At 55.9% G+C, this 57,671-nt stretch carries 50 protein-coding genes (1 of these 50 running past the window's edge); 25 read left to right on the top strand and 25 right to left on the bottom strand.

The features are described 5' to 3' along the window. Nucleotides 1-7: 7 nt before the first annotated feature. The 4 genes from KTT_RS26305 (at nt 8) to KTT_RS26290 (ending at nt 3,673) form a co-directional block, all read left to right on the top strand. Nucleotides 8-520, top strand: coding sequence for a DUF1579 domain-containing protein (locus tag KTT_RS26305; protein ID WP_126600408.1), 513 nt, complete (start codon nt 8-10; stop codon nt 518-520). 66 nt (nt 521-586) lie between these two features. Beyond that, nucleotides 587-1,360, top strand: a complete 774-nt coding sequence (locus KTT_RS26300; protein WP_126600405.1) for an NIPSNAP family protein — start codon at nt 587-589, stop codon at nt 1,358-1,360. Between the two features lie 332 nt (nt 1,361-1,692). Next, a complete protein-coding gene (locus tag KTT_RS26295; RefSeq protein ID WP_126600403.1) occupies nt 1,693-2,718 on the top strand; it encodes a zinc-dependent alcohol dehydrogenase family protein in 1,026 nt (341 codons plus the stop codon). 151 nt (nt 2,719-2,869) lie between these two features. Beyond that, nucleotides 2,870-3,673, top strand: a complete 804-nt coding sequence (locus tag KTT_RS26290; RefSeq protein WP_126600401.1) for an isocitrate lyase/PEP mutase family protein — start codon at nt 2,870-2,872, stop codon at nt 3,671-3,673. Here the strand turns inward: KTT_RS26290 and pdxR are convergent. Beyond that, complete coding sequence (gene pdxR / locus KTT_RS26285; RefSeq protein ID WP_126600400.1) at nt 3,668-5,185, bottom strand: MocR-like pyridoxine biosynthesis transcription factor PdxR; 1,518 nt, start codon at nt 5,183-5,185, stop codon at nt 3,668-3,670. The genes KTT_RS26290 and pdxR overlap by 6 nt on opposite strands. Before the next feature lie 598 nt (nt 5,186-5,783). On the opposite strand from pdxR, the gene KTT_RS26280 reads away from it, so the two are divergent. After that, the gene (locus KTT_RS26280; protein WP_126600398.1) at nt 5,784-6,242 is read left to right on the top strand and encodes a carboxymuconolactone decarboxylase family protein; all 459 of its coding nucleotides are present in this window, start codon (nt 5,784-5,786) and stop codon (nt 6,240-6,242) included. Between the two features lie 77 nt (nt 6,243-6,319). Here KTT_RS26280 and KTT_RS26275 read toward each other — a convergent pair whose 3' ends face one another. The 3 genes from KTT_RS26275 to KTT_RS26265 all read right to left on the bottom strand — a co-directional run bounded on the left by KTT_RS26275 (nt 6,320) and on the right by KTT_RS26265 (nt 10,937). Next, a complete protein-coding gene (locus tag KTT_RS26275; protein ID WP_126600396.1) occupies nt 6,320-8,248 on the bottom strand; it encodes a sensor histidine kinase in 1,929 nt (642 codons plus the stop codon). A 386-nt stretch (nt 8,249-8,634) separates the two neighbouring features. Further along, a complete protein-coding gene (locus KTT_RS26270; protein WP_126600394.1) occupies nt 8,635-9,477 on the bottom strand; it encodes an LLM class flavin-dependent oxidoreductase in 843 nt (280 codons plus the stop codon). A 155-nt stretch (nt 9,478-9,632) separates the two neighbouring features. Further along, nucleotides 9,633-10,937, bottom strand: a complete 1,305-nt coding sequence (locus KTT_RS26265; RefSeq protein WP_126600392.1) for an L-lactate MFS transporter — start codon at nt 10,935-10,937, stop codon at nt 9,633-9,635. 468 nt (nt 10,938-11,405) lie between these two features. Between KTT_RS26265 and KTT_RS26260 the strand changes: the two genes are divergently transcribed. The 4 genes from KTT_RS26260 (at nt 11,406) to KTT_RS26245 (ending at nt 15,674) form a co-directional block, all read left to right on the top strand. After that, nucleotides 11,406-12,926 carry an ABC transporter substrate-binding protein gene (locus tag KTT_RS26260; RefSeq protein ID WP_235845881.1) on the top strand — a complete coding sequence of 507 codons (1,521 nt, stop codon included), beginning with the start codon at nt 11,406-11,408 and terminating at the stop codon, nt 12,924-12,926. A 271-nt stretch (nt 12,927-13,197) separates the two neighbouring features. Further along, entirely contained in the window at nt 13,198-14,145 is a 948-nt protein-coding gene (locus tag KTT_RS26255) for an ABC transporter permease (RefSeq protein ID WP_126600388.1), read from the top strand. 60 nt (nt 14,146-14,205) lie between these two features. Further along, entirely contained in the window at nt 14,206-15,156 is a 951-nt protein-coding gene (locus KTT_RS26250) for an ABC transporter permease (protein WP_126600386.1), read from the top strand. 260 nt (nt 15,157-15,416) lie between these two features. Then, nucleotides 15,417-15,674, top strand: a complete 258-nt coding sequence (locus KTT_RS26245; protein ID WP_126600384.1) for a hypothetical protein — start codon at nt 15,417-15,419, stop codon at nt 15,672-15,674. Nucleotides 15,675-15,700: 26 nt separating this feature from the next. Here KTT_RS26245 and KTT_RS26240 read toward each other — a convergent pair whose 3' ends face one another. Beyond that, the gene (locus KTT_RS26240; protein ID WP_126600382.1) at nt 15,701-16,279 is read right to left on the bottom strand and encodes a GNAT family N-acetyltransferase; all 579 of its coding nucleotides are present in this window, start codon (nt 16,277-16,279) and stop codon (nt 15,701-15,703) included. A 346-nt stretch (nt 16,280-16,625) separates the two neighbouring features. On the opposite strand from KTT_RS26240, the gene KTT_RS26235 reads away from it, so the two are divergent. Next, nucleotides 16,626-17,255 (top strand): LysE family translocator, encoded by a 630-nt coding sequence (locus KTT_RS26235; protein WP_126600380.1) that lies wholly within the window; start codon nt 16,626-16,628, stop codon nt 17,253-17,255. A 39-nt stretch (nt 17,256-17,294) separates the two neighbouring features. On the opposite strand, the gene KTT_RS26230 is transcribed toward KTT_RS26235, so the two are convergent. Together KTT_RS26230 and KTT_RS26225 are read right to left on the bottom strand one after the other, a co-directional pair. Next, the gene (locus KTT_RS26230) at nt 17,295-17,537 is read right to left on the bottom strand and encodes a hypothetical protein (RefSeq protein ID WP_126600378.1); all 243 of its coding nucleotides are present in this window, start codon (nt 17,535-17,537) and stop codon (nt 17,295-17,297) included. Nucleotides 17,538-17,757: 220 nt separating this feature from the next. Beyond that, the gene (locus KTT_RS26225) at nt 17,758-18,195 is read right to left on the bottom strand and encodes an organic hydroperoxide resistance protein (RefSeq protein WP_126600376.1); all 438 of its coding nucleotides are present in this window, start codon (nt 18,193-18,195) and stop codon (nt 17,758-17,760) included. 242 nt (nt 18,196-18,437) lie between these two features. On the opposite strand from KTT_RS26225, the gene KTT_RS26220 reads away from it, so the two are divergent. The 3 genes from KTT_RS26220 to KTT_RS26210 all read left to right on the top strand — a co-directional run bounded on the left by KTT_RS26220 (nt 18,438) and on the right by KTT_RS26210 (nt 21,366). Then, the gene (locus KTT_RS26220) at nt 18,438-18,947 is read left to right on the top strand and encodes a MarR family winged helix-turn-helix transcriptional regulator (RefSeq protein WP_235845880.1); all 510 of its coding nucleotides are present in this window, start codon (nt 18,438-18,440) and stop codon (nt 18,945-18,947) included. A 421-nt stretch (nt 18,948-19,368) separates the two neighbouring features. Further along, nucleotides 19,369-20,139, top strand: a complete 771-nt coding sequence (locus KTT_RS26215; protein WP_126600374.1) for an LLM class flavin-dependent oxidoreductase — start codon at nt 19,369-19,371, stop codon at nt 20,137-20,139. Between the two features lie 582 nt (nt 20,140-20,721). Then, nucleotides 20,722-21,366 carry a TetR/AcrR family transcriptional regulator gene (locus KTT_RS26210; protein ID WP_126600372.1) on the top strand — a complete coding sequence of 215 codons (645 nt, stop codon included), beginning with the start codon at nt 20,722-20,724 and terminating at the stop codon, nt 21,364-21,366. 117 nt (nt 21,367-21,483) lie between these two features. Here the strand turns inward: KTT_RS26210 and KTT_RS26205 are convergent, their stop codons facing one another. Together KTT_RS26205 and KTT_RS26200 are read right to left on the bottom strand one after the other, a co-directional pair. Then, nucleotides 21,484-22,629, bottom strand: a complete 1,146-nt coding sequence (locus tag KTT_RS26205; RefSeq protein WP_126603148.1) for a S53 family peptidase — start codon at nt 22,627-22,629, stop codon at nt 21,484-21,486. A gap of 355 nt (nt 22,630-22,984) precedes the next feature. Further along, nucleotides 22,985-23,200, bottom strand: a complete 216-nt coding sequence (locus KTT_RS26200; RefSeq protein ID WP_126600370.1) for a hypothetical protein — start codon at nt 23,198-23,200, stop codon at nt 22,985-22,987. A 300-nt stretch (nt 23,201-23,500) separates the two neighbouring features. On the opposite strand from KTT_RS26200, the gene KTT_RS26195 reads away from it, so the two are divergent. Next, nucleotides 23,501-25,063, top strand: a complete 1,563-nt coding sequence (locus KTT_RS26195) for a DHA2 family efflux MFS transporter permease subunit (protein ID WP_160146147.1) — start codon at nt 23,501-23,503, stop codon at nt 25,061-25,063. A 94-nt stretch (nt 25,064-25,157) separates the two neighbouring features. Here KTT_RS26195 and KTT_RS26190 read toward each other — a convergent pair whose 3' ends face one another. Continuing rightward, nucleotides 25,158-26,663, bottom strand: a complete 1,506-nt coding sequence (locus KTT_RS26190) for a catalase (protein WP_126600366.1) — start codon at nt 26,661-26,663, stop codon at nt 25,158-25,160. 798 nt (nt 26,664-27,461) lie between these two features. On the opposite strand from KTT_RS26190, the gene KTT_RS26185 reads away from it, so the two are divergent. Continuing rightward, nucleotides 27,462-28,136 (top strand): PadR family transcriptional regulator, encoded by a 675-nt coding sequence (locus KTT_RS26185; RefSeq protein ID WP_218031016.1) that lies wholly within the window; start codon nt 27,462-27,464, stop codon nt 28,134-28,136. On the opposite strand, the gene KTT_RS26180 is transcribed toward KTT_RS26185, so the two are convergent. The 3 genes from KTT_RS26180 to KTT_RS26170 all read right to left on the bottom strand — a co-directional run bounded on the left by KTT_RS26180 (nt 28,111) and on the right by KTT_RS26170 (nt 31,543). Then, nucleotides 28,111-29,487 carry a cytochrome P450 gene (locus KTT_RS26180; protein ID WP_126600364.1) on the bottom strand — a complete coding sequence of 459 codons (1,377 nt, stop codon included), beginning with the start codon at nt 29,485-29,487 and terminating at the stop codon, nt 28,111-28,113. The genes KTT_RS26185 and KTT_RS26180 overlap by 26 nt on opposite strands. Before the next feature lie 95 nt (nt 29,488-29,582). Further along, a complete protein-coding gene (locus KTT_RS26175) occupies nt 29,583-30,803 on the bottom strand; it encodes a cupin domain-containing protein (protein ID WP_126600363.1) in 1,221 nt (406 codons plus the stop codon). Between the two features lie 167 nt (nt 30,804-30,970). Further along, a complete protein-coding gene (locus KTT_RS26170; protein ID WP_126600361.1) occupies nt 30,971-31,543 on the bottom strand; it encodes a YggT family protein in 573 nt (190 codons plus the stop codon). Between the two features lie 455 nt (nt 31,544-31,998). On the opposite strand from KTT_RS26170, the gene KTT_RS26165 reads away from it, so the two are divergent. Then, nucleotides 31,999-33,561: a cryptochrome/photolyase family protein gene (locus KTT_RS26165; protein ID WP_126600358.1), complete on the top strand. Its 1,563-nt coding sequence runs from the start codon at nt 31,999-32,001 to the stop codon at nt 33,559-33,561. Between the two features lie 65 nt (nt 33,562-33,626). Here the strand turns inward: KTT_RS26165 and KTT_RS26160 are convergent, their stop codons facing one another. Further along, entirely contained in the window at nt 33,627-35,327 is a 1,701-nt protein-coding gene (locus KTT_RS26160; RefSeq protein WP_160146146.1) for a transglycosylase domain-containing protein, read from the bottom strand. Continuing rightward, nucleotides 35,324-35,863 carry an RNA polymerase sigma factor gene (locus KTT_RS26155; protein ID WP_126600353.1) on the bottom strand — a complete coding sequence of 180 codons (540 nt, stop codon included), beginning with the start codon at nt 35,861-35,863 and terminating at the stop codon, nt 35,324-35,326. Before KTT_RS26155 ends, KTT_RS26160 begins: the two co-directional genes overlap by 4 nt. A 209-nt stretch (nt 35,864-36,072) precedes the next feature. Here KTT_RS26155 and KTT_RS26150 point away from each other — a divergent pair, with 209 nt between their 5' ends. From KTT_RS26150 to KTT_RS26135, 4 genes are all read left to right on the top strand, one after another. Further along, a complete protein-coding gene (locus KTT_RS26150) occupies nt 36,073-36,936 on the top strand; it encodes an SPFH domain-containing protein (protein ID WP_126600351.1) in 864 nt (287 codons plus the stop codon). Between the two features lie 622 nt (nt 36,937-37,558). Next, the gene (locus tag KTT_RS26145) at nt 37,559-38,503 is read left to right on the top strand and encodes a diacylglycerol kinase catalytic domain-containing protein (protein WP_126600349.1); all 945 of its coding nucleotides are present in this window, start codon (nt 37,559-37,561) and stop codon (nt 38,501-38,503) included. A gap of 272 nt (nt 38,504-38,775) precedes the next feature. Further along, nucleotides 38,776-39,606, top strand: a complete 831-nt coding sequence (locus KTT_RS26140; RefSeq protein ID WP_126600347.1) for a mechanosensitive ion channel family protein — start codon at nt 38,776-38,778, stop codon at nt 39,604-39,606. 463 nt (nt 39,607-40,069) lie between these two features. Beyond that, nucleotides 40,070-41,212, top strand: coding sequence for a lipid II:glycine glycyltransferase FemX (locus tag KTT_RS26135; protein WP_126600345.1), 1,143 nt, complete (start codon nt 40,070-40,072; stop codon nt 41,210-41,212). Nucleotides 41,213-41,267: 55 nt separating this feature from the next. On the opposite strand, the gene KTT_RS26130 is transcribed toward KTT_RS26135, so the two are convergent. From KTT_RS26130 to KTT_RS26120, 3 genes are all read right to left on the bottom strand, one after another. Beyond that, nucleotides 41,268-41,465 (bottom strand): hypothetical protein, encoded by a 198-nt coding sequence (locus KTT_RS26130; protein ID WP_126600343.1) that lies wholly within the window; start codon nt 41,463-41,465, stop codon nt 41,268-41,270. Between the two features lie 268 nt (nt 41,466-41,733). Continuing rightward, nucleotides 41,734-42,528: a class I SAM-dependent methyltransferase gene (locus tag KTT_RS26125; protein WP_126600341.1), complete on the bottom strand. Its 795-nt coding sequence runs from the start codon at nt 42,526-42,528 to the stop codon at nt 41,734-41,736. Nucleotides 42,529-42,596: 68 nt separating this feature from the next. Next, nucleotides 42,597-43,190 carry a Clp protease N-terminal domain-containing protein gene (locus KTT_RS26120; RefSeq protein WP_126600339.1) on the bottom strand — a complete coding sequence of 198 codons (594 nt, stop codon included), beginning with the start codon at nt 43,188-43,190 and terminating at the stop codon, nt 42,597-42,599. Between the two features lie 413 nt (nt 43,191-43,603). On the opposite strand from KTT_RS26120, the gene KTT_RS26115 reads away from it, so the two are divergent. After that, nucleotides 43,604-44,197 (top strand): GNAT family protein, encoded by a 594-nt coding sequence (locus KTT_RS26115; RefSeq protein ID WP_126600337.1) that lies wholly within the window; start codon nt 43,604-43,606, stop codon nt 44,195-44,197. Between the two features lie 19 nt (nt 44,198-44,216). On the opposite strand, the gene KTT_RS26110 is transcribed toward KTT_RS26115, so the two are convergent. The 4 genes from KTT_RS26110 to KTT_RS26095 form a co-directional block, all read right to left on the bottom strand. Further along, nucleotides 44,217-45,626 (bottom strand): APC family permease, encoded by a 1,410-nt coding sequence (locus tag KTT_RS26110; RefSeq protein WP_126600335.1) that lies wholly within the window; start codon nt 45,624-45,626, stop codon nt 44,217-44,219. 32 nt (nt 45,627-45,658) lie between these two features. Beyond that, on the bottom strand, nt 45,659-46,984 hold the full coding sequence (locus KTT_RS26105; RefSeq protein WP_126600333.1) for a D-arabinono-1,4-lactone oxidase: 1,326 nt from the start codon (nt 46,982-46,984) through the stop codon (nt 45,659-45,661). A gap of 63 nt (nt 46,985-47,047) precedes the next feature. Further along, nucleotides 47,048-48,289 carry an amino acid deaminase/aldolase gene (locus KTT_RS26100; RefSeq protein WP_126600331.1) on the bottom strand — a complete coding sequence of 414 codons (1,242 nt, stop codon included), beginning with the start codon at nt 48,287-48,289 and terminating at the stop codon, nt 47,048-47,050. A gap of 21 nt (nt 48,290-48,310) precedes the next feature. Beyond that, nucleotides 48,311-48,925: a TetR/AcrR family transcriptional regulator gene (locus tag KTT_RS26095; protein ID WP_160146145.1), complete on the bottom strand. Its 615-nt coding sequence runs from the start codon at nt 48,923-48,925 to the stop codon at nt 48,311-48,313. Between the two features lie 191 nt (nt 48,926-49,116). Here KTT_RS26095 and KTT_RS26090 point away from each other — a divergent pair, with 191 nt between their 5' ends. Further along, complete coding sequence (locus tag KTT_RS26090) at nt 49,117-50,127, top strand: Yip1 family protein (RefSeq protein ID WP_126600326.1); 1,011 nt, start codon at nt 49,117-49,119, stop codon at nt 50,125-50,127. Between the two features lie 51 nt (nt 50,128-50,178). Next, nucleotides 50,179-52,287, top strand: a complete 2,109-nt coding sequence (locus KTT_RS26085; protein WP_126600324.1) for a WD40 repeat domain-containing serine/threonine protein kinase — start codon at nt 50,179-50,181, stop codon at nt 52,285-52,287. A 112-nt stretch (nt 52,288-52,399) separates the two neighbouring features. Here the strand turns inward: KTT_RS26085 and KTT_RS26080 are convergent, their stop codons facing one another. Further along, on the bottom strand, nt 52,400-53,044 hold the full coding sequence (locus KTT_RS26080; RefSeq protein ID WP_160146144.1) for a class I SAM-dependent methyltransferase: 645 nt from the start codon (nt 53,042-53,044) through the stop codon (nt 52,400-52,402). A gap of 324 nt (nt 53,045-53,368) precedes the next feature. On the opposite strand from KTT_RS26080, the gene KTT_RS26075 reads away from it, so the two are divergent. Then, nucleotides 53,369-55,039 (top strand): cation:proton antiporter domain-containing protein, encoded by a 1,671-nt coding sequence (locus KTT_RS26075; RefSeq protein ID WP_126600320.1) that lies wholly within the window; start codon nt 53,369-53,371, stop codon nt 55,037-55,039. A gap of 24 nt (nt 55,040-55,063) precedes the next feature. Continuing rightward, nucleotides 55,064-55,174, top strand: coding sequence for a rhodanese-like domain-containing protein (locus tag KTT_RS37790; RefSeq protein ID WP_371864910.1), 111 nt, complete (start codon nt 55,064-55,066; stop codon nt 55,172-55,174). A gap of 49 nt (nt 55,175-55,223) precedes the next feature. Here KTT_RS37790 and KTT_RS26070 read toward each other — a convergent pair whose 3' ends face one another. Beyond that, nucleotides 55,224-57,071: a S9 family peptidase gene (locus KTT_RS26070; protein WP_126600318.1), complete on the bottom strand. Its 1,848-nt coding sequence runs from the start codon at nt 57,069-57,071 to the stop codon at nt 55,224-55,226. 149 nt (nt 57,072-57,220) lie between these two features. After that, nucleotides 57,221-57,671 carry the 3' portion of an SDR family oxidoreductase gene (locus KTT_RS26065; protein ID WP_126600316.1) on the bottom strand. 326 nt of this gene lie beyond the right edge of the window, so only the last 451 of its 777 coding nucleotides appear in the window; its start codon lies off the right edge, out of view; the stop codon is at nt 57,221-57,223.

Raw genomic sequence — 57,671 nt, 5'->3', positions numbered from 1 at the left:
TCCCACCATGAGTCACCATAGTCAACCATCTGGCGTGCACGATTTCGATGCGCTGATTGGTAGCTGGACCGTCCTGAATAAGCGCAAGAAAGGGCACCTGCTGCAGAACCATACCATTCCTGAGGAAGAGGCAATCTGGGAAGAGTTTCGCGGCCGCGACAGATTTGAAAAACAGCTGGATGGCCGGGCGGTGGTCGAGCATTGGGAGGCGACCCTGCCCTCGGGTGAAAGAGCGCTGGGGTATAGCGTCAAGGCTTTCGAGCCATCCACCGGACAATGGGCCATTATCTGGATCGATAATCGCAATCCACTGGATTTCAGGCCGCTTTATGGCTCCTTCGAAAATGGCGTCGGCACCTTCTTCCAGGTCGTTGAAACTTCTGATGGCAGACCACTGCACGTGCGCTATATCTGGGACGAAATGACCGCCGCCACGGCGCGCTGGCAGCAGGCCTTCTCCTTTGATGAGGGCAAGCATTGGGACACAAACTGGATCATGAATTTTACCCGGGCTGAATAACCCCGATAGCGTGGGCGAGACCGTGATAAAGGTCCCGCCCATCGATAAAGAAAAGGAACAGACAAGATGTCTGATGATACGGCACAAGCGTCAGAGTGTTGTTCGATCATTGAATTGCGCCGGTATACGCTCAAACCGGGACGCAGGGATGAGCTGATTGCTTTGTTCGAGGAGCATTTTATCGAGGGACAGGAACGGTATGGGATGCGCATCATTGGTCTGTTTCGCGATCTCAACAGGCCGAACCAATTCGTCTGGCTGCGCGGCTTTGCGGATATGGAGAGCCGCCGCCAGGCCCTTGAAGGCTTTTATTACGGTCCAATCTGGCAGGCGCATCGTACGGCTGCCAACGATACGATGATCGATTCTGACAATGTATTATTGCTCAGACCCGCGCCCCCTACCTCCTCTTTTCAAGTAGACCTTGCCGACAGACCCGCGCCGGACGCGCCCGAGGTCACTGGTGGCTTCATTGTCGCGACGCTGTACGCGCTTGATGCTCAGGTTGCGCCTCACTTTGTCGATTTCTTTGCGCGTGAGGTGGCGCCAGTTGTGCAGGAGGCAGGAGCACATATCCTGGGCCAATTTATTACCGAGACCAGTGAAAATACTTTTCCCGCCTTGCCTGTACGCGAGGGCGAATATTTTTTTGTCTGGCTCGCCTCCTTCGCTGATGAGGTCGCCTACCAGGAATATCGCTCCGCGCTAGCCAGCAACCTGGCATGGACGACCTCGCTGGTACCCGCTTTGCATGGCCGGGCAACTGGACCTGAAGAGGTGCTGGAATTGCATCCGGCCAGGCGTTCTCGGCTGCGCCATCACCAACGACCAGCTGAGTAGCGCAGGCTCTAAAGTTCAAATCCAGCCCTGCTCCGCTATATGTTGAGAGTGGCTTAGGACAGCGTTGAAGTGCTGGCATCAGTCTGGAATATTTGCAGAATCAGACAATCATTTTCGAGAATTGTTCTATTACTCTCTGTTCCAGGCGGTCTATACTACCCACTAGAGAGAAAACAGACTCCTCTCCCCGGACCTCATCGGCTCTCACGTCACAGAAAAGCTGCCGACATGTTACCTTCCACACGGCAGGAGCGTGAGGCAAGGTATTTGGTGGTAGTAAGTTTACGCTCGCCAGCACAGAGCGAGCGCCCTGAATAAGAAGGAGATTCATTATGCGAGGAACTATGCTGTACGGCCCTCGGGATGTGCGCTTCGAAGAGCGCGAAGATCCGAAGATTATTGAACCGACGGATGCGATCATCCGGATGGTGGCGACCTGCGTGTGCGGGTCCGACCTGTGGCCCTTTCGTGGTGTTGAAAAGGTTAGCCAGCCCCAGCCAATGGGTCACGAGTATGTTGGGATCGTCGAGGAGATCGGCTCCGAGGTCAAGAACATCAAGGTAGGCGACTTTGTCGTCGGCTCGTTCGTTATCTCCGACAACACCTGCGAGATCTGCCAGGCCGGCTATCAGTCGCGCTGCGTGCACGGAGAGTTTGTGTCGCAGACCATCGGCACCCAGACCGATCGCGCCCGCATCCCTCTGGCCGATGGTACCCTGGTCGCTACGCCCGGCATGCCCGATGATGACCTGATCCCCTCGCTCCTGGCTGCCTCGGACGTGCTGGGTACCGGCTGGTTTGGTGCCGTGGCCGCCGATGTGGCACCCGGCAAGACCGTTGTAGTTATCGGAGACGGTGCCGTCGGGCTGCTCGCCGTACTTGCTTCCAAACAGTTGGGGGCTGAGAGGATCATCGCGATGAGTCGTCATCCGAAACGCCAGCAGCTTGCCCGCGAGTTCGGCGCGACCGATATCATCACTGAGCGCGGGGAGGCGGGCGTAGAGAAGATCAAGGAGCTCACCAATGGACTCGGCGCGCACTCGGTCATCGAGGCGGTTGGCACCCAGGAGTCGATGCTCCAGGCGATCCGTTCCACCCGGCCTGGCGGCTCTGTTGGATACGTCGGCGTCTCCCACGATGTGAACCTGGATGGCCAGGAATTGTTCTTCTCAGAAGTTCACCTGCATGGTGGTCCTGCTCCCGTACGCCGCTTCCTGCCCGAGCTGATCGACCTGATCTGGAACCGCAAGATCAATCCCGGCAAGGTGTTCGACATGGAACTGCCTCTAGAGCAGGTCGCCGAGGGCTACCGCGCCATGGATGAGCGCCGCGCCATCAAGGTACTACTACGCCCATAAGGCTGAACACCAAAACCCGATAGGAGATAATGGCTCTATTGATGATGTAGAAATCGGCTCTTGTACCCGCTGCCATTGGCAGCTTATAGTGATAGCCATAGTGTTGAGAACGATTGTTCTTATAGTCTAAATAAGAAGGCAGGATCTAGCTATGGAGAGCGGGTTACAGAAGGAGCGGGCGCGGCGTTTTCGGTCCCTGCATCAGGGAGCGCCGATGCTGGTGTTGCCCAATGTGTGGGACGCTGCCAGCGCCCAGGTGATTGAGCAGGTGGGATTTCCGGCCATCGCCACCACCAGTTCGGGTGTAGCGACCGCGCTGGGGTATGAGGATGGTCAGCGGATTACGCGTGAGATGCTGGTTGAGGTACTGGCTCGCATTACGCGCGTGGTGAACCTGCCCGTGACGGCGGATATCGAGGCCGGCTTTGGAAATTCGATCCCGGATGTGCTGCAGACGGTCAGGGAAGTCATGGCGACGGGCGTGGTGGGCATCAATATCGAGGATTCGCGCAAGCAGCCGGGGAGCGGGCTGGTGGACATGTCGTACCAGGTCGAACTGCTGACGGCCCTGCGCGAGCTGGCGTCCGAGTTGGATGTGCCGTTTGTGATTAATGCCCGCGTTGATGTCTTCCTGCTCAAGATCGGCGAGCCTGAGGACCGCTTCGAGCACGCTGTAAGAAGGGCCAATGCCTATTTGCAGGCCGGAGCGGACTGTGTCTATCCGATTGCGCATCTTGATTATGATACCATTGGCCGTCTGGTCCAGGCCATCGATGGGCCGATCAACATCATGGGTGGTCGCGCCGGAACCACGCTGGCCGAGCTTGAGCGGCTGGGCGTAGCCCGGGTGAGTCTCGCTGGTACCTTGATGCGTTCGATGTTGACTCACCTGCGCTCCGTTGCCGTAGATGTGCTTGAGCATGGATCGTTTGAGAAATTGAACGCCGAGCTATAGCTCTTGAAATGCGCGTGCCAGGATCTGGACGGCTGCCCTCAGTTCGGACGGGGTGGCGCCAGAGAAGCCCAGCATCAGACCCTGGCGCGTGTTGGCATGCTGTGAATCCTGGGAATTTTGTACAATCGGTGTCGTAAGCAGTCCGTGCCGGGTCGCCTGCCGCGCGACACGTCGGGCGTCCAGACCTGTGGGGAGCCAGGCCATCAGGTGCATCCCCGCCTGGGGCACCATTACCTCTACCCTGTCTCCCAGTTCCTTGCGCAGCGCGTCTACCAGTGTATTGCGGCGTTCAAGATACTGGATGCGCATCTTGCGCAGGTGGCGCGCAAAGTGGCCCTCAACGATAAAGTCGGTCAGGGCCAGTTGTTCCAGCAGGGGCAGGTACACGTCGATCAGGCGGCGCGTTGCCACCATGCCTTTGAGGAGCGTGGGTGGAACGATCAAGTAGCCCAGGCGTAGGGATGGAATGAGCACCTTGCTGAAGGTGCCAACATAGATGACGCGTCCGCTGCTGTCGAGTCCCTGCAGCGCCTCCAGTGGACGTCCGCTGAAGCGAAACTCGCTATCATAATCATCCTCGACTATCCACGACCGGCTCTCGCGGCACCATTCGAGCAGGGCCAGTCGCCGGTTCAAACTCATGGTGACGCCGGTTGGAAACTGGTGCGAGGGCGTCACCACCGCCAGTCGTGCCTGCTGGCAGAGCTGTCTGCCCGCCTCGACATCGATGCCCTCCCGATCTACCGGCACCTGAACCAGCGTAGCGCCGGCTCCCAGCAGTGCTCCACGTGCCCCTGGATAGCCGGGATCTTCGACCCACGCCATGTCTCCGGGGTCCAGCAGCACGCGCGCCAGTAGATCAAGGGCACCCTGCGCGCCAGCCGTAAGGATGATCTGTTCCGGCGAACAGTGCACGCCGCGTGTAATGCCGATGTGGGCCGCGATCGCCTCACGCAGGGGCGCGTAGCCCTGCGCGTCCGAGTACTCCGTGAAGGTGCTCAGCGACTGGCGCGCGTGCCTGGAGATCAGTCGTGCCCAGGTTTCATAGGGGAAGGTCGTCACATCTGGCTGGCCGATCCTGAAGGCGGTATTTAGCGTGTCATCCGGATGTGTTTCCTCTTCCAGCCAGGTCAGACCAGCGAGTAGCTGGCCGCGCTGCCCCATTGGCTCATCTCTTGTGACTGGCTGCCGACTGGCTGTGGGCCTGCGGCCGTTCCTGCGCACATGCAGCGCCTGCTCTGGTTGCAGGCGAGCTACCCGTGTTCCATCGCCTACCTTGCTCTCGATGTAGCCCTCCATTAATAGCTGCTCGTAAGCCAGGGCCGTCGTGTTGCGCGACACCCCGAGCTCGCTGGCCAGCGTGCGCGTTGAGGGGAGCCGTGCCCCCGACTCCAATTGTCCCGACAGGATCTCCGCGCGCAGCCGCTCATACAACTGCTTATATAAGGGTGCCGCCGCGTACTGGTCCAGCGTAATCTCCGGTCTCGTGCTGCGCACTATTCGTTTAGGCATATGCTAATCTCTTCTATCTGCTACAGGCTCACTACGATTCTTAATGGCTCTCTCATTGTATACATAAATGGCTCTTTTAGCAATACCATTAAGATGCTATTATCTGATTATTGAAGAAAGTACTGAGAATGTGTCTTATTCCCACCACTTTGGGGGCACGTGAGCGCCCCCGCACTCGCGTCCGCTACGCGGCCGCATTGTTTTTGTGTGTTGGTGCATCCGGTGCGCATCCGCGCACCGGATGCACCAACACACCATGGACGTGTGAGCCCCGGAGGTGCGAAAGCTCAGGCGTGCTGCAAGCGATGATCATGAGAATCAGACACTTTCTGAGAACGTGTCTGACTTCCGTCATGTTGGGGGTGTATGAGCGCCCCCGCACGGCTGCACCGATTTTGTGTGTTGGTGCATCGGGTGCGCGGATGCGCACCGGATGCACCAACACACAACGGAATTCTGAGCACCGGAGGTGCGAAAACCCATGCAGGCCGCAGGCCATCATCATGAGAGTCAGACACGCTCTGAGAAACGTTGCCTTAAGGCGGCGAGCATGCCTTCAGTTGTCAAAAAGATTTTTATCAGAAGGAGATGTATTTTTATGACCTCACGTATGAACTATGGAAAAGCGGCTCCTGGTGCCATGCGCGCCATGAATGGGCTGGAAACGTATATCGCCGACTGTGGCCTTGAGCCTTCATTGAAGGAACTGGTGCGATTGCGTGCCTCGCAGATCAACGGCTGCGCCTACTGTGTGGACATGCACAGTCTGGACGCGCGGGCCGGCGGTGAAAGCGAGCAGCGCCTGTATGCCCTGCCGGTCTGGCAGGAGACCCCCTTCTTCAGCGAACGCGAGCGGGCCGCTCTGCTGTGGACCGAAAAGTTGACCCTGATCTCGATCGATCACGTACCTGACGATGTTTATGAGCAGGTGCGCGTGCACTTCAGCGAGACCGAACTGACCAACCTGACCCTGCTCGTCGCCGCCATCAACGCCTGGAACCGCTTCGCCATCAGCTTCCGCAGCGAGCCCGGCCATTACAAGCCATCTGAGAATTAACATCCATCCCCTCGCGGGCGCTTCCTATCCGCGAGGGGCGTACCTACGAGGGGATGGATGGGCCGCGAGGGGCGCACCTACGGCGATGGCGGGGAGGGCGCTGGGGGTGGTGGGTTTACACGCGGCATGGTGACTCTGGTGATGTCATGGCGCGCCAGGGGCAGCGAGAACCAGAAGGTTGAGCCGTGGCCTGGGATGCTCTCGACCCCGACCAGGCCATGGTGGCGTTCTATCAGGTTGCGGCACAGGTAGAAGCTCATACCCATGCTTAGATCGAGCTCATTCTGAGGCGCGGTCCCCAGGGAGCGATAGAGGCGTTCCCAGATATGCTCTTGCTCTTCTAGCGCGATGCCGGGCCCTCTATCATGGATGCTGATGTACGCTTGATCGGCCTCTACGCGTATCTGTATAATGATCGGTTGATCGGTCGGCGACTGCTGAGAGGCATTGGAAAGGTAGGTCTGCAGAACCTGCCTGATCCTGTGCGCGTCGATGTTGACCCAGAGCGCCTGTGGAGGGAGCCGCAGGGTGAACTGCTGCTCGGGATGCCGCTTCTGATGTTGCCCCACGGTCTCCTTCACCAGCTCAAGCAGCTCGTAGCGCTGTATATCGAGCTTAAAGGTATCCGCCTGGATACGTGAATCATCGATCAAGTTTCTGATAATGCGTTCCTGCAGGCGCGCGCTATCGCTGGCCGCCTCCAACGGGTCCCGCAGCTGTTCGATCTTTTTATTGATATCGGACAGATCAGCCTCCTTCTTCAGCTTTTCCAGGCGCCTCAGAGCCAGCTGGATGTTGCCCATGGTGGCCGTTAGCGGTGTCTTCAACTCGTGGCTGGCCAGGTTCAGGAACGTATTGATGATCTGATTGGTGGCCTGCACCACCATATCGTTGCCCTGTTCCTGGTTGGTGTGGGCGAATGGCCGCACATATTCGATCATCAACGCGGTCAAGGTGGCGACCGCCTCTACCAGCTCGCTCTCTTCGGGGTCACAGGGATTATCCCTGCCCAGGACAAACATCCCGACCAGTTCTTGCTTCACGAATAGCGGCGTCCAGAACAGGTTAGCGGACGTGAAATCGACGCGCTTCAAAAACGGGATGCGCATATGTTCGCGATCGACCCTGACCTGTTTATGCTGGAGCAGCTGTTCGATGGCGTCGGGATCGAGGAAATCCGACAGACTGTAGCGGCCGCTATTCTGCCAGCGCAGCTCGGCCTGTGGCTGTGTTAGACCACTGAAGGCGATATAGTAGAGCCGCTGATCGGTGGCTCCCAGTGAGAAGAGGAACGCGGCCTGGCCCCCCAGTAGATCGCGGATCAGATCGAGCAGGTGCTGGCCGATGGCATGGATGGAAGATGGGATCGACAGCGATTCTTTAGACGGCGGCGCGGCCAGCAGGTCGCGCAGATGGGCGATGGCATTGATCAACGATAAGAGGGCCGAGTTATTCTGACAGCTGCTCTTCTGCACCTCGTAAAAATGGGTGAGGTCGTGCAGTTGATACATGATATTGGTGGGTTGTAACGGTCGCCTGATGAATGTACGTGTAACATCGATGCACGCGATACGGCTCGAAGGGAGCAGACACAGTACGGTCTGCTTATGGGTTTGAGGATCAAGCAGCGCCTGCATGGCCTTCGTCTCTGTATCTTTTGAAAAGGGGCGATGCTTCAGATCATATATGCGGCACTGCTTAAAGAGCTCCCCGTAGGATCTACCCACTGCTTCCTCGACTGAAGATAGCCCCAGCAGTTCTAGCGCGGCTTTATTAAGCCAGTATACCCTGTTATCCAGGCCAGTAAGAATGATGGCCTCCTCCATCTCCGTCATGATAAGCTCGAATGCGCTGATCTCAGCGTTGGTAACATGTGCGGATAATGGAGCAGGTGTGTGGTTGCTTATTGATACAGCTGGCGGCACTGGCTGGTAAGTATTTACGCGTTTATCGCTTTGCTGATCAAATGATGTGCCTGGCTCTGGCTGGCTCTGCTGGTCCTCCACGCCTACCTTCCTTTTTGTGCTTGACAAAGCAAGGGGACAGCCCTCTTAATCTCACGACTTCTTTCACCGCCCACTTGCTAGCAGTGTACCATATCCACCATTGTGGCACAATCATTCGTATGTAGGTGCCAGGCTTGCCTCCAATACGTTCAATTTTAGAGCAAGCAACAAGAAAAACGACAAATCGCCAGCGGAATATGGAACATCCCTCGACCCGATCATGTCCCCGTAGGCGGCCGTAGTTGCCGGGGCAAGCCCGGCAACTACGGCCGCCTACGGGGACATGATCGTGATCGGGGACCGCTCACATGCATTCCTATGACGTTTCGGGTTCCCCAATGCTTCCCTTTTTTCGCTAAAGTTGAACGTATTGGGGCTTGCCCCAGTTAATCTCGTGGTGGCCCCTGTTTGATGCGTGCCAGCGCCTGAGCACTTTCGCCGGGCTCCGGTAGAATAAATTCACCCCACCATGTGGCGCCCGCTGCTTCAAAGGGCTCAATCTGCGCGCGGGCTTTTGCACGGTCGCCCATCGCGCTGTGTCCGGCTGCTGTAATATCAAAGGGAGCATCGCCTGTACGGTTGGTGCTTATAAAGTCTCGTATGGCCTGGATATCGTGTGGTTTGAGGGAGCCATCGCCTTGCGCATCAGGTAATTTCGCGGGGCAGAAGCCGTCCCAGCGCGCTGCGCGTAGGGCTGGTGCCTTGCGCGGCCACCAGCCACCGATCCAGATGGGTATGCGGGGACGCTGCACCGGCTGTGGATTGAACGTAACCTCATTGATCGTGTAGTATGTTCCTTGATGGCTGTATGGCTGCCCGCTCATTAAGCCGGCCAGGATCTCCAACCCCTCATCCAGCATGGTGGCGCGCTGCTTCTCGTTCGCCACCTCGCCGAAGTGGTGATCCTGCGCATCACCCAGCCCGAAGCCGAGGATCAGGCGACCATGAGAAATGTGGTCCAGCGTGATGGCCTCGCGTGCTAGCTTCCATGGCAGGCGCGACGGCAGGGGCGTTACCGTAATGCCCAGTTCGATATGTTGGGTACGCAGAGCGATCGCCGTCAGCGCCAGCCATGGATCATAAGTGATGTTATGCTCCCCCCAGTAAACGATGTAATCTTCTAGAAACACGCCATCCCAGCCCGCATCCTCCGCGATACGCGCATACTCAACCAGCCGCTCCAGATCCCCATCGATCCCCGATAGCGGCAGCACGACCCCATACTTCATACCTGTATCCTTCCTATATTCACTTGAACATACAAAGACAACAGACACAAGTATAGCCGCTCAGTCATGACATCCATTGTCATATTTCAGGTATAAAAAATTGCCAAAAGACAAGGCGTGGCATACCAGTTATACCACACCTTGCCCTTCAGAACTCAGGCTTTTTTGCCAGCTACGACCTCGACAGCGTCGTTGCGCTGGCGCTGATTGAGGAAGCGGGCCAGCAGCGGCAGGGCGCAGGAGACGGCCAGGATGACTATGATCACGTAGATGGCGGCGTGGTATTCCATGTTGGAGATCAGGATGGGACCAACGATGCCGCCGGCGCTCCAGGCGGTGAGCATGGCCCCGTAGATGGTGCCGGAGTATTTAGCGCCGAAGAAGTCGGCCGCGAAGGCCGGCATGGTGCCGAAGCCGCCACCGTAGCAGAGTCCGATCAGCGCGCCCGGGATGAGCAGGAGGGCAAAGCCACCGGCCCCGATCTGCGCCAGGAACAGGAAGGCGAGGATCTGCACGACAAAGATGGCCAGGAACGTAAAGGGTCGCCCAATGGCGTCGGAGAGCCATGCCCAGGCCAGGCGTCCGAGTCCGTTAAAGACCGAGATGGTACTGACGAAGACACCAGCGGTGATCGGATCGACGCCGGTAAACTTCTGCGCCAGCGGCGAGGCGACGGCGATCAGGGCCGCGCCCGCCGTGACGTTGAGCGCCAGCGTCAGCCAGAGCACGTACCAGCGGGGGGTACGTAATGCTTCACCGAAGGTATAATCCCGGTTGGCGTTCATCTCCGCCTGTACGGTCGTCGATGGGCTCCAGCCCTCTGGCACATAGTTATCGGGCGCGCGGCGGAAGAACTGGGCTGCTCCTACGACCACGATCAGGTAGATAATGCCAAGATAGATAAATGTCGATGCAACGCCGATAGATTTGGGCAGGAGCAGCGGGGGGACCGTCTGCGCGATGAGCAGAGCGCCCAGGCCGAAGCCCGCCACTGCCAGACCGGTGATGAAGCCACGACGATCGGGGAACCAGCGCAGCAGCATGGCCAACGGCACGATATAGCCCAGCCCGATACCGATGCCTCCGATGATGCCGAAGGTGAGATACAGCAGGTACACATTGTGGGACGATAAGGTCAGGCCGGCCAGGACAATACCCAGGCCGTAGAGGATGCCGCCGGCGGTAGCGATCACTCTAGGACCATAGCGTAGCTGCAGATAGCCACCGAAGGCGGCCGTCACTCCCAGGGCCAGCAGCGTAATCGAGAACGTCAGACTGATAGGCGAGAGCTGCGCCGCGGTCACCTTGCTGGCGGGAATGCCATTAAATAGCGCGGCGATAGGCTTAGAAAAAACGCTCCAGGCGTAGACAGAGCCCAGAGCAAGCTGCAATACAAAGGCGGCGATAGCGATCAGCCAGCGATTTGGCTGCCTCAAGGTACCAGGTGATGCACTACTCATATAATTCCTCCATGCCATTGTAACAATTATAGGCCCAGTATACCACATCAATTCGGACCATTTCTGCAACCCTTACGCGCTACTTGATCGCTTAATATAAGCCAGGAAGTACTTCTGCATGGTAGTGTGCGGGCAAATAACGAGAGGCCGCGCCATAGTGAGTTACATAAACTTGACAAAATGTATATACTCGTTTTACTATTTGATTTATTCACTAGAGTTTTTTTTAGTTGCGCCTGACAACTGTATTGCGTACACATATACTGCTTTATAAGGAGAAGATATCGCGCGTATTTGTTTGAGTATTGCTCAAACTGATCAATCATAATTAAATTGTAGCGTTGTCTGGTATTATATTTGCAATTCATGGAGCTGATGATATTTATGACAGCTATATTTTCTAAGGGTACGAGATTGTCAGCAATCTCGCGGACCAGAAAATTCCCTCTCCCATGTGCGATCATCCTCATGACAATGCTGATGCTGCTCTCCGCCTGTGGTGGTGGGAGTACAACTCAGCAGACCAGTCAATCCAAGAGCGGCGGCGATCTCAGCGTCGGCCTCGCTTCAGATGTAGTTACGCTCGATCCCCTCAAGTCCACGGCGCTGGTGGACCGGCAGGTGATGTTAAATATCTACGATACATTGGTGCGCGTCGATGCGCAGAACAATATTCAGCCGGACCTGGCGACATCCTGGACGCAACCAAACCCGAAGGAGTTAGACTTCACCCTGCGCACAGATGTCAAGTTCCAGGATGGCACCCCTTTTAACGCCGACGCGGTCGTCTTCAATATCAATCGTATCCTCTCCACACCGTCCTCTCCCCGCTACAGCGAACTCTCAAGCGTGCAGGCGGTGACGGCCGTGGACCCTTCACATGTACGTTTTTCCTTAAAGAAACCCTTCTCGCCCCTGTTGGCCACCCTGACGGATCGCTCGGGCATGATTCTCTCTCCCACCGCCGTAGGCAAACTGGGAGCGAACCTGAGCAACGCTCCCACGGGCGTGGGTAGTGGACCCTTTATGTTCGGCGATTGGGTCAAGAGCGACCATTTGACTATCAAGCGCAATCCCCACTACTGGCAGAAGGACGCGCAGGGGACCGCGTTGCCATATCTCAACTCGGTCAAATACCGGCCCATTACCAATGAGAGCGTAGAGTTCTCGAACCTGCAGACCGGCACCATCCAGGCCGCCGATACGGTGGGCGCCAATAATGTGGCGGCCGCCAAATCCAACAGCAGTCTGATCTACAAGCAGATGCCGGGTCTGAGTTTCTATGGCATCATGCTCAATACGAAGGCGGCCCCCTTCGATAACGTCAATGTACGGCAGGCCGTCGCCTGGGGCATCAACCGGGAAGAGATCGTGTCCGGGGTGCTCAAGGGTCTGGGAACCGTGTCGCAAGGACCTATCCCTCCCAGTAGCTGGGCATACGACAAGAATTTCGCCCCCTATAGCTATTCGGTGGATAAGGCGAAGGCGGCCCTGGCTAAGAGCGGCAAGTCCAGTGTCTCCTTTACGCTTTCGATCGCCAGCGGCTCGCCCGCCGTGGCGCAGCAGGCCCAGTTTATCCAGTCGGAACTGCAGCCGGCCGGTATCACCGTCAACATCAAGCAAGAGCCCTTCGCCACCCTGCTGAGCGATACCTCGTCGCACAACTTTGTCGCGGCCATGCTTGGTTGGAGCGGGCGTCCTGATCCCGATGGCAACATCTACTCCTACTTCCATACCGGAGGTGGCAATAACGACATGCAGTACTCCAATCCGCAGGTCGATAAACTGCTGGAGGATGCGCGTGCCACCCTGGATCAGAAGCAGCGCGCCACCGATTATCAGCAGGCGGAACAGCAGATCATGCAAGATATGCCGTATGTGTTTATCTATCATGGCATCTCTATCCAGGCGACAACCAATAAGGTGCAGAATTTTACCATTCTGCCCACGACCATTATGAACTTTTCCAACGTGTACCTCAGCCAGTAGGTGCGCCCCTTGCGGGCGCTTGCCTGCGTTGGGTGTCTTTGACCCCTGACTCTACACGCCTGCGGCGCTCAAAAAATCTGTTAGAGTTGGTGCAACGGGTGGCGCTGTAGCGCCACCCGTTGCACCAACTCTAACAGAAATGATTGGGGATGAAAGCGGGGGAGGTGCAGGAGGGCCGGCGAGGCCCTCCTGCCGGGAGCGTGGGGGTGTCCCCCACACCATCCTTTCTCCCCCTCTCCCCGCCGAAGGCGGGGATACAAAGGAGAGGTTCATGACGAGATATTCGGTGCAGCGGCTGCTCTTTTTCTTGCCGGTGGCGCTGCTGGTCAGCTTCATTACATTTTTTACGGTTCATCTGATACCGGGGGACCCGGCGCGTGTGCTGCTGGGAGAGGAGGCGACGCCGCAAACGGTGGCCGCGCTGCGTCAGCAGTTGGGGCTTAACCAGGCGTTGCCAGTGCAGTTCGCGATCTGGCTCTGGCTGGCGATCCACGGCAACCTGGGCCAGTCGATTCAGTTTCAGCAGCCGGTGATCGAGCTGATCGGCCAGCGTTTGCCGGTCACGGCCGAGCTCGGTTTCTGCTCACTCATCCTCTCGCTGTTGATCGCCTTTCCACTGGGCATTTTCGCGGCCACCCATCGCAACAGCTGGATCGATTTGGTGGTCAATATTTTCGCCCTGCTGGGAACGGCCATTCCCAGTTTTGTAATCGGCCTCCTGCTCTTATTTCTGCTGGCGGTCTCACTGCGCTTCTTCCCGCCCGGCGGCTACGTCCCATTTAACCAGGACCCGCTGGGGAACATACACGACATGATCCTGCCCGTGCTCACCCTCAGCCTGGGCTCGATCGCCGTCAATATGCGCCAGTTGCGCGCCAGCATGATCGAGGTCTTGAGCCAGGATTATATCCGCACTGCGCGCGCCAAGGGCGTGATCGAAAGAAGGGTGCTGTATCTGCACGCACTGCGCAACGCCGTGCTGCCGGTCCTGACCATCGTTGGAATCCAGATTGGCGCCATTCTGGCGGGCACCTTCGTGGTCGAATCAATCTTTCTCTGGCCGGGGGTGGGTCAGCTGGCCGTCTCCAGTATCCTGGCCAAGGACTATCCCGTTGTGCAGGGCATCGTACTGCTCTCAGCCATCTCATATATGCTGGCCAACCTGCTGGTAGACCTGAGTTATGGCCTCTTAAATCCGCAGATCCGCTTCCACAGCTGATCCATATCCCAATGCGACTGTTATCCACCTGTATAGGCTGGTTTCTATATGGAGGTAGGCATGGCTATATCGACCGATGTGCATGACGAAGAAAACAGGGAGGGGCGGACCCGTTACACACCGCCCAGATCCCATGGCCGCTGGCGAGTGAGTTGGGGTAGTATCGTGCGGAGCTTTCGTCGCGATCCCCGCTGGTGGTTCGCCGTCGTCCTGCTGATTTTTGTACTGGCCGCGCTTTTCGCGCCCTGGATCAGCCCCTACTCACCGACCCTCTATCATCCCACTATCACGGCACAGGGTCCCACTGCCGCCCACTGGCTAGGCACCGACTCGCTGGGACGCGACCAGTTGAGCCGCATCATCTATGGCACGCGCATCTCGCTCTCGGTAGGAGTCGTCTCTATCCTGTTGGGCGGGCTGATCGGCACCGTGCTGGGACTGATCGCCGCCTACAGCAGAGGCTGGGTCGATCAGGTTATCGCTATGATTGTTGATGCTCTGCTCTCATTCCCCTCATTGATCCTGGCCCTGGCCCTGGTGACGGCCCTGGGGCCCAGCATCATCAACCTGGCCATTGCCCTGGCGGTGGTGCGCATCCCGATCTACGCCCGCATCGCGCGCGGGCAGACCCTGCAGATCTCCACCCAGGACTACGTGGAGGCCGCGCGGGTCACCGGCACGCCGACCTGGAGGATCCTACTGCGGCACATCCTTCCCAATATCTTCAGTCCCCTGCTGGTTCAGGCCACCCTCTCTATCTCCCTGGCTATCCTGGATGAAAGCGTTCTCAGCTTTCTCGGTCTGGGTGTTCAGCCACCGACGCCTGAATGGGGCACCATGATCAACGATGCCCAGCAATACCTGTCCACCGACCCCTGGATGATGGTGGGGCCGGCCATCACCATTATTATCCTCCTTATCAGCATGAACCTGCTCGGTGACGCCGTGCGCGACCGCCTGGATCCGCGTTCCCAGGATGCCGTCACCCTGAGCACTCCCACCCAATCCTGATCACTGCCATCAAAAGCGTTATAGCCCTATCTGGACAGTCTTTATACCAGATAGGGCTATGACCTTCCCCCTACAGTAACGCCGATGTCCCTTCTTCGTACATAAAGGAAAGGCATGGCTGGCCCTCAACGCCCATATATATATTGCGTGTATACAATGCATTGAAGCATATCGTGCATGGATATATGTTTAAGCCTGTCTCTATTGAGAGCGCTAGCGCGTGCATGTTATACATAGATTTTTTATGAAGGGAGAACTACATGGGCGAGCGGAAAAAGTGCGATGGCCATGAGAAACGCATGCTTGTGCGTGAGCAAATTCTCCAGGCGATCGTGCAGATGAGCCTGCAGGATGGCTCTCTCAGCGCATCGCTCTATGTCATTCTTGATGCGCTCGAAGAGCAGGGGAGCTGTGATTCAGAAGCGATTGAGCAATCGATCGAGGAGCTTACCAGGTTTGAGGATGTGCTGCATGGCCTGCAAAAGAATCTGCGCACGCTGCGTAAGCTCAGCTCGTAGGTCCCGCGATCGTTGTTGCATATAATCTAGGATAGGACGCTGGTGCTGGTGGAAGGATGCCACTCGCTGGCCAGCATGCCATAGATAATCATGTCGTACACCTGGCCGTTGACCCATACGGTCTGACGCAAGGTCCCTTCCTGTCTGAAGCCCAGCCTCTCTGGCACAGCCCGGCTTCGATAATTGCCCGAGGCCGCGTGAATCTCGACTTTATTGAGCCCGAGCTCCTCGAATGCATAGGTTACCAGCGCTTTGGTCGCCCTGGTGATAATCCCTTTCCCCTGCATATCCTTGTCCAGCCAGTAGCCGATCTCAGCCTGGCGTGCCTGCCAGCTCATGCGTGGATAGCCGATAGAGCCGACCAGCTGGCCGCGATACCAGAGATTGGTTGGCAGACCCGTGCCATCGGCGAAGCGATGCATGCTGCTGCTCATAAAGTTCTTGATGCCTTCAAGTGTCTGTTCTTCGGCCGCCCACGGCATCCATTCACGCAGATGCTCAATGTTGCGTACTACCAGGGCATGATACGCCTCTGCATAGCGCAGCTCATGCAGGCGCAACTCGATCTCATCGTCAACCCGAATACATAATCCTAACGTGCTCATATCAGCTCCTTCCTTATATATGAGTTTAATGTAGCAGATCTCTGGCTGGCTGACAATCCTCCTGAAGCTTGACGTGTGCCCCCTGGCAGAATTATGTTAGAATTGTAAATAGGAATGTGTATTATCTTAGAATGTGCCTGATGCGCAAGATAATCGCCTGACGCATGCCCGGGCTTACGCACCTTTGGTGCTCGCGGGTCATTTGTATATTGGTGCATCGGGGGGCGCGTTCACGCGCCCCCCGATGCACCAATATACAAAACCAGGGCGGCCGCCTGTGCGGGGCCGCTCACGCCCCCTTACCAGAGAGCGTGAGCCACTCTCTTATATTTTAAGGAATGATGCCATGCCAACGCTAACCAGTATCTCTCTACTCCTCGTAACCACAATTGTGATCTGTATCATACCAGGGCCAGACATGCTCTATATTATCGCGCGCAGCACGGGACAGGGACGTTCCTCGGGTATCGTTTCCTGTCTTGGCATCGCCACCGGAGGTGTGTTGCAGACGACGGCGGTCGCCCTGGGGCTCTCGGGCCTCTTTCTAGCGGTGCCGGTGGCGTATGAGGTCATTAAATTTGCCGGCGCGCTCTACCTGATCTATCTGGGCGTGCGCACGTTGCTGAGCCGTGAAGAGATGCTAGCGGGCACAGGGAGCGAAAGAACGGGTTTGCTCAGGGCCTTCTTTCAGGGTGCCCTTACCACGCTGCTCAATCCCAAAGTGGCTTTTTTCTACCTGGCATTTTTGCCACAATTCGTTGATCCCGCGCGCGGAGCGGTTCCGCTACAACTATTGCTGCTCGGCCTGCTCTTTAACCTGGTGAGCCTATCCATCGACTCCAGCATCTCCTTGCTGGCGAGCGCCCTGGGAATATGGCTGAAGCGCCACGTGGGGGCAGCGAAGATCATCCAGAAGTTGACCGGGGGGATCCTGGTGGGCCTGGGTGTGCGCCTGGCTTTTTCCAGCCGCCAATAAGGCCTTGCCTTCTTGAAGCCTCTCAGGGCGGAGGGACGGCTATGCCATGCCGACGATCTCGTGAGCCATAACCTGGAAGTGGACACCCGAATAATCTTCCAGCACATACACCAGGCCACGATTGCGCATCATATACTTCCAGGTAATCGTCCCTTTGGCGTGGCCATCATAAAAGCGCACCTGATCATTGAGCTGGTAATCGCCCTCTGAGCTTAGCTCTCCATAGTCCTTGCTGTACTGGCGATACATCTGCAGGCGAAATTTGGGCGTATCTTTGTACATAGCGAGCTCCTTGCCTGAAGCAATGGCATTGTATATAGAGGAAGACTATTATAGATAGAAGTATGCCAGAGCTTAGTATATATTGACAAGCTTCATAGTACCTCTGGTTGACCTTACCCCCTGTCGAGGTTCAGTGGGTAAAGAGGAAGAGGAAGCGTTTGTACGAGCACGCTCGTACAAACGCTTCCTCTTTATGCATTGGGAGTGAGATTGGCGGCTACTACGAGATGGCGAGTGGCTGCTCCTCAAAATAGAGCCGAACCGGGATGTTACCACGGGTCGCGTTGGAGTAAGGGCAGACCCGGTGTGTTAACTCAACCAGCCGCTCACCGGTCTCCTGGTCCACATCGGGGATAAAGACGTGCAGCTCGACCTCAAGCCCGAAGCCACCCTCGCCATTGGGGCTGACGGCCACCTTCGCCGTCACAGTTGACGCGCTGGCATCAACTCTCTGACGGCGTGCCGCCAACATCAATGCCGACTGAAAGCAGGCCGCGTAGCCAGCCGCGAACAGCTGCTCGGGATTGGTCCCCTCACCGCCGGAACCTCCCATCTCCTTTGGCACGCTCAGCTTTACCGCCAGACGCCCATCCGACGAACGAGCCTCCCCTTCACGCCCACCCTGAACGCTTGCTTCTGCTGTATACAGAATCTTCATAGTATTAAGCCGCCTTTCATCTCTATTTTTCAGGAATGTGAGTTGTACACAATTAAATTGTACACAATTAAATTGTAAGCAATTTATACCACAGAATTTAGAGCAATGTCAAGGCAATGGTAGCTGGATGCCTCACCGGAGGCGATTGCTTGACTTCTATTTAATTGTGTGCTATACAATTGCGTACAATTAAATGGAAATGCATATACACCTGTAAAAAATGGACTGGAGGGGCATACGCCATGGGTGATAAGAATGTAGAAGAGCGATGGCCATTTGAGGGGATGAACAGCGATGTCGTGGGGAGTACGCTGGCTGAGGAGCAGAAGGTGCACATCAGCGACATGCTCTGTTTCGCCCTGTATTCGGCCTCTCGGGCGGCGATCGACGCCTATCGGCCGCTGCTCGACGAGTTAGGGTTGACCTATCCCCAATACCTGGTCATGCTCGTCTTGTGGGAGCGCCAGAGCTGTTCTGTCAAAGATCTCGGGCAACTGCTGCACCTGGATTCAGGGACCCTTTCTCCACTGCTCAAGCGCCTGGAGGGCGTGGGCTATATCGCGCGCCAGCGCCGCCACAGCGACCAGCGTGTCGTCGATATTGTGCTCACAGAAGAGGGGAGCAACCTCAAAATGCTGGCCAGCCCCATCCCCCAGAAAATAAGCTGCCAGTACGGCATAGAGTACGGCGAATACCGTGATCTCCTCGAACGCCTCAAAAAGCTCACCGACCACCTGTCCTCTCCACGCTAACACGTGTCCGGCGCGCTTCCTCTGGCCCAAATATAGGCCGGCCAATATGCATCGATCGCAATATGACGGGAGCTGTCATATTGGGTGCTTTATACTCCCTATCTGAAGCTGTTTTTGGAATGTGCCAGACTCTCGTCACCATGGGGGCGCTCACGTCCCCAGTATAACGAGAGTGAGACACGTTCGTAGTGCGTGTCAGACTTTCATCATCATCGCCTGAGGGCTGCATGAGTTTTCGCACCTGCGGTGCTCACGAGTCCATGGTGTGTTGGTGCAGTGCGTGCGCATCTGCGCACGCACTGCACCAACACACAAAAACAGTGCGGCCGCGCAGCGGACGCCTGTGCGGGGGCGCGCAAGTGGCCCCAACATGGCGGGAGTCTGACACGCTCGTAGTGTATTCGCAGAGGAGAAACCTGGTATGCGTATCGGGGTAAATCTGGGTCCGACCGGGAACTGGTCGGCTATCGTAGCGGCGGCCCGGGCGGCCGACGTCCAGGGTTTTGATGCTCTCAGCTTTTTAGATCACTTTCATACCGATAAACTGGAGTGGCCCTATCTTTCCGGTTGGTCGCTCTACGGGGCACTGGCCATGAGCACGCGGCGCATCAAACTGGTGCCGATGGTGATTGATCGTCTGAACTATCTACCCGGCGTGCTGGCTAAAGAGACGTCGGTACTCTCTATTTTGAGCTCGGGCCGATTTGAGCTGGGCATCGGAGCGGGCGATTTCTTTCAGGAGGCGCGCGCGTGGGGATTGCCGATACCGGCGCCGCAAACGCGTATCGATGGCCTCAAGGAAACCATTCAGGTGCTGCGCCAGGTCTGGGCCGGGCGGCAGGTAACGTTCGCCGGAGAGCATATTCACCTGACCAACGCCGCCTCTACACCGGTTCCAGCGCAACCGATGCGTGTTGTTGTGGGCGCTGGCAACTCGCGCCGCCTGATCCAGAGCGCCGTCACGTATGCCGACGAGATCAACGTTTATGCCGACGACGAAATCATCCGCTTCGCCGCCGAACAGATCGCGTCCGCCCCGCGTTCACCTTCCCTCTCGGTCTATGTCTGGGAGTGGCCTGCCGATATCGCAGCAAAGCTGGCAAGCTGGGAAGCCATGGGGGTTGAACGCACCTTCCTCACTATCTGGGACCCCTTTACCTCGCTGGCCGACATGGCTTCCCTGCTGCCCTGAAAACACATCACTGTATTCTTATAGCCGTTGTTCCTGTTATAATGGAGACAGGAAATAGAAGCTATAAACTCATGCAGTGTAGGTGACTCTCTTAACGAATTTTCTCTGCTTAATTGATCGGGAATTGACAAAACCTTGTCTGACATGATATACATTCTTGTGAAATAAGTAAGCAACTGTCCAGGCGCTTCCGAAACCCCGGCCAACCGGGTACCGGGTAGCATGTATGACATAAAAGACAACATCTTATGTCAATGCATCTACCCGGTTTTCTTTTTTTGACCATTCTTCTCATTCTTTTTTTTTATTTTTATCCATTTGTACAACAAACAGTCTTGTTAGTATAATCTGTATGTATAACGACGGAGATTACAAGAATCACATTTGTGATTTTCAAGCGAAGAGAGATATAGTGGGTATCGCATATGAAGAGCTGCTCAATGGAAGAAGCGTATGTCATAACTGGCATATATTATTAAATTTATATCTGCGGTAATTCTGTATTTTTCGTTCAAGCGCGTGCCGTATAAATCACAGGTTTATGATGTTCGGTCAAGCGTTTGATTGTAGGAGATTGCTATAATGTATCAGGATGATAATACCTATCCCCATATGGATGCAGAAAATATACAGGTGACGGCGGCTGGTAACGCTGGCAGCGAGGATCGGCGTCAGGAGATCGTGCTGGCGGCCTTTGGGCTGATAGCCAGCAAGGGGGTAGAGGGTTTGCGGACCCGTGACGTTGCGGCCGGGGCTGGGATGAATATCGGCACCCTGTACTATTATTTCTCAACGAAAGAAAAGCTGATCCAGGGCGTGGTCGATTATATTGTTCAGCACATCGCGGTTGTTCAGGATGCTGGTAGCGAGGCCGCTGAAAAGACACCTGTTGAGGTTCTGCACCAGCACCTGGCTCATTTGACGCGCATGCTCATTGATACCCCTGAAATTTTTCGCGTGATGGGTGAACTTATCCTGCGATCTGAACGCGACCAGGCCATCTACCAGATCCTCAAGCAGGCTGATGACGACTGGCAACAGTATCTGATCAACGTGTTGGTAGAGGGGATCAATCAGCGGCTTTTCCGGGCTGATCTTGACCCGGCCTTGACCGCCCACGCGATGATGTCTTTCTTCAAAGGCGCCATGCTGCAGCTGTGTCTGCAGACTGAAGAACTGGAGCGGACCGTGGCTCAATTCGAAGGCTGGCTGCTTGATCGGCGCTAGTCGCTAAGGCAGGACGCTCGGCGTCGGCCATACTATCCAGGGGGCATAAAAATGCCAGCCTGGAGGCCCAGGCTGGCATTCTTCTTCTTAAAGAGAAGATCGGTTCTGTTGAGATGCTTAGAAGGCTCCGGTACCATTGGGGGTGCCAAGACCAGTGGGACCATCATATCCTGAGCCTGCTGTGCACAGGTAGCTACCACCGCAGGAGCCGTTGCTGCCACTGGTGACGTCGAACAGACTGCCGGTGTTGCTGTAGAGCGACTGGGCGGCGTTGACGCTGCTGGCATTGCCGGCCAGGGCATAGACGCTGGCGATAATGGGAGATGCCACGCTGGTGCCACCAAAGACCATCCAACCGCTCCCCTGACCGTAGGTATCATAGACCGAGACGCCGGTGTTGGGATCGGCAACCGCTGAGACGTCAGCGACGGTGCGACGGCTACAGCCGCTATCCTTCTGCCAGGAGGGCTTGGTGATATACGCGCTACAACCGCTACCCGCACCATTCCAGGCCGTCTCGCTCCAACCACGGGTGTTGCTGCTCTTCGAGAGAGAGGTACCACCAACCGCAACCACCGTGTTGTACGCGGCTGGCGACTCTACACCATAGCCATTGTCGCCGGAGCTGGCTGTAATGACGTGTCCTGGATGATTGTAGTAGGATGCATAGCTGGTCTCGCTGCTGGACTCGTTGCCACCGTAGCTATTGCTAATGGTGTTGGCGCCCAGGTTGACGGCGGTATTGACGCCGGTTCCCAGATTAGTGAAGGAAGAGCTCGATGCCTCAACCAGCAGGATATGGCAGTTAGGGCAGATCGCGCTCACCATATCCAGATCGAGCGAAATCTCCTCCGCCCAACCACTGTTTCCACGTGGATACTTTGTACCACCATTCTGGTCCACTTTGCGGAAACAACCGTTGGCCGTTGTACAGGCAGGCAGACCAAACTGGCTGCGATAGACCGCCAGGTCTGATTCTGCATTGGGATCATTGTAGGCGTCCACGATCGCAACCGTCTGGCCGCTACCAGCCGTTGATGAAGGCAGTTTGTAGGCCGACTGCAGATCCGTGGGATTGAGACCAGAAGGAGAGGCATTGGGCGTTGTCTTTCCACCTTTGCTATCGATCTGGACCGCATTACAATGAACGTTGCCCGCTGCGACAGCGCCACATACATGATGAGAAGTAAAGGATCGCACGTTACTGGCCTGAGCAAATGCGCTGGTAGTAGTGGCCGCCATGGTAAGTAGAAGGGCAGCCATCAAATAGAAGGAGAGTAAAAATTTGCGCAAAACGGCTTCCTTTCCGCAGACGCAATAACATACGTACATCATGAAAACATGTTTTCATAATGCCCGTACAGAATATTGCTGTACTTACAGCGGAGTCAAATAAGCCGTACGGGTATGTTTGCATCAGTGCTGACAAATAACAGACAAGAGCATTGGGGAACAATTGAAGTTGAATAACTAGAAATTGTTTTGGCACCTAAACACTCTTTCTAAGAGTATTAACTATAAATTGATAATTGTCAATACCAGAGTGCCTATTTTGGCGTAAACCTAAAGGGTGTTCGCGAATGCGAACGCCCTTTAGGTTTACGCCACTTGATATCTCCTATTGCATCCCCATACTTTTCTGCGGAAGGGAACCCTTGCCAGCGGCGCCTGCACTATGGCTTTTCGCCGCTGAGAGGGGATCGGCCACGCTCTCCAGCGATTTCCTTTCGGCATCGATACCGAAGAAGACCGCGACGGCGCCAGCCGCTACCATCAGTACGGCGCCGAGCAGGAAGCCATCAAAGACGATCCAGGGGTTATTGGTTTGGATCAATAAGCCGAACAGGAATGGCGTGAGCGATCCACCGACGGCGGTTCCGATTGTGGGGTGTTAGACACACTTTTTCCAGGAGGCGTGAGCGCCCCCACCATGACGCAAGTCAAATACTCTCTAATATTAGAGCCTTGACAATTGCAGCGCTAGATTCTATATTTCTGTAGTAAATTTATTTATCAAATGATAAATAAATTTTTAAAAGTTACCCGCAAGCATTAGTGTCATTCGTCCTTGGTGTGGCATAAAAAATGCTTATCTTTGTTGTTAGTTATTTATCGTATGATAAGGAGGACGGGCATGGAAGAGAATGCACAGTTCTCGCCAGGATCTCAGCATGCTGGTGATGCCGGCTATAAGTGGCGTGTGCTGGCAACTGTGGTGTTTGGCCTGTTTATGGTGATTCTGGATTCAACCGTCATTAACGTAGCTCTGAAGTCTTTGCAGCAGCATTATTCGGTCTCGACCAGTGAGTCGCAGTGGGTGATCAGCCTGTATACGCTGGCGCTGGGTATCGCGACGCCGCTGTCAGGTTTCCTGGGTGATCGCTTTGGCGTGAAGCGTATCTACCTGCTTGGACTGGCGCTGTTTGTGCTGGGGTCGTTGCTCTGTGGTTTCGCGCCCTCGCTGGCCTTTTTGATTGGCGCCCGCGCCATCCAGGGCGTTGGCGGTGGTATCTCGCTGCCGCTGGGGACCGCGCTGCTCTTTCGGGCTTTTCCGCCTCGTGAGCGTGGGGCCGCCTTTGGCATCTTTGGCATTGTGCTGGTTTTCGCTCCCGCTATTGGACCCCTGCTGGGCGGCTGGCTGGTTGATCGTGACCTTTTGTCATGGATCTTCTTCCTGAATCTCCCGATCGGGATTATTGGTCTGACGATTGGGACGCTCTTCTTGCGCGAGGCTCCGGGCTCCGCGAAGGTGCGTGCCGACATTCCCGGCATCATCCTGTCGGCCCTGGGCTTTGGCTCCATCCTGTTCGCCGCCTCGATCGCCGGTGAGCAAGGCTCCGGCTGGACCGATCCGCGCGTCATTGCCGGTTTGGTAATTGGACTGCTGGCTCTGGCCGTGTTCTCCATCGTCGAACTGCGCATGCCCGACCCGTTGATGGACCTGCGCCTTTTTGGCATTCCCAGCTTTGCTATCGCCAACGTCGCCAGCATGGTTGGTACTATCGCCCTCTTTGGAGCGGAATTCCTGCTGCCGCTCTACCTGCAGATCCTGCGCGGCCAGAGCGCGTTTCAGGCTGGTTTGATCCTGCTGCCGCTGGCGATCGCGTCGGCCTTTTCCAGCTTTATCGCCGGGCGCCTCGCCGATCGCATCGGACCGCGCGTGCCGATCGTCCTCGGATTTATCCTGATTGCCTATAACACCTATCAGTTCTCACAGATCAAGATCGACACCAGCATCAACTTCATCATCTTCTTGCTGGTCCTGCGCGGTCTGGCGGTGGGCCTGATCATCCAGAACAGCCAGATCGCGGCTCTGCTCGATGTGCCCCTGTCGCGTCTCAACCGCGCCACCCCGCTGGTGCAGGCGACGCGTCAGACCATGCAGTCGATCGGCGTGGCCGTCCTGGCGACTATTCTGACCGCCGCCATTACGATCAGCATGCCAAAGAACATCCCGAGCGGCGGTGACATTTCAAAGCTGCCCCCGCCCGTACGTCAGACGGTTCTCAACGGCATCCACCAGTTCCAGAGCCAGTATATTACCGGACTTGAGCATGCCTATATGGCCACCTTTATCATCGCCCTCGTCGCCATCTTGCTCTCGATCTTCCTCCCTGGCTGGCCCGGAAAATACCAGTCCTCAGCTAAAAAAGAGGCTCCCGCAGTCGAGCAGCCGCAGCCGAGTCAGGTCGGATAGCCGGTCTGTGATGAGTGAGACGAAAAGAAGGGCGACCCAACCACGCGGTTGGGTCGCCCTTCTTTTCGTCTCACTCATCACAGAGTTTCAGATTTTAGGAGCGCTGAGCCTCCTGGGTCTCCCCGGCTGGCATGACGACTGTGGCACCAAGACCCTGGGCGATGCGGCTACCGAGATCCTTATCAACCTGGAGCCACAGCTTGATCGCTCGCTCCTGGATGAACGGTTCGACGCCCTTGCTCATGTGGGCCACGATATTGTCGACCATATGGTCGCGATCGGTCTGCGACAGCACCTTGCGATAGAGGGTGCCAGCCTGCCCGAAATCATCGTCTTCCGCGTGCAGCGTGTAGGCGCTGCGCACGAGCTCACCGTTGGACTCCCAGCTGGGCTCGATGATATTGGGATTGGCCTGTGGGCCACCATAGCTGTTGGGGGCGTAGACGGGCTGGTTGCCGTTGTTGCGATAGCGCATCGCGCCGTCCTTATTGTAGCTATGCACCTCGTTACGCGGCTGATTCACCGGCAACTGCAGGTAGTTGGCTCCAATGCGATGGCGATGGGTATCGGGATAGCTGAACAGACGGCCAAGCAGCATCTTATCCGGGCTGGGTCCGATGCCGGGGACCATATTGGCGGGCTCGAACGATGCCTGCTCCATCTGGGCAAAGAAGTTCTCTGGATTGCGATCCAGCACCATGCGACCAACCTCGATGAGTGGATAATCGCTGTGTGGCCAGACCTTGGTCAGATCAAAGGGATTGAAGCGGTAGTTGGCCGCGTCCTCAAATGGCATGATCTGCATTTCCAGGCGCCAGACGGGGAAGTCTTTCTTCTCGATCGACTCGCGCAGGTCACGGCGATGGAAATCTGGATCTTCGGCGACCATAGCTTTGGCGTCGGAATCGGTAAAGTTCTCAATGCCCTGCTCGGTTTTGAAGTGATACTTGACCCAGAACTTCTCCCCGCCCTTATTGATCCACATGAAGGTGTGGCTACCATAACCATTCATATGGCGATAAGTTCGGGGGATACCGCGATCCGTCATCAGGAACGCCACCTGGTGCATCGCTTCCGGCGAGAGGGACCAGAAATCCCATTGCGCGTTATTGCTGCGCATATCTGAATCTGGCATGCGCTTCTGCGAATGGATGAAATCCGAGAACTTTGAAGGATCGCGCACAAAGAAGATTGGTGTGTTGTTGCCGACCAGGTCGTAGTTGCCTTCTTCAGTATAGAATTTGATGGCGAAACCACGTGGATCGCGCACTGTATCCGCCGATCCCAACTCACCGGCTACAGTGGAGAAGCGTGCCAGAATTGGGGTACGCTTGCCGACCTGATTGAGGAAGGCCGCGCTCGTCCATTGTGTGACGTCCGCTGTAACTTCGAAATAGCCGAACGCGCCACTTCCCTTGGCATGCACCACACGCTCAGGCACGCGCTCTCGGTTAAACTGGGCCATCTTCTGGATCAGATAGTGATCCTGCAGGACTATAGGTCCGTTGGGGCCTACCGTGAGAGAATGCGCATCACTGGTGGCAGGAATACCGGCATCAGTAGTGGTAACGGGTGGCTTTTTTTCGAGATTGTCGCTCACTTTTACCTCCAAGCTATTATCCAGGCATCATTTGATGCTTGTTTATCTGGCAACTACTCCAGTACGATATCTGTGTTATCGAGATCGATCTGGCGTATTGGGTCCTTTTTGTGGAGTATCTGGGCCCTGCTCTTGCTCACAAGAGTATACACCATAGAGATTCGAGTCAGGGACGACACTGGTTGTATCAAATTGCTTTATGCTGGCACATGCCAGCCGCTTCTTGTTCACAACGTTTCATGACCACATTCATTGTAGCAGATAATCACGTTGAGATGCAAGAATATACTCACGGCGCAAAATTATTGGCAGGATAAATAATCCACGAACAATATATTTAACCTGTTTTTGGACGCTATGAACCCGATAGCCTGTCTAGCTTCAAAGGTTCAGTTTACCATCATCAGGCAATTCAGCTAAAAAGATCTTCAATTTCTGTATTTGCGTCACATTTTTAACGGAAAATTGCTATCTTCGTAGAAATTATACGTATACGCTTGACATACCGCTGCTAAGGATATATCTTCTTCAGAAGAAATAGCAAGCCCCTTTAATTCCCTGCAGGGCTATTAAAAAGTATTTTTGCCGCCTTCGGCGCCGGTGAGGGAGAGGGTGGGGACTTGATCATGCCCCCGGCATGCTCGCCCACGCCCCGCAAGGGGCTAGCCGCCCCTTGACCCAGCTGAATGTGACTTTTCTATCGCCCTGAATACCCTGTCGAAACAGTCGCGCCGGTGCGACTGGTCATGGATGCAGTGCTTATGCTTAATGACGGTATAGTAATGAAAGGGACTTTACATGAAAGAAAACGTATACCATCATGGTGGAGGGAGGCAACCTGGAGGAGGTAGGCATGAGGAGTATATCTACCGTCGCCATCATTATTCGTGGCGTGGCGGGGATGCGCGAGGGGAAGGGGGTGGGGAACATCACCATCATGGGCGTAAGGAGCGCCTGGAGCGAGGCATGTTGCGTTACCTCTTGCTTGAGGCACTGCGGCATTTCGCCAGGCATGGTTATGAGATTATCAAGTGGTTTGAGGAGCGTACCTACGGTAAGTATTCTCCCAGTCCGGGCAACGTCTACCCTACGTTACAGTTACTGCAGGACGAGGGCTTGATTCAGGTACAGAAGCAGGTCGGACGCAGCATCTACTCCCTGACCGAACGGGGTCGCAAAGAACTGGCCAGCCAGGAGGACTGGCTCGCCGCTTTCTGGGAGCGCTACGCGCGTCCCGTTCCCTCGTATACGACGTTGCCCGAGGTCAGTTTTCTACAGGAAGAGCTCAGTGATTTGACCCGCGTCGTAGAGCAAGGCTGGCCTTGCGCCGTCCGGCATGGCGATTCAGAGGCTATCCTGCGTATGCGCTATGCGCTTGAAGGTTGCCAGAACGAGATCCGCTCCATTATCAGTCAATGCAGCGCATCCCGTCCGGTTTGTGATGAGGCTAGACCGCCTGAAGCGCGCGAGTGAGCGTATCATTGGTATCCAGGTGCATCGGCATCCCATATCTGGGACGCAGCGTTACCAGCGGCTGGAAGACCACGCGTGCCCCGGGCGCCAGCTGTGGAACATAGCGCTGCAGGATGGTGGCCAGCAGGAGCTTTGTTTCGAGTTGGGCGAAGGGCATACCAATACAGATGCGCGGACCCAGTCCAAACGGGAAGTAGGCTCCTTGCGGAATCTGCTGGCCCGACTGCCTGTCCCAGCGCTCGGGCCGGAAATTTTCCGGATCACCCCAGATGTCGGACAGGTTATGGACGACCCACTGGCTCAGGATGGCGATGGTGCCAGCCGGAATGTGGTAGCCGTCCAGCTCAAAATCCTCGATAGCCATGCGGGCCTGGCGCCACGCGGGAGGATAGAAGCGCCAGGCCTCGTTGATAACGGCCTCCAGGTAGGGGAGCTGCGCCAGGTCTTCCAGCGTAGGAACACGTCCATTGAGCACCGTTTGCAGTTCGGCCAGCAGGCGGGCGCGCACATGGGGATGCTGCGAGAGCAGGTACATGGTCCAGGCCAGGGTATTCTGGGCCGTCTCATGACCAGCGGCCACAAAGGTGAGCACGTGATCATGGATCTGTTTATCCGACATGGATCCGGGTTCGTTCTTCTGGGCGGCCAGCAGCATCGAGAGCACATCGCCGGTATCCTGGTTCATCTTTCTCCGTTGCTCTATCAGACCGTAGACAAAGGTATCGATGACGCGTGCTCCCTCCTCACGCTCGCGCTCTTGCCGCGCCGAGAAAGACGGGAGCAGCCGTCCCATGACGGCTGAACGCTGGGGACCACTGCTGATCACCGCGTCGAAGGCGCGCCCTAGCTGCCTGGTCTGCTCGATCGAATCGACATCGAACAGCGTTTTGGTAATGATGCGCAGGGTCAGGTACTGCATCTCGCTGGCCATGTTGACCACTGTGCCTGGTTGCCAGGAATCGACCGTCTCCTGGGCGTAGCGTGTCATCGTCGTCGCATAGCTATCGACCCGGTGCTTATGAAAGGCCGGCTGCACCAGACGGCGCTGCTGACGATGCTGCTCACCATCGATGGTCAGCAGACCATCCCCCAGAAATAGCTTCAGGCCCGCGCCGGTCGCGGTCCCCGGCTTGATAAAGTTGCGCGGATTCTCAACCAGAAAATAGCGGATATGTTCCGGGCGGAAGCAGAGGAGGACCGGTTGCTTGCCAACCATAACGGTGACCATCCCTCCATAGGTACGTTCAAGGTCCCGGAAAAACTGCAAAGGTCGCCGTTGAAAGTCCAGCAGGCTACCGATGAAAGGGAGTCCCTTTGGTCCTGGTGGGAGCGATGTTTGTGCTGTGCTCATGTGTGTGTTTGGCTCCATTGGGTATTTTCGATTGGGAACAGGAAGCGCCCGCGAGGGGCGCACCTACGACGACGATTATGATGATTATGATGAATTTACGGACGGGGCATCTCAGGGTTGCCCGGATTGAAATGTTTGAGGATCACCAGCGGCTCGCTTGAGCTGTGATTGGTGAGGGTAACGCCCTGCTGCGCGGCTGGTCGCGAGACAAAGAACTCGTCCTCGGTCAGTTCGCCAAAGCGGATTAGAGATGGGGCTGAGATGGGATGCGGGCCGATGCGGCCGTAGCCCTGCACACAGATCAGGCCGTACGCGCCGGCGTCGCGCAGGGTGACGCTGCGACCGGGCTGGAGCGTCACCTCTTTGGCGCTGAAGAACTCGCTGCCATAGACGATCCATCGTTCATCGTAGCCGGCGTCCCGCATCTCCTCCACGGGACGGGCCTCGATCGGCGTGTGGAAGCGCCGCTCCTTAAACTGCGGATCCACATTGCCCTCCCAGTCCAGTAGCGACAGCAGGTAGTCGTAATCCTCCCATTTATTCTCAGGGACATCCTTCACCAGCATGGAGCGATCGATGATCTGAGAGTCGGAGATCAGGGACTGCCACATCGAGGAGACGTCGCTGGCGCGCTGCGGCTCGTAGGTGCAGAGTGTCCCTGGCGCGTGCAGGATGCCGGTCGGCACATCCCAGCCGGTGCCGGTAGAGAGGCGATAGGCTTTGGAGAGCTGAAGGATGCCGTTGTCTCCCTCGTTCCAGCGCTTCAGACACGCGACAACCTGGTCTTTAGTTGTACCGGGCTCCAGGCCGAAAAAGGTATATGGGAAGGCGTTGAGGGAGAAATTATATTGGGCCGGGAAATAATACGCCTCGGGCTTGCCAACGCGACCAACGTCGGCGGCCCGCTCATCGTTCTGATGCAGGTGGAAGGGCAGCGGCTGCATATTGTCAAAGAACTTGCTGAACATGACCCAGCCGCCATAGCGCTCGATCGCCTCCTCACCCAGCACCTCTTTTCCCAGTAGATCCAGGGCATCGCGCAGCAGCACCTTCTGACCGGCCACGGCGATAAAGCTCAGGCCCTCGTCCTCGCTGGTCAGAGGACCATTATCGGCGTGTACCGTCGAGGCGAGCCAGCGCTCATCGATGCCCCCGCGTCGCGCCCCGAAGGCATACAGGTCGTCGGGATGCAGCCGCAGGCGGCGACCCGGTATACAGAAAACGCGTGGCACCCAGGTCGGGGTCAGGCGCACGATGCCGTCTCCCTCCTCAAACGCCTGGCGTGCTAATTGTAAGCTTTGCTGATCTGTCGTCATCGCTTCATTCCTTCTGCTTCGTTGGATAATGCTATGTCCTATATGTAATTGTAACGATATTGGCGCACGGAGCAAGGGAGTGATAAATGGTGCACGGCCAGGAAAGGTGCAAAAGATAACCGCTGCACAATCACGATGCAGCGGTTACATAATCGGTATGATAGGGATTATAAGCGGCCCTGGCGGCGGGTTGAGATATATTCGCGGCGGCTGGGCACGTTCGCGAAGAAGATGACACGCACCAGGGAAACGATTCCCCAGGCGATCAAGGCGTAGATCAGCATCGCCAGGATGGTCGAGACCTCAAAGACGCCGGTGCTCCCGATGGTCTGATCATTAAAGATGCCATTAAAAATGTAGACAAAGGGATGGCTGAGATCGTACAGGAATCTGATAAAAGGGCTTCCCTCGCTGGCGCCAAAGAGCCGGAAGAGGAAGCGCAGTCCCAGCACAACCTCCAGCACGCCCAGCAGGAAGTAGATCAATGAAGTAATCCAGTAGCGGGTATTGATCATGCTCTGGTTGAAGTCGCGGTACACCTCTCGGCGCTGCTGGACCTGGTTGCCGGAAGGATCCTGATAGTTCTGTTGTTGGCTGCGCACGTAGGCTCCCCTGGCATTGATATTCTGTTCGGTCTCCGCATCATAATCCTGGTAAGGATAGGAGTCCTGCTGATTCGGGTAATTTTGTCGTGGATCATTACGTGGATCATTATTGTATGAATAGGGCTGATTTGGCACTCTGTGACCTCCTTTGTCTGTCAAAGTTATCTGACAGGAACTGCCAGCAAATCTTCGATGCCTCTCGATTACCTTCTAATGAATAAGAGCGAGCACGTGGATGTAAATGATAAGCTCTTTTTTTAATACGTATGAGGCGGGCATAAAGAAACGAAGCTCAGCTCTTTGGACAATTTTTGAGCACGCCTCCTGTTGTGATAACGATTGCTTGAGTATATTTGTAACCATCGATCATCCATTTTGATTGGTCGTGAGAGCATGTGTGCTGGTTGCCGTCAACCAGTTTAGCGATAGCGGCATGCAACGAGGCCGCATGATATGGGAGATGGGCTGACTTTTTACCTGTCATGGGAAGGGAAAGCATCATATAGACATTACCAAAAACATAATGGTGTCAGTAGAAGGGGGGATCGGAGATTGTCATTTGTGGTAAATGGACGGTGAGGGGAGATTGCATGAAAAAGCAGGTCGTTTCCGTCTGGATTCCTGGCGACCAACTATTGTTGGATCATCCCGCTTTACGTGAGGCGGAGAAGGATTATCCGCGTGAAGATATCTATGTGGTGCTGATTGAGAGTCGTGAGCGCATCTGTCAGTTGCCCTATCAACGCAAGAAGATTGTGCTCTTACTCAGCGCGATGCGTCATTACGCTGAACGCCTGCGCGTCAGAGGTTACCAGGTGGAGCTCTTACGGTCGGATAGTTTTATATCTGGCCTGCTCGATCATGTCAGGCGCCAGCAGCCAGTGCGCTTGCTTACCATGGCGGCCAGCGAATATGATACTCGTCAGCTCCAGCAAAAGCGTTTAGCCGCAGAACTGGGAGTCTCTGTAGCCGTCCTGCCCAACAGCCAGTTTCTGATCGAGTTCTACAATCCTATCCCTCGGCCCCAGCCGGGCAAACGTTATGTCATGGAACACTTCTATCACGCCATGCGTCGCCACTATGGAATCCTGCTGGACGATAACGGCGAACCAACTGGCGGGCAGTGGAATTATGATAAGCTCAATCGCCAGGGTCTACCTGCCCATCTGCATGTACCAGCGATCCCAACCTTTCAGCCCGATGCTATCACGCGCGATGTTATCGGCCTGGTTGAAAGCATGGATCATGGTGTGGGGAGCGCGCGCGACTTTGATCTGGCAGTCACCCATGAGCAGGCGCAGCATCTATTGAAGACCTTTATCGCCGAGCGCCTGACCGATTTTGGTCCCTACGAAGATGCGATGAGTTCGCAATCCAGCAGCCTCTATCACTCGCAGCTCTCGCCCTATATTAACATTGGCCTGCTCGACCCATTGGACGCGGTGCAGGCGGCCGAGGTCGCCTACTATCAGCATAGGGCACCTATCCAGTCGGTCGAAGGCTTTGTGCGCCAGATCCTGGGGTGGCGCGAATTTATGTACTGGCAGTACTGGCAGCAGATGCCGGGTCTGCGCCACGCTAATAGCTGGCACGGTCACCGGCGTATGCCGCAGATGTTCTGGGATGGTCTGACGGACATGAAGTGCGTCCAGCATATCGCGCGGCGCGTGCTGGATACTGGCTACTCCAACCATATCGAGCGCCTGATGGTCATCTGCAACTTCTGCCTGCTCTCGGGTATCGATCCCTACGAGGTTTCTAACTGGTTCCTCTCCTGCTACGTTGATGCCTACGACTGGGTTGTGCTGCCCAACGTTGTCGGCATGGGCATGAACTCGGACGATGGCTATACGGCCACCAAGCCCTATATCGCCTCCGCCAACTACATCAACAAGATGAGCGATTACTGCAATGGATGCCGCTACTCGTGCAAGCAGCGTAGCGGACCCGACGCCTGTCCCTTCAACGTCCTCTACTGGAACTTCCTGATCGAGCATGAGCAGACGCTGCGCTCGAATCCGCGCATGGGACCGAGCGTGCTGGGTCTGCGACACCTTGACCTGCAAGAGCGTAAAGAGATCACCGAAGATGCCAGGCAATTCCTCTCTCATCTCGCCTACTACCCCGCCACCGACTCAGTTCCCGGCCCGTGACAAATCAAGGGAGCCGCTAGAGGGAGGATTTTCACTCTAGCGGCTCCCTTGCTCTTGCTCAACGGCTATTTCAGGTACCAATCGGTGGTGGTGACGCCATGATAGGTGGCGGTTTTTTTTACCACATCCGAGGGCGGTCCTGGAAACTGTTTGATGGGGAGGCCCTGCTCGGCCAACTGCATCGTGTCGTGCCAGATCTGGCCCGCTCCATCGGTGGCTATAACAGTTCCTTTCATTGGCTCATAATTATCATTGCCTGCCCAGACACCAGCAACGTAGTCGGTGGTATAGCCAATGGTCCAGGTATCGTGGACGATTGCGCTCTCGCCCGTCTCAATGGCGGCCGGATATATAGTTCCGGGCTGATCAATCTGGCACTGCTCTCTGGATGCAGAGTAGAGAAAAATCGGACTACACTTTCCATATACTTCAGTGCGCGCCTGCTGATCGCTCAGGATGTCTGTGATCATAAAGGCCGTGCCGGGCTTTATGATACGCCTGCCGAGATGCGAGGCCTGATAGCGTACGTGGCCACTGGAATCGGTTACTTGCTCTATAGTATGGGGTGTAACGGAGATCCCCTGATTGGCGATCGTGCCATAGGCGGCGGTCACATTCAAGACGGTCTCTCCAAATGTACCCAGGGCAGCGGAATAGCCTGTATGTTGTGGTGGAGGTGTATGCAGACCGAGTGCCTGTGCCTGCTTGAGTAGTGGATCCAGTTTGGTGCGGGTCAGAAGTTGAACCGCGGGGATGTTGCTATTGTGTTGTAATGCCTGGCGATACGATATCAGGCCTTGATAGCTCATGCCGTAATCAAGTGGTGAATAGGCCGGATCACCATTATCGTTGGATGGAAAGCTCTGGGGCGCATCATCGACGACCTCGCCGGGGCTGATACCACGTTCAAACGCGGTGAGATAGGTGATGGGCTTAAAGGCTGAAGCCAGGGGGCGTGATTCCAGTGTGGCGACATTGTACCCCGAGTACTGGGTATTGAGATTGCCAAAGAGCGCACGGATGGAGCCGTCGTGATAGTCCAGCACGACCGCGGCGGCGTCGCCGATGTTATGGGTTTGCCGGGTCTGAGCGATCGTCTGTTGCGCCTTTTGATATGCCTGCGTCTGTAGCTGCATGTCCAGCGTGGTCGTTACCTTGAGTCCCATAGCTGGTAGGTCGGCTCTTTTGACGTGCAGATCGGTGGCCAGCTTGTCCAGCGAATAGTTCATAAAGTCCCTGGTGAGCGGTGTATTCCCCACCGTGACCTTATTATGGCTATCGATCTGGTAGATCAGTTTCCCCTGCCGGTCAAAAAACTGTAAGGGGCCTTTTTGGGGTGGCGCGGCCGGCTGGGTAGGTTTCTGGTACTGGGTAAACAAAATGAGGCTACCACCAATGATTAAGAGACAGGCGGCGACCAGCATCAAGACGCTCAGCGTGCGCGTTCTTGAGCGCTGTGGTGGACGTTTTGGCGTCGGCTGGGAACGAGATGTCCCTGGTTGTGGAAAAGTGATGACGGTCCTAACATCTGACGCGGCTTGCGTCGTATCGTCCGACTGCTCGATTAAGGGATAGCGCTGCGCCAACCTGTGCCACGTACGCTCCATAATGGCCTCATCACCACGGTACAATGTCTGATAGAGATCCTGAAGCACCGTTTCATCAAGGGATGCTGAGGTACCTGATTGACCTCTGGACTGGAATACCTGCTGAATCTTTTCTTCGATATTTGCCGCAGTAAGCTTACTGTTATTGTCTGGCTTCATCTTTCCCTCCCCTGCTTCTCTCCATAGACATTGCGCAATAGGGTAACCGCTCGCCATAGCAGGCCGCGAGCCGCCGTATCGCTTTTGCTCAGCAGCCGAGCGATCTCCTTGGATGGCATATCATAAGTGAAGCGCAGCCGGAGTATCTCCTGGTGCTCCGTGGGCAGCTGTGAGATATGGTGTCGGAGCTCCTCATGGCTCTCCTGACGCAGTGCCGTAAACTCCGGAGCCTCTTCATCGCTCTCAAAGAGCTGATGATAGCTGGCTTCCAGGGGAGTTGTCTGCCGATACGACTGGCGGCGATAGTGGTCCACCAGCTTATTATGTGCTACCCGTTTCAACCAGGCCAGCTGCTCGTTTTCTGGCAACGTTATCAGCCTGGGATTTTCGATCGCCGCGGTAAAAACTTCCAGCAGCAGATCTTCCGCATCTTCTGCCTGCACACCGCGCTTCCTGTAGAACGCCAGAATAATTGGTGCATTCTTCTGAAACAGATGTGCGATAGGCGATGCGCTTGACAATTGTGCAGGTTGCATAGGCTGCACCGTCTTCTTTCTTCAAAAAAATTTTAATAATGAAAAATACCTTTTTATTGGTTCCACTAACTCATCGTTTGGTGTCCGCAAATGTTATGTGCATGTGTCAAAAGGGTTGACTTTCGTCAGGCGATCATGTACAGTACTTAGTGTTATATATACACTAAGTCAGTTGAGTGTGACCGGGTAGCAATGAAACGAGGAACGTTATGGCTCTGTTTTCATACTTTAAGGCTGAACCGACCGAGTACATTTTCGCTTATGCTAATGGCCGCATCGTGCATGAGGGGGCGGGCAGTTCATTCTGGTACTGGGGACCCAGCACAACCATTACACGGGTGCCGCTGTCAACGGTAGATGCCCCCTTCATCTTTAACGAGATTACCAGTAACTTCCAGGCGGTTATCGTGCAGGGGCAGATTACCTATCGAGTGATCGACCCCACTACCATCTCGCAGCTGTTAAACTTTACGATTGATCCGCGCACCCACAACTATCGCAGCGAAGATCCGGCAAAGCTCAATCAGCGTATCGTCAATATCGTGCAGATGCACACGCGCAACCTGCTGCAGCGGCTGGCGCTGGAGGATGCTTTGCGCAGCTCGGAGATGCTGGCGGGGAACGTCTTTGAGCGCCTGCGTAATGAGCAGGCGCTGACCCAACTGGGCATCGCCTGTGTCAGCCTGTTCTATACGACGCTTAAAGCAACACCGGAGATCACCAAGGCACTGGAGGCGGAGCAGCGCGAGGCCCTGCAGCAGCGGGCCGACCAGGCCATCTACTCACGCCGGGCCGAGGCGGTTGAGCAGGAGCGCAAGATCAAGCAGAACGAATTGTCGACCTCTATCGCGCTGGAGCAGAGCCGCAGGGAGCTAGTGGGCCTCAAAGGTGAAAACGCGCGCCAGGAGGCCGAGTTCGAGGCCGAGGCCACACGCATCCGCCTGACCCCTTATCGGGAACTGGCGTCGCCGCAACTGCTCGCCCTCGCGTTCCGCCAGTTCGCCGACAATGCCCACAAGATCGGTAATCTGACCATCACCTCCGAGATCCTTGAGCAACTTCTCAATGGCTGATCTGCGATTTCTTGTAGTAATCATGACATGATGTCGGCATGTCTGTTTTTTTATTAAAGCGTGCCGTGACTCTTGTTATCGCGGGGATACGTGAGTGCCCCCGCACAGGCGTCCGCTGCGCGGCCGCACTGGTTTTTGTATTGGTGCAAGCAGGCGCATTCGCGCCTGCTGCACCAATACAAAAACGCCTGCAGGTTGCGATGTCCAACAGCCCATAAACAGTTGATGCATGCAGGCAGCGATGCCCAACAGCCCATAATAGTTGATGCAAGCAGGCGGCGGTGCCCAACAGCCCATAATAGTTGATGCAAGCAGGCGGCGGTGCCCAACAACCCATAACAATTGATACATGCAGGCGGCGGTGCCCAACAGCCTATAACAACTGATGCAAGCAGGCAGCGATGCCCAACAGCCCATAATAGTTGATGCAAGCAGGCGGCGGTGCCCAACAGCCCATAATATGTTTGGTGCAACAGGGGCGCGGATGCGCCCCTGTTGCACCAAACATACAAAACCAGTGCGGCCGCGCAGCGGACGCCTGTGCGGGGGCGCACAAGCCCGCCAGCAAAACGAGAGCCAGATGCATTCTTATGCGGCTTATGAAAGAAAGAGAGGATAAGCTGTGTCTGAGATTGAGCGCATTATAGTAGTGACGAAGAAGACAGCTCTAGAGGAACTGGTCTACCGTCTGAATTCGAAAGAGCAGGCGCGCTTCTACCTGGAGCAGAATCAGATTCCATTCCAGGATTATGAACTGGAGGATCAGCAATATCAGCAGGCGCTGACCAGTGTGAAGCGGCAGCTGCCGGGGGAGCTCAAGCAGCAGTTTATCGAGCGCGAGTTCCTCTCCACCTATCAGTTTGATGAGCACGACCTGGTCGTCACGCTGGGTCCTGATGGATTGGTGATTAACACCGCCAAGTACCTGACCACGCAGACCATCCTGGCGCTCAATCCCGATCCTCGGCGCGTGGACGGGGTGTTGATCCCGTTTCACTACGAGGAGGCGCGCTCAGCTGTGGCGCGTCTCCGGCAGGGGCGCGGCAAGGTCACGCGCCTCTCCATGGTCAAAGCTGCCCTCAATGATGGGCAGGTGCTGTATGGCATCAATGATCTTTTTATCGGCCCACGCACCCATACCTCGGCGCGTTATCGGCTGCAGCTGGGGAGTCAGAGTGAGGCCCAGATCTCCAGCGGCATCATTGTCTCCACCGGCGCGGGCTGCACCGGCTGGTTTCGTTCGATCACCCAGGGTGCATGGTCGGTGGCCTCCTATTTTGGAGGAGGAGGTGCGCAGCCGCCGAGCAGCGAGCAACTGGCTCTGGGCTGGGAGTCCGAGCAGGCCTGGTTTACCGTGCGTGAGCCCTTCGTATCCAGGGTCTCACAGGCCAACCTGGTTTTTGGACAGCTGCAGCGCGGTCAGGAACTGGTGATTACATCGCAGATGCCTGAGAATGGTGTCATCTTTAGTGATGGCATCGAGAGCGATTACCTCGCCTTTCCTTCCGGCTTCATCGCCCGTATCGGTCTGGCCGAGCGTAAAGCACATCTATTAGTCAAAAAATAGTCTGTGCAAAGATGTTGCATCGAGCACGCCTCGTGCGAGCAGAAGTACAAATTATACTCATGTATATAATGCACCATAATTAGACTTTGTTATACGTGTGTCTAGGAATTGTATTCTTATTCATTGTGTAGCCCGTATTAAAAGCAGCTAAGGTTGGTGCAATTCAGCCACGTACAAATAATTTGTATTATGTCCTAATCAATTTTGGCGCGATGGTTGATTGCGCGCTAGTAGTTATCAATGGATAGTATTGTTAAGAAAGGATTCCCTTCATGACAGTTGTGACCAATTGGGGAACCGCGATCATCAGTGCCCTGGCCAATGCGGTCAACCTGATTCTGAGTTTTATTCCCCGGCTGCTTGGATTTATCGTCATTTTAGTGGTTGGCCTGATTATCGCCTCTATTGTCGCCAAGGCTGTGACCTTTCTGTTGCGCAAGATCGGCTTTGATCGCCTGAGTGATCGCATTGGTCTGCGCCGCTTTGAGCAGAACCTCAATGTTAACATGGATGCCGCCGGTGTGCTTGGTCGCATCGTATACTGGTTTATCCTGCTGATCTTCCTGGTTCCCGCGGCCGACGCCCTGGGCGTGCCCGCCGTCAGTAACGTCTTGAACACCATCGTTGCCTTTATCCCGAACGTTTTTGTCGCCATCCTGGTGCTCTTCCTGGGTGCGCTGCTGGCCGTGTTTGTCGCGGATATCGTTCGTGGAGCGACTGGGGCCGCGCGCGTTGGTAATCCCAATGTGTTCGCCAACATTGCCCGCTACGCGATCATCGGTTTCTCCGTCCTGATCGCCCTGGAGCAGTTGAATATTGCTCCCGCCCTGCTCAATGAGCTGTTTGGCGCTATCGTAGCCGGTGCCGCCCTGGCCTTTGGCCTGGCCTTTGGTCTTGGTGGACGTGATGCCGCCAAGCGCATGCTGGATCGTACCGAGGTTACCGTGAGCGCAATGAGCACCGCGGCCTCCCAGGGCAACCTGCGCCCGCCAACGCGGTCCGCGAACAATGTAAATGATCCCTATGCGCAGCAGCAGGTACCATCATCTCCGTACGACTCTCCGACGCAGCGGGTATCACCAAATAACAACCCACAGCGCTAGATCTGTGCATCGGACTGTCCTTTACCAATCAGAGGTGCCAGCATGTGACTACATACATGCTGGTACCCTTGTTTAGTAGTAGGTGGTGTAGCACAGTGAGCGCGGGCTGATGCCCGCGCTCACTGTGCTACACCACCTACTACTAAACAGTGCGGCCGCGTAGCGGACGCGCGTGTGGGGGCGCGCAAGTGTCCTCAACATGACGTAACTCAACCACGCTCTCATAAAAATGGTTAAGAAATATAGAGGAATCGCCCCAACCCCTCATCTTTTTCTCCTATTTTAGTACTAAAAGCTGCTATTGGTGGCCATTTTTTTATACACTGATATCTATCAACTGTTAGAGGCGATAAAAAAAGGAACTTTTCTATCTTTTCTATTAAAGAACATTTCAATGTAAGGATAGCCAGTTGTATCCGCGAAATCAGTCAACGAGAGAAAACAGCCATAGAAAGCTTACAATATGAATGCATGTTTGATTACCGATCGGCAACAGTGGGACGATTTTATTGCCACCGCTCCCTTTGGAGCGATCACCCAGACGTACGAGTGGGGTGAACTGGCCCAGCATGCCAATTCAAAGCCATTGTACTGTGGCGTGCTGGATGATCAAGATCAACTTCGGGCGGCCATGATGGTGCTGGTAATATACGTTCCTACAGTCAAAAGCTATTATTTTTATGTCCCCCGTGGGCCTATCGCGGCCAGCGCCAACGAGCCAGCCCTGCCGCTGCTGATGAATTTCGTCAACAGCCAGGCGCGCCGCCACAAAGCCTTTATGATCAAGGTTGATCCGGTCGCCGAGGCCAATGATGCCGACTGGCTGCGCTTCTTTCAGCAGAGCGGCTTCAAAGCCAGCGATAGCGTCTTGCACGGCCGCAACGAATGGGTGCTGGACATCTATCCGGACGAGAAGGAGCAGATGGCTCAGATGAAGGAGAAGTGGCGCTACAACATCCGCCTCGCGAAGCGCAAAGGTGTTGTTGTCCGCCAGGGCCACGGTCCAGAGGATATGAGCGCCTTCCATAAAATATTTCAGGAGACTGGTGAGCGCGACAAGTTCTATGTCCACTCGCAGGAGCACTTCGAGCACATGATGAGCCTGTTTGAGCCGGGGGAGAAGGCGGCCCTCTTCCTGGCCGAGTACGAAGGTACGCCGATCGCCGGCATCATCGTGATGCGCAGCGGCAAGTGCTGCTGGTATCGCTACGGCGCCTCTTCGGCCCAGCACCGCAATGTCATGCCCAACCACCTGCTGCAATGGACCGGGCTCCAGTGGGGACGCGAGCACGGCTGCACCTACTACAATTTTATGGGCATCCCCGTTGATCTTAGCGATGAAGAGGGTCCCAAAGATCCCAACTGGGGCGTCTACACCTTCAAGCGCGGCTTCGGTGGCTACGCGCGCTGCGCCATGGTTAGCCAGGAGAAGGCCTACAACCTGCCCATCTACAAGCTCTATGGCCTGATCCGCGATCTCAAGCACACCTATGATCGGGCCAAATACGCCCGCTCGGAACTGGCACAGAAGCGCGCCACCTATGGCGCGAAGAAGCAAGATGCCTCCGATGATAAGAAGCAAGATGCCGCCACCCCGGCTAAATAATCTCTAGGAAGATGCCGCCGTGAGAATGTTCTCTCACGGCGGATATCGCCACAGTTTAGCCGTGGCACTTTTCCAATTCAATGGTTATCGTAGCAAGCGTCTTCTGCAGGCTCTTCACAATATGTACCGTCTCAATTGGATTGACCCCCTCTTCCTCCGCGGCCTGCAGATCCTCCTTCAAAACTCTGATCTCCTCAACCAGGCGATCGTGTAGCTTACGCAGGTGTTCGCACTTATCTGTATCGTTGCTCATGGTATTTCCTCCATCTGCCTCTCGTATTATTGTTTCCAACCCTACTTTTTCCGATACCTATGGATAGCAGGTCAAAGCTGACACCAATCATATTATACATGGACGCAAATAAGACAAACTCTAATCTCCGCAATGTAACGCATTGATGTATTTTTGTTGGGAAGGTGGCTTTGCTGGGAGAACATGTGCGCCCGGGAACGGGCCGCGTTGCGGCAAAGCCGGGGCAAGCCCGGCACCTACGCGAGGCGTTTTCTTTTGGGGGCGAGGATTATTTGATGGCGATGCGGACGCGGTAACTAATATACCAGGGGATGGGTTTGGGTCCGATATATTGGGTGGCCGCGCTGCTGAGGCTTTCCAGGCCGCTTTCTTGTTCGCTGAATTGGAACTGGTTGCTGAAGGCATTGCTGCTCATCATCTCAATGAAGCGTGTCGCGTCTCCGTGCTCGACGTGGTGCAGGAGCAACTCGCGTGTGAAGCGGAAGTGGCCGCTCTCGCGCATGTGGTCGAGATGTTTATCTTTGGGCCAGATCTTGAGGGTCCGGGCCAGGCCGCGCTGCTGGACCAGCCCCACTATGTGCCTGGTCATCTCCTGTGTGAGCCGATCAAGTTCCCAGTGGATGGCAAATGGCGTATCATAGTCATAGGCCGCGAAGAGCCCTCCGGGTCGCAGGATGCGGGCAACCTCGGCCAGGGTGATGGTTGGTTCCATCCAGTGGAACGCCTGGGCGGCGGTGACTATATCAGCGCACTCATCTGGTAGGCCGGTCTGATGCGCCAGCCCCTCCTGATATTCGATATGGTCCGCGTAGGGATGGCCCTCTGTTGTCCGGACGGCTTCTTGGCGCATGTCGGCATTGGGTTCTATTCCGATCACTCGATCGGCACGCTCACCCCAGAGCGCGGTAGACAATCCGGTTCCGCTGCCCAGGTCTACCACCAGGGTGGGGTGTGGCGTGTCAATCAATTGCGTCAGTAGATCGAGTAGGGCTGATGGAGGTGTCGGGCGTGCCTGGTTATAGCTGCGAGCCTTGCCGGTCCAGATATGGCTGGTATCTGTCATGATGGTTCCTCCAGACTTTGGTTGGTGGTTCCCTCTTCCTATTATTTTTATGCGAAGTTGTTATGGTGCTATTGTCCCAGAAGCTCGGCTACCTGTGCGCGCACCTTTCCCAGCACACCTTGCGTATCGAGGATATCGGCGGCGATGCCTCCGCCCTCGCGTACAAGCGCCAGCAGGATATGCTCGCTGCGTACGAAGGCGCTGCTCTGCCGCTCGGCCTCATCTAGAGAGAGTGAGAGCACCTTGCGGACGCGCGGCACATAATCAATCTCCCCCTGAACAGGCTCGGGACCACGTCCGATCTTCTCCTCGATGGCGGCGCGCACGAGATCAAGCGTAACTCCCAGTTTTTCCAGTGCCAGGCAGGCGAGACCGTCGCGCTCGCGCAGCAGGCTTGCTAACAGGTGTTCGGTCCCGATGTAGTTGTGGTTGAAGGAGCGCGCCTCCTCTTGAGCCAGGGCAAGTACGTTTTTCGCGTATGCATTCAAGCGGCTGAGGTGTTTGGCGGGTATCCATGTCGGCTGATAGCTCTGTAACGCCTGAAACAGCAACTGGTGAAGGACGCTGGTGACCGTGCGATCCTCTGTCTGAGCAATCTGCGCCAGTTGCTCATAGAGATAGAGCGGAACTTCGATCCGCTGGCGATCCTTGCTGGATGGCATACAAACGCTCCTTTCTCTACATCCTTTTTGGGAATACGGGGGTATTTACCATGGTTGTATGTTGAGAATACCATGGTAAATACCCTTATGTCAAGGTGAGAGGATGCCTTTGGTGGAATATGGACGTGAGGGCGAGCATGTTGGGGACATGATCAACGGGGTCGCTGCGCGACAAGCCGGGGCAAGCCCCAATACTTTCAACTTAAGCGAAATGAAGACATTACATGTGGCGCTTTTGAGCTCAAATTAACGTGATAAGCAATGCTTTGGGCCCTTAAGTTGAAAGTATTGGGGGCAAGCCCGGCACCTACGAGGGTGCTTGTTTCCTTCGGGGAGTGTTATACGTGCTTCTTGCTTTTTTGCTCATGGTACAATGACAATTACATTTTTTAATGAAAGAGAGCAAAATACGGATGGAGCAGGGAAGCTTTACTTTGGGACAGCAGGCCGGATTGTTGTGGACATGGTGGAGGGAGGATTCTTTGCCCGCCTTGCCTCTGCTTGCCGATCTTGTGATCGAGCAATCGGTGGATAGCGCGGCGCTCGCCGGGTTGATGGCAACGACTGAGGAGGCGGTGATGAGCATGTTGGGGGCGGGTCATCGCGCCTATCTGGCATATATGGGGGCACTTCCGGTGGCTGTTGGCTGGTCGGCGGGCGGGCGGGCCGAATTTGGTGGTGGGCTGGTTAAATTTGAGGTTCCGATAGGAAACCGCTACCTTTATTATTTTATTACGCTGCCCGCGTGGCGCGGTCAGGGCATCTACCCCCGCTTGCTTCAACATATTTTACGATGTGAGGAGGAGAACGAGCGTTTCTGGATCGTCCATCAGCATGAGAATGTGGCCTCTCAACGTGGGATTGAGAAGGCCGGATTTCAGATCGCCAGCAAGGTCTATTTCATCGCAGCTGATAAGCTGGCGCTCGTTCCTCCCTCTGTTGAAGCGAGCGAAAGAGCGCGAGCAGGGTCTGCGTTGTTCGGCCTTCCGCTCTGTGTGAATAGTTAATCGGTCGCAAGGACCGAACTTATGATATGGTAGTGATTCTGGTACGCAGGAGCCAGAGGATGATGAGGCCGGCGACGATCCAGGCTCCGACAACGATGGGGACGAAGCTGAGCGGAGCGGGTCCCGGCGAGACGAAGGCGGCGACGAAGATGACTCCCATCAGCAGGGTGCTCAGGATTGGGATGAGCAGGTGGCGGATGGGCTTGAACTGGTTACGGCGCCGGCGCCAGAAGAAGCGGACGCAGGCGATGTTGACCAGGATATAGATGGGGAGGATGAAGAGCGCGTCCAGTGTGCCGAGGAAGGAGAAGGCGGTAATGGGCGTCATGAGGATGCCCATGGGGATGCCGCAGGCGAGGGCGAAGACGCAGAGCAGGGTGACGGCCCCGATCGGCGTCTGATGTGTGGCGTGCGTCAGGGCGGTCCAGCGTGGCAGCAGACCGTCACGTCCCACGGTGTAGATGATGCGCGCGCCGCCGTTGATGATGGCCAGGGCCGCGCTAAAGAACGAGAGCGTCCCGGCCAGATCGATGATACTGGCGAATAGGCCGCCGCTGAAGTGACGGCCCAGCGTATCGAAGGGTGCAGGGTCATTGGCGTAACCGCTGGCCATATTGTTGATGCCATAGCCAACCGTCGCCACGTAGGCCATCAGCACGTAGAAGACGCCCACCACCAGCATTGAGCCGAAGACCGCCTGTGGAATGTTGCGATGAGGATTGCTGGTCTCCTCGCCCAGCGTAGCCGCCGTCTCAAAGCCGATAAAGCTCAGCACCGCAAGGATAACTCCGACCGTCAGATCACCGTTTCTGGGTACCTGCCCGACGCTAAACGGGGCCGCGCTCAGCCCACCCTGAGCGCCCACATGGAACAGGATCAGCAGCGCCAGGATCAGGCAGATGCCGATCTCAAAGGCCAGCAGGGTCATATCCACGCTCAGCGACTGGCGAATGCCGGTGTAGCAGAGCGCGAAGACGATACCGACCGCCAGCACAAACCAGAAGATCCAGCTGACCTGCAGACCGAACCAGCGCAGCACCAGGGTCTGGATGTTAGCGCTCATCAGGACGAAGGAATAGGGAGCGCCAACCGCGACGGCGATCAGGCCCAGCCAGCCCGTCAGGAAGCCCCAGTGGGGGCTGAGTCCCTCGCGCACGTAGGTGTAGGCCGAGCCGCTTGAGGGCAGCTCGCGCGACATCTCGCTATACTGGTTGGCGACCAGCAGGGCCACGATAAAGCCGATCACGTAGCAGAGAGGGACGGCCGCACCCACCACGCCGGCCTGGGGGATCGTGTTAAAGAAGATCGAGGCGGCCGGCGACATCACCGCCACCGAGATCACCACCGCGTGGCGCAGACCAAGAATCCCTTTTCCCAGCGCGGGCGTTGCCGGGGGGCTAGCCGGAACGGGGGACGACGCATCACTCATGTGGCACTCCTTGCTGAAGCTGAAGCGGACAATCAGAGCGCGGCCGGCTCGTTGATAGCGAACAGGCTGCGTAGATAGGCATTGAGGAACAGACCCTGTGGATCAAGCGAGGCCCGTATCCGCTGGAAGTCCTGCCAGCGCGGATAGAGCCGCGCCAGGCTCTCGGCATCCTGCGTATGCAGCTTGCCCCAATGGGGACGCCCCTGGTAGTGCTTAAAGATCTCCTCAATCTGTTGAAAATACTCGCGATAGGGCATGCCTTTATACATATGCACCGCCACATATGCGGATGTACGCTGGTAGGCCGGGCTTAGCCAGATATCGTCGGCCTGTACAAAGCGGCACTCCACTGGAAAATGCACCCGTGTATGATGGGTTTCAATACTCTGCTTGATCTCCTGCAGCACCGCTGGGAAGTGCTCGGCCGGAATGTTATACTCCATCTCCTGAAAGCGCACCGCGCGCGGCGTGGCGAAGAGCCGGTGGCTATAGTCCACCTCATCCACGCTGGCGATGCCCTGGGCCGACAGCTTGCTGATCGCAGGCGTCCACGCTGGACGCAGGCGACATGTCTCCGAGAGTAGCCAGTACAGCCCGTTCTCCAGCACCACCTTATTGAATTGTCCCCATAGATTGCTGCCGCTGGCCTCGTCCCGCGTCTCATTCAGGAACTTGGCCTGCACCCACTCTGTATGCGGCATCCAGAAGAACTCAAAATGATCGTTGTTGTTCTTATAGTATTCAATGTTGTCCATGCACACGTCCAGGCGCTCGCGGTGGCTCTTGAAGTGTAGGCGGGTGGCCGGGACGACGCGCAATTTGACGCGGACAATCACGCCCAGCAGGCCCAGCGAGACTTGAGCGGCCTTAAAGATCTCCGCGTTATGCTCGGCGGAGCAGACCAGAATCTCACCACTGGCGGTGACCAGGGTCAGTTCCTCGACCTGAGTGGACAGGTTGCCGAAGCGGACGCCGGTGCCATGCGTGCCGGTACTGATGGCGCCCGCGATACTCTGCACATCGATGTCCCCGAGATTCTCCTGAGCCACGCCATGCGACAGCAGGGCATCGCCCAGCTCCTTCAGACGCGTTCCACCCAGTACCATGGCCGTCCCCGCCGCCAGATCAACCTCCTCAATACCCTGCAGGTTATCGAGGGAGACCAGAATATCACCGGTTTCGACCAGTGGGGTGAATGAGTGGCCCGCCCCCACCACACGCACATGGCGTCCGGTACTCTGGTAGTAGTGGAGCAGGTGGGCCAGTTCCGCGATGTCGGATGGCTGGACCACCTGTTGCAGGCTGGTACGGACAGAGCCGGACCAGTTGCGCCAGTGGAGTGTTTGTTCTGTGGCCATTGGAGTCTCCTCACATCAAATAAAAAGATATATCGGATAGTATTAAATAGGATTCGATCAATGTTATAGAAAACATTGGCCATCGCCACGATAGGTAGTGACCTCATCGACGATGGTGCCGTGAGAGATAAGCAGCAGGGAGTTAAAACGTTCACAGAGTTCGCCAGCCTTACTGTGACGCAGCAGGATCGGATCGCCCGGTTGGAGGTTTTCCGGTCCGGTATAGTGAATGGGGGTCTGCACCTCTCCAGCCCCCTCCAATGGCTCCAGACGAGCTCCAACAGGGAGGTAGGGTTGCGGCAATCTATCACGTCCAACGGTGCCCGAGGCGATATAGCCGCCACCCAGGCAGGTATAGATTGTCGGCGTAGGACGGCGCACGATCTCAATGGCGAAGCCGGCCGCTGGCTGATAGCGGAAGTCACGGTAATTGTCGAACAGCGCGGGCGCGTAGAAGCCGGAGCCCACTGTGATCTCGGTGACGGCCTCCTCTTCGCGGGTAGTGTGGACGCTGCCGGTGCCACCACCATTCACAAAGCGTAGCGGCGACAACTGGTAGCCCTCGATCAAGGAGATAGCAGTAGAGCGGCGCGCCGCAGCCTCGCGGATCGAGCGTCCCTTCAGATAGCGCACCAGCGCGTTTTTTACCGCGCTTTTGGGATAGTTATCGCCCAGGCCCGCCACCTGGGCCTCATAGCCCATGATGCCATCCAGCAGCACGTGCTGAGAGGCCGCGATGCTCTCCAGCACCGGTCGTATCTGCTCTGGTGTGCGCAGCGAACTGCGCCAGACGCCCACGTGCAGTCCGGGCAGGTGCAGAGCCATATCCAGATCCAGGCAGACCGGAATCGGCACTCCGTGCTGGCTGGCGACCTGCTCGATCCGGGTGATATGCGCAACACTATCGATCATCAGCGTGATGTGCGTTCCGGCCTTGATCGCGGCGGCCACCGCAGCGATATCCTGTTCGTGCCAGGATGGATAGCCTAGCAGCAGGTCATCAAAGCCCTGGGAGGCCAGGTATACCGCTTCGCGGGCCGTAAAGCACATAATGCCCTGGAAGCAGGGATCGGCCGCCATGATGTGCTTGAGCACCCACACGCTGCGCACCGATTTCGAGGCCACGCGGATACGCTTGCCATGGGCCCGTTCCGCCACCGCCTGGATATTCTGGTCCAGCAGATCCAGATCTACGTAGGCCAGCGGCAATGCGCGGCCCGCCAGGATCTTCTTATAGTATTGATAATCGCGTGCTTCCTGCACCTGTGCCGGAGAGGATGCGGGGGGATCGGCGGATATACTCATGGATCGAGGCTCCTTTATCTTCTATGATGGTTGCCCGGTAGAATGTAGCGCCAATAACGTGACCGATGCGATCAGATGCTCCAGATCGCGTCGGGCCCTGACCGTATCGCGATCGCTGATAAATTGCAGGATGAGGCCATCGATGCCAGCCACCACGAAGCGTGCCAGTTCGGTCGCCGGGATCGCGCAGGTCTGTTCCGTGTCCTGCATGGCCTTCTCAAATAGCGCCTCGACGACCGCGCAGTAGCCATCATACTGCTGGCGGGCCAGCCAGGCCGACTCAGGATGGCGCAGGGCGTAGAGCGTCAACTCATACTGGATGATTTGCTGCTCAGGATAAGACTCGACATGGGACCAGAAGGCCCGCAGACCATGCGCGATCGCCTCGGGTAGCGTGCGGCCTTCGAAGCCAACTGATCCCACGATCTCGCCGGTCTGCTGCATCAGCGTCTGCAGTACCGCGAACAGCAGATCATCCTTGCTCCCAAAATAGTAGCGCAGCATGGCCTGATTGACCTGCGCCTCGGCCGCGATCTTACGAGTCGTCGTCTCAGCGATGCCATCGCGCGCCAGCACGCGCAGCGCCGCCTCGATAATCGCCGCCCGCCGCGCGCTGATCGGCTCCAACTTGACCACGCTAGCTCCTTTCGCCATATAAAAAATTATTCAATCGATTGAATAAATAGTAACCAGTAAAAAAGCATAAGTCAAGGGAAATGCCCTGGTATTGATTAATTGATGTGTTTCTATTAGAATAAAAGCCTTAATAGCTTTTATTCTAAGCTCTCTGCAGAATTAGATGTTTGCAGAGAAAAAGAGGATTTTATATGTCTGAAGAATCTAATCAGAACAATAATCCAGCATCCCAATCCCCCCACTCGGATGAGAAGCCCGATACTATATATCCTTCCGTACCCGATGGATCGTTGCCTTATCGTGAATATTCCTCATTGTCTGATGACCAGGCTTCACCTGAGAATAGTTATCCGCCACCTCCCAGCGCTTACTATAATTATCCGCCCCCAAACGAGCAGCCAAATCCTGGATATGGCTATCCACCACCTCCAAATGGGCAACCAAATCCCGGATATGGTTATCCGCCACCTCCAAACGGGCAGCCTTATCCTGGATATGGCTATCCGTCACCTCCAAACGGGCAACCTTATCCCCCCCGGGCTAATAATCGCCAGCCATTGCCCCTGGGTGAGGCGATCAAGCAGCTCCCCAAACAATATTTGAGAGTTTTGACGAGACCGAGCGCCGCAACCTTTGCCGAGGAGAAGCAGAAGGCGGCCTGGAATATTATCTGGGTGCAGATTGCCTTCATTGCCATCATTGGAGCGTTGATTAGTTTTGCGGCCTATACCTACGTGCTTCCGACGTTTGTATCGCTGTTCAATCTACCAAAAATCGGCACAACCAGCTTTGCGGATATGTATAAAGGAATGGCCCTACAGGGCAGTTTGACCGCGCTCTTTTCAACGCCCATCTCTTTGTTCATAAACTGGACAATCTACTACTTTATCGCCAAACTCTTCAAGGGGCAGGGAGAGTTCATCGAGTACGTTTATAGTGCCTTGCTTTTCTATGTACCAATCCAGATTATTAGTGGATTGCTGCTCCTGATTCCATTTGTGGGTTTCTTTTTAAGCGCTGCGGTCGGCATCTACATGTATGTCCTGATGATTTTGATGACCATGGCCGTTCACCGCTTAAGTGGGGGAAGGGCTACCCTGGCAGTCCTTATCCTCCCCATTATCGCGCTCGTTCTAGTAATTATAAGTGTTGTTCTACTTATAGCTATTTTTAGCGCTCTTGCCTCTAGTGTTGCACGTTAAATTGAAGATCACTCAGATGGAAAAGAGTTTCTCTATGAATGCAATTATGCTATGACCGCGAAAATGCTTTACTGTGCCCGCTGTGGCGCGGCTAATTCTTCACAAGATGTCACCTGTTTTGCCTGCCAGAATCAATTAGGCTTACCGGGGGACGATGATGATACAGCGAGTGAGCTGATTGGCGGGCGCTACCGTGTGCTGGCGCAGGTTGGCGTGGGTGGTTTCGCGACGGTCTACCAGGTGCAGGATACGCAGGAAAAGAACGCCATTCGCGCTCTCAAGCAGATTAACTTGAGCAAGTTGACGGCTCAGCAGGCCATCGAGGCGACGGACGCTTTTAACCGTGAGGTGCGCCTGCTATCGCAACTGGCGCATATTAACCTGCCACATGTCTATCATCACTTTACCGATCCAGAGCACTGGTACCTGGTGATGGATTTTATCGAAGGGGAGACGCTGGAGCGCTACCTTGAGCTTCAGGTTTCCTCGACTCCTGCTGTGGCACAGCCTGCTCCTCTATTGCCTTTTGACGAGATCTTCTCGATCGCGCTACAGCTTTGTGAGGTACTGAGCTATCTGCATGGCCGCCAACCGCCGGTGATCTTTCGCGACCTGAAACCTTCTAATATTATGCGGAGCAGGACCGGACAACTCTATTTGATTGACTTTGGCATCGCGCGTCGCTTCAAGCCGGGGCAGGCCAGAGATACCATCCCATTTGGTTCGCCCGGCTATGCCGCGCCCGAGCAGTATGGCAAGGCCCAGACCACGCCGGCCTCGGACATCTTTAGCCTGGGCGCGCTGCTCCACTATCTTCTCTCAGGTGAGGACCCGGTGGAGAATCCCTTTAAATTCTCTCCTATAAGTGCTTATGGGCAGAGTGGCGTTAGCGAACTGGCAACCCTGGTTGAACGGATGGTGCGTTTCAATTCTGCTGAACGCCCTTCCTCGATCGCCGAGATTTATCGAGAAATCTTGCTCATCAAGCGTGCTGGTAGTAATCCACGGTCTGGCACTCCAGCCCCGATGCGGGTTGGTGGAGCATCCACGGCCGGACAGGTTCAGATCCAGACTTCGTGGCCAGTGTTAACCAGACGGCGCATCCGGCGGCGGGCAATCCTTGTCGGATGCACGGTTCTGGGCGTGGCCGTGGCCTTTGGTGGAGTGCAAGGTTTTAATGCGTACCGTCAAGCGAAGGCTTTGCGTCTGCAGGAAAATATCTTGAATGATAACCAATTCATGTATACCAGTGTGCTCGCTCCCGATGGGCATACATGTGTCAGTATCGATACAGATATCTTTCTTGTCTGGGATATTCGTCAAAACCGACCAATCTGGGATGGTGAAGAGGATGTCAATCCTCGGCCTGAGCCTACCTGGTCACCCGATAGCCGGCATTTTGCCACTGTCGCAGGTGATGGAAGTGTCACGGTGTGGGACTGGCGTCAACAGCAGACCACCCATGTGGTCGCCGCTTATCCGTTTGGCCGGAATCTTAACGCAAATACATGCCTGGCCTGGTCGCCTGATGGCAGATACATAGCGGTAGCGCAGAGCGATGCTGAAAGCGGAAAGGTAGATTTACAGATCCTTAATCCCACCAGCGGTGATGTTATTGCCAGTGATTCTTCGTTATTCAGCCCTATCCTGGCGCTTGATTGGTCCCCTGATAGCAAGATGCTGGTGACCAACAATGCGCAAGATGTGTTAAATGTCTATGAAGTGAGTCCCCTTTTCAAGTGGCGTCATACGTATGCGCTTCCCCGGGCGCAGTTGTTCCCTCATGAGCATATTGATGCCGTTGTGCGCTGGTCGCCTGACGGAAACTGGATTGCTGCCGCCCCTTATCAAGGGCCGTTGAGTATCTGGTCTCCCATCACCATACAAGGAATAACCTTCGCTGATCCTGCCAGCCATAGAAATCTTATATATTCCGGCCTGAAATGGTCTCCTAATGGAAAGCACCTGGCTGCATTTAACTCAGAAAATAACATGAGCTTCTGGAATGTAAGCACAAAGCAGGTGCTGGATACGTCATCTGTATTCTCGGTGGGCGATGACAGTAGCCGGGCAACGCTCTACTGGCGCTCCGACAGCCAAAGTGTTGACATCATTGATGTACACAGGCGTATCATTAACATTCCCATCCCTGCCAGATAGAAGTTAGTGTTTGATTAGTTCTAAGATTTACAGGCGATCGAATAGCTACATCGCGCAAAAGACAGGCTTGTCGTTGCGCGATGTGCGGGTTGTCGTCTAGCTTTAGATGTTATTATGAAGTGGCGGGCCTGGTGCCGAACACGGCGATGTGTTTGAACTGACGAGAGATGGGACCTGGTCTGGACGATACTGCCGTAAACCCGACGCTTTTCATCGGTGCAAACACCTGCTCTTCGATGAATGCTTGATCATAATAGTCTCGCTCCTCGTCCGTTTTGCCATAAGCGAACGTGAAGAGAAGCGTGCCTCCTGGTTTGAGCACGCGAAACATTTCTGTGAGGATTGCGTGGGGTTCTTCTGACCACCAATAGAAGGTATGAATGCTGATTATTTTGTCAAAGTAATGGTCCGCAAAAGGAAGTCGCGTGGCCTCTCCTTGCTGGAGTGTGACCCGCCCTGCTTTGACGGCGTGCGCATTGCGTTCCCGGGCACGTTTGACCATCGTGGCAGATAGATCAATTCCATACACGTAGCCATGCGTTGCTTTTTGCTCTAATAGTTGAATGGCTTTGCCGGCTCCAAAGCCAAACTCTAGCACGCGATCGGTTGGTTGTACATTCGCTATTGAGACGGTCCAGCTTGTCTCTTTTTCATGCTGGCGCACCATCAATTCACCCACAAAGCGTCCTATTACTCCCTGTGGACAGCCGTAGTGTTTGTTCAGGACAGGTTCGAAGACACGGGTAATCTGGATCATACGTTCCTCATTTCTTCTTGTTAAGCTTCTCTTAGCGTACCAGTCCCTTCTCTGCAAAACAAGCACATAAAGGCTATATCCATTATTAAGATTTTTTATGAGTGAGGGGCGCACCATCAGATCTACAAAAGAACCTCTTTCAGCGGCGTCCGATGCCGCTTAATACCATTGCGTATTTACTTTGTGCGTGGAGATGTGAGTACAATATGAGGAACGCGCGAACGATAAATAATGTGGTCCCCCTGTGATCCATTTATTTCAGACCGTAATTCATATTCTTCACAATGATGAACTGACCTTGTGATTCTCGACCGGGAGTTGCCGATGAATGAACTGAGCGCCGAGTCTCTGGTAAGCATACTGGCTCTTGTAGGCGTGGTCATTATTATAGCTGCCCTCCTCTCGGGGGTGATTGAGAAGAGCGGATTTCCCCAGGTGGCGGCCTTTCTGGCCCTGGGAGCGGCCCTGGGTCCGGTGGGCCTGAATGTGCTGCATATTACGATCGATTCTCCCAGCATCCATATTGTATCGACCTTGAGCCTGGTGCTGGTCTTATTTACCGACGCTATCGCGTTGGATTTTTCTGAGATCAAGAAAGCCGGTCCACTGGTCTTGCTTGTGCTGGGACCCGGAACGCTACTCTCGGCCTTCCTGGTAGGGGTAGCGGGCTGGGGGCTGCTGGGGCTGGCGCCGGCGGCCGCCGCGCTGGTGGGAGCCGCGCTGGCCTCGACTGATCCCGTTTTGCTGCGCGGCCTGTTGCGCCGCGAGGAGATTCCCTCGACCGCGCGCCTGGTGCTGCGCCTGGAGAGCGGCCTCAATGATATCGTCCTGCTGCCGATCGTGCTGGTAGCGATGGTCTTCTTAGATCCTAAGACTTCCGCCACGCCGTCTGAGTGGGCGAAGCTGGCGCTCGACCTGCTGATTCTGGGTCCTGGCGCCGGTATCCTGGTGGGCGTGATTGGTGTAGCCACGCTGGATCTGATCCGCAGACGCATCGGTATCCGGAGGGACTACGAGTCGATCTTCTCGCTGGGTATCGCCTTTACCGCCTATGCGGCGGCGGAGGCTGTGCATGGCAGCGGCTTTCTGGCCGCCTTCGCGGCTGGTCTGACCATCTCGCTACTTGATGTTGAACTCTGTGATTGTTTTCTAGAGTACGGTGAGACAACGGCGGAGATGACGCTGCTCTTTACCTTCGTGCTTTTCGGTAGCGCGCTGATCTGGAGCGGCCTGGGACAGATTAACGGTATGCTTATTCTGTTCGCACTGCTTGCCCTGCTGGTGCGCCCGGTGGCCTTTCTGATCTCCCTGGCGCGTGTAAAGCTGGCGCCGCGCGATCGCCTGCTGATCTCCTGGTTTGGACCACGCGGACTCAGCTCGCTGCTGCTGATCCTGCTGCCGGTCTTCGCGGGCCTGCCGGGCTCGCAGGCGCTGTTTCCGATCTGCGCGCTGGTTGTGCTGTTCTCCGTCGTCGTGCATGGGAGCGCGCCCATGTTCCTGCTGGCGCGCAAGAAAAAGCGCCGTGGTCCTCCGTCTCATGCGGCGAGCGGGCCCGGCAACGAGTCGGAAGGGGCTCTCTATGATGAAGGCGGCCATGACAGCCGGCCAGTAGAGGCGCGGCAAGGTAGCGGTGGTCCGGGTAGTGAACCGAGAGAGGCGCGCCCACGTCGGCAGCCTATCACCGTTCCCCTGTTATCGCCGCCTGCGCCGGTAGAGGAGCAGCGAGATGGTACGTCAGGCGTCCAGACGGAGATGGCTCAGGCGGTGAAAACGAGCGGGCCGCAGCCCTCGATCCGTATCTCTATTGATGAGCTGCGTGACCTCTGGAAAAGGAATGCGAAGGTCGTTATCCTGGATGTGCGCAAGCTGCGTCCCTATAGTGCGAGCGACGAACAGGCGAAAGGCTCCATCCGCCTCTCGCCTGAAAAGGCGGTGACAGACGCGACGGAACTGGGACTGTCCCGTGACGGCTGGCTCATCGGCTACTGCACCTGACGGAACGAAGAGACAAGCGCCCGTGTGGCGCAAGAGCTAAGACGAGCCGGATGGCCGCGCGCCTACGCCCTCGTCGGCGGCTGGGACGCCTGGAAAGAAGCCGGGCTGCCCATCGAGCCAAAGCCATCTGAATAACCACTCAAGGCGTACGATCACAGCACAACTGGATCGTACGCCTTGTCTTTTAGCGGGTGTGATCTCCAGTGAGAGTTGCGTAGGCAAACGTCAGCATGCGCTCGTACTGGGCGATTTTCTCCTCGACCACCAGCGACCCGTGTCCGGAGTCGAACCAGTCGATTTCGATCCACTTGCCGAGCGCTTGCAGGCGAGCTACATAGCGCTCTATCTGGCGTGGCGGACAGCCGTAGTCGTTGCGGCCCTGGATGACCAGTATAGGTGCCTTCACCTGTTCCGCGTAGGTCACGGGTGAGCTAATGCGATACTGTTCCGGGCGCTCGGAGGGCGTGCCTCCTAGCAGCCTGGTTGGGCGTAACGCTTCATGGGTATCCTCGTAGAGCAGGGCCCAATCGGCGATGGCAATGCCTGCCATGCCCGCGACCCACAGTTTTGGATATCTGCCGAGCGCGAGCAGTGTCAGGTAGCCTCCATAGGACCAGCCGGTCAGCAGTACAGCTTGCGGATTGGTGATCCCGGCATTGACCAGCCAGTGGAGCGCGGCCACAATATCTTCCACCTCCCAGTAACCGGGATTGCCCAGCACCTGGTCCTGAAAAGCCTGACCGAAGCCGGTTGAGCCCCGATAGTTGACGCTACAGACCGCGAAGCCATGATCGACCCACATCTGCAGATCTGGAGCCGGGTCGACCGTGCGCTGCGTATGCGGCCCTCCATGGAGGTCGATGATCGTCGGATATGGTCCCTCGCCATCAGGTATGATGAGCCACGCCTGTATCTCCTGGCCATCTGAAGAGGGAAACGTGATCGATCGCCACGGTCGTCCGGCGGGAACCTGCTCAAGGGCCAGCAGTGTGCGTCGCTGTTGACCTTGACTCGTATCCAGAGCCATGATTTCGGGACCAAGCACAGCGCCATCCTGGATCATGCCCCAATGCGTGTAGATTTCGTGGGCATTGCCATAGTAGCTGCACCAATACGTACCGAGGAGACTGTCCAGCACCTGCACGCTGTGGTCGGCCAGCGTATAGATGGCAAATCGTGTCCCATCCTGTTGATCTTGTTTCAGTAGCAGGCTCCGACCATCGGGCGACCATGAACATGGAGCGAAGGCGCCATCCAGAGTATCCAGAACTAGCGGGAAACGTTCCCCGCTCCGTGGATTCCAGACGAGATGTTGTTGAGTATCACCATGGTGCAGGGTGGCCCACAGCCGTTCATCGCCCACGACGGGCGAATAATCTCCCATTGAGACATAACCACCTTGCTCCTCTTGCAACGTATCCATGACGTCCCCGCTAGCGAGGTCGATAGATAGCAATTGACCATACATAAAGGGATTGTGAGGCTGCGAGATCATCACCGCTGTTGTACCGGAGCTGGAAAGCGCCACTAGCTTTCTACCGTGCAGACCTGGAATCGGATTGTGATAAACGTGTTGTACCGAACCGATGCTATCATCCGATCCGAGCGGTACGATGTAGAGATCTATCCCTGTGCTCTTTCCCACTAGAAAGCCGAGCATCCTGCCCGTAGGGTTGATGAACGGATCGGCCAGGTAGGGTGGGAGATCCGGGGTGAGGTTTTGTGGCTCGCCGCCCTCAAAAGGCACGCGGACAAAATGGCCTACCTCATCACCATCATCGTCATGCAGGTAATAGACGTAGCGCCCATCCCCCGAGAGACGACCGACGAATGCTCCTTGCGGCTCGTTGCTGATCTGCCTCAGTTTTCCTGACAGCACGTCCCAGGCGTGAAGTTGATAGCTGCCTGACAGATCACTCAATACCAGCCCCCGCTGGGGCGCCTGATGAGCGATCTGCGACCAGCCCAGCATAGGGGCACGGAAGCGCTGCTTCCAGGTCGCCTGCGGATCTGTGGATAAAGGCTTTAACACTTGCTGTTTCTCCTCTTCTGATCGACTTGAAGTCGAGGAGGATGTGTGGCGCACAGCATACACTGGAAGCGTTCAGAAAGGCGACAAATTGAATTATGCCTTATCAGGTGAACACCTTCCTTCAATTAGAGAGCAAAAATTGCATATCTTTAGCGGCCGCCGCCGATTTCAAGGATAGTGCCGGTGGTGTAGGAGGCGGCCGAGGAGAGCAGCCAGAGAACGCCGGCGGCGATTTCATCGGGTGTGCCTGCTCGCTGCATGGGAATGGTCGGGCTCATTCTTTGTGGGCGATCGGGGGCGCCGTTGGTGGCGTGCAGATCGGTCTCGATGAGGCCGGGGGCGATGGCGTTGACGCGGATCCCCTCGCTGGCGACCTCGCGCGCCAGCCCGATGGTGAAGCTGTTGATCGCGCCTTTGGAGGCCGCGTAATGGACCCATTCGCCTGAGCCGCCGGTGCGAGCCGCGAGCGAGGAGATGTTGACGATGGAGCCGCCCGAACCGCCGTGGCGCAGGGACATCCTGCGCACAGCCTCACGCGAACACAGGATAGTGCCAGTGACATTGACCGCGAGCATGCGCGTGATCGCTTCGGCCTGCACA

It is taken from the genome of Dictyobacter aurantiacus (assembly GCF_003967515.1).
In the GTDB taxonomy this organism is placed as follows: Bacteria; Chloroflexota; Ktedonobacteria; order Ktedonobacterales; family Ktedonobacteraceae; genus Dictyobacter; species Dictyobacter aurantiacus.
The sequence above is the reverse complement of the archived record's forward strand: the minus strand, read 5'-3'. Positions and strand labels throughout refer to the sequence as shown.

Excerpts from the sequence above, each read along its gene's own strand:
- KTT_RS26160 (WP_160146146.1), bottom strand. The coding sequence starts at position 35,327 with ATGAAGCCAGACAATAACAGTAAGCTTACTGCGGCAAATATCGAAGAA.
- KTT_RS26085 (WP_126600324.1), top strand. The coding sequence starts at position 50,179 with ATGACCGCGAAAATGCTTTACTGTGCCCGCTGTGGCGCGGCTAATTCT.
- KTT_RS26115 (WP_126600337.1), top strand. The coding sequence starts at position 43,604 with ATGGAGCAGGGAAGCTTTACTTTGGGACAGCAGGCCGGATTGTTGTGG.
- KTT_RS26185 (WP_218031016.1), top strand. The coding sequence starts at position 27,462 with ATGAAAGAAAACGTATACCATCATGGTGGAGGGAGGCAACCTGGAGGA.
- KTT_RS26230 (WP_126600378.1), bottom strand. The coding sequence starts at position 17,537 with ATGTACAAAGATACGCCCAAATTTCGCCTGCAGATGTATCGCCAGTAC.
- KTT_RS26305 (WP_126600408.1), top strand. The coding sequence starts at position 8 with ATGAGTCACCATAGTCAACCATCTGGCGTGCACGATTTCGATGCGCTG.
- KTT_RS26250 (WP_126600386.1), top strand. The coding sequence starts at position 14,206 with ATGGCTATATCGACCGATGTGCATGACGAAGAAAACAGGGAGGGGCGG.
- KTT_RS26105 (WP_126600333.1), bottom strand. The coding sequence starts at position 46,984 with ATGGCCACAGAACAAACACTCCACTGGCGCAACTGGTCCGGCTCTGTC.
- KTT_RS26210 (WP_126600372.1), top strand. The coding sequence starts at position 20,722 with ATGTATCAGGATGATAATACCTATCCCCATATGGATGCAGAAAATATA.
- KTT_RS26155 (WP_126600353.1), bottom strand. The coding sequence starts at position 35,863 with ATGCAACCTGCACAATTGTCAAGCGCATCGCCTATCGCACATCTGTTT.
- KTT_RS26100 (WP_126600331.1), bottom strand. The coding sequence starts at position 48,289 with ATGAGTATATCCGCCGATCCCCCCGCATCCTCTCCGGCACAGGTGCAG.
- KTT_RS26270 (WP_126600394.1), bottom strand. The coding sequence starts at position 9,477 with ATGAAGTATGGGGTCGTGCTGCCGCTATCGGGGATCGATGGGGATCTG.
- KTT_RS26205 (WP_126603148.1), bottom strand. The coding sequence starts at position 22,629 with ATGGCTGCCCTTCTACTTACCATGGCGGCCACTACTACCAGCGCATTT.
- KTT_RS26240 (WP_126600382.1), bottom strand. The coding sequence starts at position 16,279 with ATGAGCACGTTAGGATTATGTATTCGGGTTGACGATGAGATCGAGTTG.
- KTT_RS26220 (WP_235845880.1), top strand. The coding sequence starts at position 18,438 with ATGGGTGATAAGAATGTAGAAGAGCGATGGCCATTTGAGGGGATGAAC.
- pdxR (WP_126600400.1), bottom strand. The coding sequence starts at position 5,185 with ATGCCTAAACGAATAGTGCGCAGCACGAGACCGGAGATTACGCTGGAC.
- KTT_RS26140 (WP_126600347.1), top strand. The coding sequence starts at position 38,776 with ATGACAGTTGTGACCAATTGGGGAACCGCGATCATCAGTGCCCTGGCC.
- KTT_RS26130 (WP_126600343.1), bottom strand. The coding sequence starts at position 41,465 with ATGAGCAACGATACAGATAAGTGCGAACACCTGCGTAAGCTACACGAT.
- KTT_RS26195 (WP_160146147.1), top strand. The coding sequence starts at position 23,501 with ATGGAAGAGAATGCACAGTTCTCGCCAGGATCTCAGCATGCTGGTGAT.
- KTT_RS26245 (WP_126600384.1), top strand. The coding sequence starts at position 15,417 with ATGGGCGAGCGGAAAAAGTGCGATGGCCATGAGAAACGCATGCTTGTG.
- KTT_RS26255 (WP_126600388.1), top strand. The coding sequence starts at position 13,198 with ATGACGAGATATTCGGTGCAGCGGCTGCTCTTTTTCTTGCCGGTGGCG.
- KTT_RS26215 (WP_126600374.1), top strand. The coding sequence starts at position 19,369 with ATGCGTATCGGGGTAAATCTGGGTCCGACCGGGAACTGGTCGGCTATC.
- KTT_RS26295 (WP_126600403.1), top strand. The coding sequence starts at position 1,693 with ATGCGAGGAACTATGCTGTACGGCCCTCGGGATGTGCGCTTCGAAGAG.
- KTT_RS26075 (WP_126600320.1), top strand. The coding sequence starts at position 53,369 with ATGAATGAACTGAGCGCCGAGTCTCTGGTAAGCATACTGGCTCTTGTA.
- KTT_RS26225 (WP_126600376.1), bottom strand. The coding sequence starts at position 18,195 with ATGAAGATTCTGTATACAGCAGAAGCAAGCGTTCAGGGTGGGCGTGAA.
- KTT_RS26175 (WP_126600363.1), bottom strand. The coding sequence starts at position 30,803 with ATGACGACAGATCAGCAAAGCTTACAATTAGCACGCCAGGCGTTTGAG.
- KTT_RS26235 (WP_126600380.1), top strand. The coding sequence starts at position 16,626 with ATGCCAACGCTAACCAGTATCTCTCTACTCCTCGTAACCACAATTGTG.
- KTT_RS26290 (WP_126600401.1), top strand. The coding sequence starts at position 2,870 with ATGGAGAGCGGGTTACAGAAGGAGCGGGCGCGGCGTTTTCGGTCCCTG.
- KTT_RS26125 (WP_126600341.1), bottom strand. The coding sequence starts at position 42,528 with ATGACAGATACCAGCCATATCTGGACCGGCAAGGCTCGCAGCTATAAC.
- KTT_RS26120 (WP_126600339.1), bottom strand. The coding sequence starts at position 43,190 with ATGCCATCCAGCAAGGATCGCCAGCGGATCGAAGTTCCGCTCTATCTC.
- KTT_RS26180 (WP_126600364.1), bottom strand. The coding sequence starts at position 29,487 with ATGAGCACAGCACAAACATCGCTCCCACCAGGACCAAAGGGACTCCCT.
- KTT_RS26135 (WP_126600345.1), top strand. The coding sequence starts at position 40,070 with ATGAATGCATGTTTGATTACCGATCGGCAACAGTGGGACGATTTTATT.
- KTT_RS26280 (WP_126600398.1), top strand. The coding sequence starts at position 5,784 with ATGACCTCACGTATGAACTATGGAAAAGCGGCTCCTGGTGCCATGCGC.
- KTT_RS26265 (WP_126600392.1), bottom strand. The coding sequence starts at position 10,937 with ATGAGTAGTGCATCACCTGGTACCTTGAGGCAGCCAAATCGCTGGCTG.
- KTT_RS26080 (WP_160146144.1), bottom strand. The coding sequence starts at position 53,044 with ATGATCCAGATTACCCGTGTCTTCGAACCTGTCCTGAACAAACACTAC.
- KTT_RS26300 (WP_126600405.1), top strand. The coding sequence starts at position 587 with ATGTCTGATGATACGGCACAAGCGTCAGAGTGTTGTTCGATCATTGAA.
- KTT_RS26090 (WP_126600326.1), top strand. The coding sequence starts at position 49,117 with ATGTCTGAAGAATCTAATCAGAACAATAATCCAGCATCCCAATCCCCC.
- KTT_RS26150 (WP_126600351.1), top strand. The coding sequence starts at position 36,073 with ATGGCTCTGTTTTCATACTTTAAGGCTGAACCGACCGAGTACATTTTC.
- KTT_RS26165 (WP_126600358.1), top strand. The coding sequence starts at position 31,999 with ATGAAAAAGCAGGTCGTTTCCGTCTGGATTCCTGGCGACCAACTATTG.
- KTT_RS26110 (WP_126600335.1), bottom strand. The coding sequence starts at position 45,626 with ATGAGTGATGCGTCGTCCCCCGTTCCGGCTAGCCCCCCGGCAACGCCC.
- KTT_RS26260 (WP_235845881.1), top strand. The coding sequence starts at position 11,406 with ATGACAATGCTGATGCTGCTCTCCGCCTGTGGTGGTGGGAGTACAACT.